Genomic DNA, 56,542 nt, shown 5'->3' with positions numbered 1-56,542 from the left:
CAACACCAAGTGCTGCTGAGCTAACCGATGTAAGGTTGAAGGTAAGGCGGTCGACCGCAGCATTGTTGCCAGCGCCGATCTGATAGGTCAGTGCGGCAGGACCGGTCTGAGCTGCAACGTCAAACGTATTGTTGGCGGTGATGTCAGTACCAAAGGCGAATGCGGAGTTCAGGGTAAGCGTAATGCCAAGTGCACCGAATTCAACGTCTGCGGTCTGGGCACCGGCCAAAGCAGTAACACCAATGTCGTCCAAATCAACCGATTGCGAGAAGTTCGCCTGGTTGGTATTTGTAAGGGTCATGATGTTGGTGGCGTTGTCGAAGGTAATCGAGATCGTATCAGCTGCGACAAGGCCCGCATCACTGTTGATGGTGAAGGCTGCGATGCCGTCGGCAGCCTGAATGTTTGTGCCAACTGCGCCAGGGTCCACACCAAAGGTTGTCTGACCAGAAAGCAAATTGACGCCGTTAAAGGACGTTGAGTCCGCAACACGAGAGACCTCTTGGTCAAGTGCCTGGAACTCGTCATTCAGGAAACCACGTTCGGTGGTTGACAAGTTGTCTGATGCGGCCTGAACCGCCAAAGTTTTCATGCGGGTCAAGACATCGTTGATGGTTGACATGCCGCCATCGGCGATCTGGAGCATCGAATTTGCCTGCCCAACGTTGACCGTGGCAGTTTTAAGTGCCTCCACCTGTGAATTCAGGCGGGCACCAATTGCCATCGAGGCCGCATCGTCGCGCGCAGAGACAACGCGTGTGCCTGATGAAAGTTTTGAAAGCGAACGGGTCGCCATTTCATCTGAATTGCTCAGGTTGCGGTGAGCAACGTTGGCGGCATAGTTGGAAATGATATTGAGAGCCATCTTTCTATTCCTACGTTAGTTGCGTGCGACGGGTCTTCACTTGTTACCAGTGCATCACCGGGCTGTGTGGCAATTCGGAAACTATCCGCAAGCCCGTTGCTCAGAATGCAATCCTGAGCATTATCGTACTATCTGGAGATTGTGAACGCAATAGTTGTGCCAGTTTTTGGGTTTAAGTGTTGTCTTGCTTGGATTCCGCAATACTAAAGAAAACTTTAATATTACGTTGTTACATTGTGTAAAACTTACCCATGAAGGTGGTGGGCAAAATTTACCGTGCAATTTTGCGACACCAGAACTGGTACATACCCCTGAAGGTATCAGGAAAGCGTTCCTCAAACCGATGCCACCGATCAAGCACTAGGCTCTTGGGGCATTTGGGGTTTTCTTTTCTAAATTGAACCAGTGTTTGCGGTGTAGGCGTTTCAAATCCGATGAATTCTAGTCCCAGTGTATCTAGGGCGCGCGCTATTTTGGGAATGGTAAAGCGATGTTCCTGCACGTGAAAAATCAAATCTCTACATGGGCTTAGGCTATAAAAGTCGCCTCGCATGCAAAGTTGTATCAGTTCAGGATTTCCTTTTTCAGCAGCCGCGATGATATCTTGCCGACAACGCCGGATTTCGGAAGCGGATGAACCATATCCGCCTTGTTCAATGAAATTGCGGGCGGCGATGATATCTGGTCGGCCTTTTTCACTATAAAGCCCGATCTTCATCAAGCCGCCATCACGTAGAAGGCTAACTAAAACCTCCCACCCTTTAAGTGGCTCGGCCATATGATGAAGAACGCCCCCGCATTCAATCATATCGAACTGTTTGCCAATCTTGCCGAGTTGGAGAATGTCGCCTTGAATGTATTCGATGTTTTTTAAGCCCATCTCGCGTGTTTTGCGGAACGCGTAAGAAAGGCTTCCCAAGCTCAGATCGACGGCAGTTACTTTCGTGCCTGAAAAACGTGATGCAGCCTGAATCGCATGTTGACCGGTTCCGCAACCTGCAACGAGAGTATCAGGGGTTTGAGGTGCAATGTAATCTTCCAGCTTGAAAGAAAGAGGCGGGGCACAGAGCACATCTTTTATGGGCTTTGGTGTTAGACGAGACGTGTGAACCCAGCGAGGATACGGGTTTTCCTCGTACTGTGCGCGAACACTTTGCGAGGTGGCGTCTTGTATTTCTGTGATTTGTGGGATTGTCTCGCTTAATTCTCTTTCGGTCGCTGGTTCAGCGACTTGTAAGCGATAGACTTGCGAGATTTGATCGTCATGTTCAGTTACTGATATGTCCGATTTCCACGGGATATTTTTTAGAGGTTCGTAACAGCCGACAAGCAACCATAAGTATGGCGAAACATCGTGATGTTGCGCAATCAGTCCTTCGATCCGGAATTTCAGATCTTCAAGATTCTTTTGTTCTTCCTCGTCGATGGCGTAGGCATATTCATTAATAAAGCACTGTTGTGCCAGTGCCGCGATGAAATCAATCTCGCCGTCGAGATGATCGCTCTGCGACGTTTTGGAAAGTAAAACCCGACGAAGGGTCGTCAAAAGTCTTTCTATCCGTAAGTCGGCGATCGGTACGCGGACAAGCAAACGCATAAAAAGTTGGGATTGCGTTAGAACCTTAATGTTGCTCAGCAATGATGGGTCATCGCCCGACATCGTGTTGGACGTGTCAAGAAGGCGTGCAAACTCCTCGCGATGTCTTAAGGCGCTGACAATTGGGAACATCAGGGTTGCTGGTGACAACTCATTCTTTTCAAGGAGTGCCAACAAAGAAGCTTCAAGGCCATCATTGGTGCTTGAAAAGGCCATGCCTGAAACGCAATCGCTAAAGGCTGTCCAGTGGCGCTCCTCATTAGGGGAGAAGTTTGTCGCCTGGCTATGAAGTTTCAGAGCTTCCTGATGACGTGACAGGAATTGTAGAGCGATACCCGCTGACGTAAGCACATCAGCGTCCATCGGATTGATGGCCCGCGCATTCAGATAGCTTGCAAGAGCTTCTTCGTATCTTTGTAGTTTGGTCAGGATATCACCAATGGCCTTGTGGCCTTCGGCATTGTTCGGGGCAAGGTTCACTGTTTTGCGATAGCATTCAAGGCCTGCCTCAAGCTTGTCGTTGGATGCTAAAAGGGCGCCTAGATTTTTATACGCTGCGGCATAATCTGGCTTTATCGCAATGGCGCGGCGATAGCTTTCTTCTGCATCTGCCGTTTTTCCGGTCGCGTTTAACGCGACGCCCAGATTGTTGTTTGCTTCTGCGTTATCGGGAAAAACAAAGAGTGAATTCTGTAAGAATTCCACCGCCTTATCATTTTGACCAGATTGCAGGAACGCGACCCCTAGTAAATAAAGTGCCGTCGGCTGTTTTGGGTCAACTGACAGGATTTGAGCATATGTTTTCACGGCATTTGACAAATCACCGTTAGCATGATGCTTTTTTCCGACAGAAAGAAGCTGTTGTATTTCTTCTGAAATTACAGGCAACGCGGCCGAGGGTGGCCGCGTTGTTGCTTGCGAAGTGCTTTGTCGGGATTTTTTTTCGTTGCGTCGGCGTTCACTTCTGTTCATTTGGTGCCTTGTCTTTTAAAGGTCCAATTGTACAGGGTAGCGATCATTGCTCATGACATGCTGCCATGCTACCTGGCGCCCTGTATCGACAATGATTGGTGCGCGGACATTCGTTGACATCGAAACGCCTTTTCCGCCTGGCGCACTGCGAATGGTAACAACCATCAAGATTGCCATATCTGAAGCGCTGATCGCGAGGCTTTTCTGAGCGATCATCAAATCCTTATCGTCATAAACATCGCTTTCCATATTGTATGGCGCGACGAAGAAGGACAGATTGGCATCTGTCAGGCTTTGATAAAGTTTAAACTGATCAAGGGCCGAATTTGGGATGTTGGCCAGCCCAAATACGTGATGATCCGGAAAGCCAAGAAGGCCCACAGGCATATAAATGCCCTTGTCCCAACTGAATTCAATGTCGCCAAATCGTGTTTCCACGGTGACCGATTCAGGGGTTTCGTTATCGGCGACGTTTTCGGTTTCCATATCCCGTGATACTCCGACGGTCGTAAGGTTTTGTTTGAACGCTGTGTTGAGAGTATTAGGCCAGCAAAACAGTTAAAAATACATTTCACTAATCAATGTAATCAGCGCAAATAGTTAGCCAACGATAAATCTGCTGCCCGTGATATTGCGATAAAGCTCGCCTGCAAGGCTGTTTCGTGCTGTGTAAGTTCGGCAAGTGTCAGCGGCACATCGACTGTTTCAATGTCGCTGATTGCTTGTGCGGCAAACACTTTGAAATCTTCGTGGCGTGTTTCAAAGCGTTCAATATTGGCGATATCAAGTCCGATCTGACCCTGTACGTTAGGCAGATCTTCAATGGCTTGCGAAACAAAGCCAATGGCAACGACCAACGCATCTTCATCTTCCGTGCCCGCTGCAATGCCAAGCCCTTGAATTAACTTCTGGAAGGCTGGGTTGTCGCCCAAAATGCCATAAGATACATTATATCGGTCATCGACCCGCACGTCCAAGACCTGCTGGTCGCCATTATAGTAGTCTGTATCTTCGCGCGGATTGGGAATCTTTTCCATTCCCAGAACGGTCAACAGATCCCCTGCACCAGTTTCAGTGATTGTTATCGACCCATTGCCAACATTCTCGATGTTTAAGCGCGTCGTGCCTTCCCCACCCAAGCCACGTAATGATGCTATTGCACCGTTGGTCGTGACACTGTTAATCGCAGTCATGATATCGTCGATGTCATCGGTGGCGGCATTATAGTTCACCGTTGAGGTAACGCTGTTGCCATTCACGTCAGTGCTGACGATCTGAAGTTGCCCGGAGGTTACTGTCAAGCCGGCTAGTGTTGTCGAGTTGGTGAGATCGTTATCACTCGAACTCATATAATTGTCCGGCGCGGACATTTTTTCAATGTCAACTGCAGGTTCTTCTGAGCGACCACCTGAGAATAGATAGCGGCCATCCAAGTTTGCATTAAGCAAGTTAGCAATCTGTTCAAGTGCCTGAGTTGCCTGGCTGCGCACATTAACGTCAGCAGCCTGCAGGTTTGAGCTGGCTTGAATCAGCAGTGTTTTCATCTGCGTTGCAACGGTAATCATACTGTCAACAGCAGATTCCATGCTTTGCAAACGCAACTTGGTTTGCGTGGTGTTGCGCAGATACTGCTCGGTACGGGTATACTCACCCTCAAGATTCAGCAGGCGCTGTGTGCTGTCAGCAATACCGGCGTAGTTGCGCGATTTATAGCCGCTTGATGCCTGGTTTTGTAGATCAGTTACGCGCGATGCGTTCCGGATCGCGAGATCCGAAAGCAGCGTATGGTTTGTATAGGTTGCGACACGAGATACCATGGCGTCCTCACTATTCTAAGCCGCAGTTTAAACTGCATTGAGCAATGCATCAAACATTTCATCAACCGTCGAAATGACTTGGGCCGATGCGGTGTAGGCGCGCTGGAAGATGATCAAATCTGACATTTCTTCATCAAGGTTCACGCCTGCCTCGTTCTGGATGCGGGTGCTCAGATCTGTTACAAGGCTGGATTGGAATTCATAGGCGTTTTCAGCAACTTTGGTTCGGGTCGCAGCGGTCGCGACAATGCTGGCCGCAAAGTCGGTCAAGGATGTGCGTTTGCTCGAAAGGCCATCTGTTGCTTCAAACTGGATATCGGTTCGTTCAAAGGTATTGCTTAGTGATAGTGCAGCACTGTTGTCACCTTCGTGAACGCCGAATTCGATGCCAAGGCCCAGCACAGTGGTGATCGCATCTGCATTGGGCAGACCATCATCACTGAAATAAAATGGATCGCCATCCGCATCTGTAATGCTGAGTTTGTATCCGCCAGCCTGACTGTCGAAGATAACGTCAGCGGTGATGTTGTTATCGGTCAAGGTCGCACTGTTATTGATCGCATCTGCAATATCTTGCAGTGAAGTCGTTGTGTCATAATCGATATCAACGTCAGTGAAGGCACCGCTGACAGTCAGGGTGTAGTTCAATGGCGGCGGAACAAGTGGGCCAAGGTTTGGAATTGCAGCATCCGGGTCAACGACTGCGTTGGAAGTTTTGTAAGTGTCAGCATTCATCTGACCACGGACAATACGTGACGGATCATTCTGAATGGCTGAGGAGACATTCATGTTGCCAGCAAGGCTGGGCTGATCTTCGGTCAGGCCGATCTTTGCAGACATGGTGCCGGAATCATTGATCGAGATATTAGCAGTATACTCGACCACCAAGCGATACCTGTCGCCATCTTCGACGATGAAAGCAGTACTTTCGGAATCAGCAACTGTCATGCCGGCCCCTTGAAGGGCGGTGCGGATACTATCGCGAACGTCTTCGAGTGAATCGGTTGCTGTGTAGTTGACCGTAATACCGCCAACCAAAACACCGGATCCTGCTGTAATCGTGAATGAGCTTGCTGTCGCATTGAGGGCTGTGGTTGAGCTGCTTTGCGCGGTCGAGGTGATCGTGTCAGAACTTTTGGCTGTCGCAACGAAATCATTCAATCCAAAATAATGCGACATGCCTTGCTGACGGCCGTCACCCGTAGTGATCTGACTGTCGAGCTCGTTGATGGCGACCCGGTTACCGTCCTGACCTTCAATGACAAGTTTATTGTCAATCAGTGATGCCGTTAGATAAGTACCGGCGTCCGAACCGTTGATTGCATCAATGATGCCCTGGACCGTCGCAGGTGTTGTTGGAAGGGCTATGTCTGACCAACTGTCGGACGCAATAAGTTGCCCATCTGCATCCAGTGCAGCAACGCGGAATGCACCGGTTGCCGTCAGTGGGTCACTGGTCGCGACCGTACGGTTTCCCGACAGGTTGGTCGGTGGCGGGAAGGATGTGCCCTTGTTGTGTTCTTCGTTAATCGCATCGCGCAATTCACCGGCAAGTTCGTTGATCTGATCATTGAGTGCGGGAATTTCCGAATCACGCATTTCAAACAGGCCCTTGAGGGTGCCTGTGCGCAGCGTATCGGTAATGTCTACACCGTCTAAGGACAATCCAGAACCACCCGTGCCAGGTTCGAAGCCGGCTGTCTGGGTAAAGGAAAGCGAGTTTGGGGTGCGGTCCAGCAATGTATTGGCGCCAGCAGCCGAATAGATCACCATCGAGCCATCGCTGCGGGTAAAGGTTGTAATGTCGATGATTTTTGACAGCTGGTTCAATTTCTGGTCGCGTTGATCTTCAAGCTCGGTCGTCGGCTGTTCAAGGTTTGTCAGTCGGATAATACCGGTATTCAGATCTGCAATCTGGCTGAGCAGGGTGTTTGCACTATCGACTTCATCGGTAATCTGGTCATCAATATCATCACGCATGTCCTGAAGCTGGGTTGAAAGCTTCTCGAACGATTCCATTACCTGAATGGCGCTTTCAATCGCTTCAATACGTGGGGACGTTTGATCCGGCGTAACGCCAAGCTGCTCAAACGCATCGGCTAGGTCGCTGATGCGTTGGCTGATTGCCGCATCTGACTGGGGCGTGCCAAACAGAGTTTGAACGCGCTGGAAGAATTCAAAGCGCACTTCTTCGCGACCGGCTTTGCCAAGCTCGCCGCGGACTTCACGTACCAGACCTTCATTGACGTTACGATAGATATCGGCAACCTGAGAACCGGCACCGATGCCGTCAAGGGTAAGGGTTTCCTGACCTGCGATCTTTCGTGAATAGCCCGCCGTATTCACGTTCGAGATGTTCGAAGACGTGATCGCAATACGGGTCTGTGCCGTGTTAAGGCCAGTAATCGCAGTGTTAAGTGCCTGGGTCAGTGACATAATACGTGCCTTTGCCCTTAAAGCGTTTCATTGACGCTATATGCGCCACCGGAGGACTTGTTCATTGTACGGCCATAGCCGCCCAGCGATGCTTTGCTGGCTTGTGCCGAACGGTTATATGTCGTGCAATCTTCTTTGGACTTGTCGTTGACCGCACGGACAATCGCCTGAACCATCCGCTCGTTGGTGGCTTTTGCTGTCTGAAGGGCAATCATGTTGCGACGTGCAGCTTCTTGAAATTCGGCCTGAAGTTCACGCAGCTCAGCACGGTCTTCTTCGGGCAGGGCGCGAAGTTCTTCACCTTGGCCGCGTAATTTAACGACCAACTGCTCATACTGCATCGACAGGGCAGATTTTTCCGACAGGAACTGTTCATATTCTGCCGGTGCCAGTGTCCGCAGGCCCGTGGTTTCACGTTCCAGAAGGGACATCAGGTCGTAAGTGACGCTTTTCAGCTCTGTAACCAAATCTTGAATGGTCATTTTTAGCCCTCCTGGATTCTGAGGATTTCGCGTGTGACAGCGTCTGCAATTCCGATGCCACCTGCGCGAGTCATTTCTTTGGCGTATTCATCTACAAGCATGGAGCGCATCATTGTCTCGCCGTGCCCACCGCCAAAAAGCTCGTTGGTCTGAACACCTTCAAACATGTGGCTGAGCATCTGACCTAGAAACATTGATTCGAATTCTTTGCCGGACTCGCGGGCTTCGTCTTCGGTCTTGATGTGGCCATCGGTAAGCGCGTTCATCCGCGAGGTCATGTTGTTCTGAGAGCCGTACTGAGCGCTGGCCTGAGCCTGCGCCATCATGGCAGTTGCGCCGTCGGTCATCATCACATCACCTCGATTTCAGCCTGAAGGGCGCCAGATGTCTTGATTGCTTGCAAAATAGTGATCATGTCGCGTGGTCCAACGCCAAGGCTGTTCAGGCCATTGACCAGTTCCTGAAGGCTAACGCCGCTTTCAAGAACGCCAAGCTGGTTGTCTTCGTCTTCATCGACTTCAATATTGGTGCGGTCGACAACCTCGGTTGTGCCTGCATCAGAAAACGGTGATGGCTGAGAAACCTGTTGGCTTTCGGTTACTCGGATGGTCAGGTTGCCCTGGGCAATTGCGACACGGTTAATCCGGACATTTTCACCCATAACAATGGTGCCGGTGTTTTCGTCAATGACGACACGGGCGATCTGATCGGGTTCAACGCGAAGCTGTTCAATGTCGGTCAAAAGGGCGACGACATTTTGGTCGTAGCGGTCCGGTATGTTCAGGCGAACTGTGCCCGGATCACTTGCACGCGCAGAAACTTCACCAAGATAGGCATTAATTGCATCGGAGATGCGGCGTGCTGTGGTGAAATCCGGGTTGCGCAAGATAACCGACATGTCTTGCATGGAATTCAGGTTGAAGTCGATTTCGCGTTCAACGATGCCGCCACTTGCAATACGTGCCGATGTCGGAACACCCTTCACAATGGTTTCGGCATTGCCACCTGCGGAGAAACCACCAACAGCAAGGTTACCCTGTGCAACAGCATAAACTTCGCCGTCCGCACCGACCATCGGGGTCACAAGAAGTGTGCCGCCCTGAAGGCTTTCAGATGTGCCGATTGCGCTGATGCTGACATCGATACGCGCACCCTGACGGGAAAATGGTGGCAGCGTTGCGGTGACCATAACGGCCGCAATGTTATCAGAATCAACATCTTCGATCTGTTCGCGAACATTGATACCCAAACGTTCGAGCATGGCGACCATGCTCTGGCGGGTAAATTCTGCATCGCCAAGATCGTCGCCCGTGCCGTTCAAACCAACCACAAGGCCATACCCAACCAGCATGTTGTCACGTACGCCTTCAAAATCGGCGATGTCTTTAATACGTGATTGTGCATGTGCAGGGGTAAGCTGCGTCAGGGCGAGCATTCCCAATGCGACAGTCAATGTCGCTTTACGTGCTATTTTGCCAAGACCTGTGATCATATTCTGTGTTCCGCTTTGACTTGGGATGCGAGGCATCCGGCAAATGGTGCGATTGATCATTGAACCGCGTTTGCAAGCTTATCTGCGAAAATCGTGCCAACTGAGGCTTTCCGGGGCTGGTGATGCCCCGCTCGCTGGAAACTGCGAAAAAACACGGTTAAATGCAGATATGGGGACCATTGGGGCATCCTGTTTGTGTCTACCCGGCATTTTTTTCCCGTTGCGCGGTTCCCGTGATTGAGGGAGACTCTATAAGTAACGTAAGCGCGGTGGTCGGGATTGTTCCTGATCTGGCCGCACGGTCGGTTTTTTTGAAAGAATAAACTGACCACAATGATTACAAGATAGTACCACAACAGAACGGAAACGGGTCATGAAGGTTAGCGGTTCCAAGGCGACCAATGCGGGCGGAACATCACGCAAAAAATCGTCAGGCACGTCTGGTGGCGGCAGTGGTTTTGCTGATGCCATGCGTTCTGTTGGTTCGTCTGGTGAAACTGGTGGTGCATCGGGTGTTCATAGTTCCGGATCCGTAAGCGCACTTGATGCGTTGCTGGCTTTGCAGCAAAACGGTGATGCGCTCGATTCTCCGAAAAAAGCTGCGGTATTAAGGGCCAAAAGCATGCTTGAGCAGCTTGAAGCCGTTCGCGATGGTTTGCTGAGCGGGGCGCTATCAGGGCCGCGCTTGCAGCAGCTGGTTGGCTTGATGGATCAGCAGCGCGAAACGATTGATGATCCGGAACTGTCTGCGGTTTTAGACGAGATTGATCTGCGTGCCCGTGTCGAGCTTGCGAAACTAGAGGTTTCAGGGCTGATTTAGCTGTTTAATTTCTGGTGTTTTTCATCGAAAATCCGCAGTAATCCGCCTGTTTTAATGCAAATCAAGATTTATTTGTTCAATCGGCTTGCGCCGTTAGCGTGCGGCATCTATATTGCCGCGCGATCGATGAGTCCTGTATAGAGGGCATACATGACTATCACATTACCACCAGACTATCGTCCTGCTGAGGACGAAGAGTTCATGAACCCGCGCCAGCGGGAATATTTCCGGCAGAAACTTCTCGCTTGGCGGGCTGAACTTCTGCACGAATCTTCGGAAACATTGGCGAACCTGCAAGATGGCGGGCTTCAGGAAGCCGATCTGAGCGACCGCGCGTCTGCGGAAACCGATCGGTCACTTGAACTTCGTACTCGTGACAGGGCGCGGAAGTTGATTTCAAAAATTGATGCTGCTTTGCGTCGAATTGAAGACGGATCATACGGTTACTGTGAAGAAACCGAAGAGCCGATCAGCTTGAAAAGACTTGAAGCTCGTCCAATTGCGACCCTGAGCATTGAAGCACAGGAACGCCACGAACGGATGGAGCGCACACGTCGCGACGATTGATCGCGCCGGGTGTAAAAAATATAGGGATCTGGCATCGCCCGATCCACGTCATGCAACGTCATGGCCTTGTGGGAGATTACTGGTTAGGGATAACCAAAATCAAAAAGCCCGGTCTTTATGGCCGGGCTTTTCCTTATTTATCCATCTGTTTTAAAACGAAAAGACCGCCCGAAGGCGGCCTTTTGAAGATGTATTCAGATGATGGCGCTATGTCGGCTGATCGGAACCAGGAAAAGGATCAGCCTTTCGTACGCCCAACTGGTTAGAACGGTAAGATGATATCGAGAACTTCGCTGCCATAGCGCGGCTGCTGGACATCAGAAATCGTTCCGCGGCCCCCATATGAAATGCGCGCCTCGGCAATTTTGTCATAGCCGACTTCATTGGCCGAGCTAATGTCAGCCGCACGAATCACACCGGCAATCTGAACTTCGCGGACTTCGCTATTGACCCGGATTTCCTGACGGCCGTGAATAACGTAGTTCCCGTTGGGCAATATCTGAATGACGATGGCGGCAACGCGCAAGTTGATTGCTTCGGTTCGATCCAGCGTGCCATTGCCACGGTTGGACGAATTGCTCGACATATTAAGTGCGTTGGTCGGGTCAAGCCCCTCGGGCAGGACTTTGGTAAATTCTGATTCAAGGCCAAACAGATTGGGCACGCCAAGATCTTCGGAATTGGTGCGAGACCGCAATGTGTTGTTTGACAGGTTTGCATTATCGGACATTTCAACGACGACCGTCAAAATATCACCAACCTGATTGGCACGTTGATCTTTGAAGAACGACCGTGCGCCCGAACGCCAAAGCGAGTTTGGATTGCTTTCCGCGACCTGCGGGGCAGGCATTGGCAAGCTTACCGGTCGATAGCTTTCGGACTGGGTCGGGTTGTCGATGGACGACAGTTTCGGTGGTTCGCCAACTTCAGACAGTCGTTTCATCGCGTTGCAGCCTGAAAGCAAGGCTGTCGCGCTGATCAGTCCGGTGACAATGGCGACACGCCGCCATGATATCTGTGCATATTTGCCGGGCATAAGTTCCTCCTGGGTTCCTGCGTATCTCTACGCAAGGACCATGCCAGTTACATAAAGGTTGTGGAGGAAAAGCTTGCCGGGTCGAAAGCGTGCTCGACCGTGGTTACTGCGACATGGCGGGCAGGGCGCGGACTTCGTTTTCGGCAACAACTTCTACCTGAATGGTTTTGTTGCTTGATTGATTGATCACCCGGATCACGTCACCCTTGGAACCGTTTTCAAGGGCTTTTCCCCGTGCGGTCAACGACATATTGGCCGTAACCAGGCGAATGATAACCAAGGAGCCACGCCGAACGAGGATCGGACTGGTCAAGTCACGGAACATCATCGGCTCGTTCGGGTTGGTCGGGCGAATGACTTCCTTGCCGATTACATCATTGATGTCGCGGATTGCGTTCGACGGCACGCGTTCAGATCGGAAATCGCGATATTCGACCTGATCCGGGCGGATAATATGCCCGCGCGATACGGGTTCTACCAATACCGGGACTGTTGACAGGGGGTAATATTTGCCGCTGATCCGGTATGTGCGCTGCTGTGCGGTTTGTTCGCCGGTTGTAACACTGGCGACAAACCGTTGCGTACGGGAATTTAATTCAATGGCGCTAATCGTAACGTCATTAAGAGCATCAACCGGAAGGTGGATTTGGAAGTTTTCGCTTGAAAGGTCAACCGTAAAGGGTTGTTGAACGCCGTGGTCGATCAGGGCAATTTCAACTGCGTCCCGTATTTCATCGATCGTGATGGTCTGACTTGCCCGGGTAATAACAACCTGATCGGCTGTTGTGCGTGGACGCCAGGTCACGCTGTGCCGCTGGGCAATGCCATAAAGCCATCGATAATCGAGAACAACCTGTTTGCCCGGTTGCGGTGCATGGGCAACGGCAATGTCTGCTTGTTGTGGGTCTATGCCCGAAAAGATATCCCCAAGTGTCACATATTCGCCGTCAATCAGCGCATCAGGTTTCAGCAGGATGTTTTCAGTGATCTGCTGAGCATTGCGCGAATTGCTTCCTTGGGAGGATTGCGCGAAGGCACCCTCTGTCGAAAGACCGAGTGACAATAATGCGAGCGAGAGGATTATATTCTTTATCTTCATCTTCATGCGGCTACTATACCACGTAACGGTATACATCGCGTAAATACAGTTTGCGCAAGTTCGCGACCAGCAAGACCGCGACTTGCGCAAAACAAAGCCTGTATCCAGTTCACGATATTAACGCAGGTTGCTGACTGCGCTCATCATCTCATCGGTGGTCGAGATTGATTTGGAATTCATCTCATAGGCACGTTGTGCCTTGATGAGGTTGGTGATTTCCTGAACCACGTTGACGTTTGATGATTCAAGATACCCTTGCTGAACCGTACCAACACCAACATCACCCGGCACCCCGGTATTTGCCTGACCTGATGCCTCTGTCTCAAGGAACAAGTTGTCTCCAAGTGCATCAAGGCCCGGTGGGTTGATAAAGGTGGCAAGCTGAATTTGCCCCAGATTTTGCAAGGCAACCTGACCATCAATCTCGGCGTAGACTTCACCGGTGCTGTTGATCGTTACCGATGTTGCGTTATCTGGCACTGTGATGCCCGGTTGAACGGCATAGCCATCCTTGGTCACAAGTGCGCCAGAAGCATCAAGCTTGAGCGTACCATCACGGGTATAGGCGGTTTCGCCACTCGGCAGATCGATCTGGAAGTAACCGCGCCCCTGAATGGCAATATCCAGTTCGTTTTCGGTCAATTGCAGCGTGCCTTGGCCCATGTAACGACCAATGGCCGCGGTTTTTACACCCAGACCAACCTGAACGCCGGTCGGGACGATGGTGCCGGTATCTGAAGACGGGGACCCCGCACGACGCAGATCCTGATACAGCAGGTCCTGAAATTCTGCGCGCTGGCGTTTATAACCAGTCGTCGTCATGTTGGCGATGTTGTGCGACGTTACATCCACGTTAATGGACTGAGCCTGCATCCCCAAAGCGCCGATATCAAGTGACCGCATCTGTCTTCTCCTTCGATTGCGCTAAGCTTGCGCTAAAATTTCGTTCTATCGGGGGTCGGCGACCGCTTAGGCGCGAATATCCCCAAGTTTATTGATCATGTTGCGCATCCGCTCGTTCTCGCTTTCAAGAGAACGGGTGACCGACTGATAGGTCCGCAGAACATCAATCATCTGCGTCATGGAGCCGATTGGATTGACGTTGGATTTCTCAAGTGCACCTTGCACAATGCCCGGATTTTCAACGATTTCGACATTGACTTCTACTTCGTCAGCATCGTCATCGAGCTCTGTCGGTGCGCGGTAAAGTGTGTCGCCGGTAACGATCATGCGTTGGACATTATCAACCGTGACAACCTGCAATTTGCCGATCTGGCCAATGTCGGTTGAAACAGTGCCATCGCCTTTGATCTCAATCTGGCCGTCCGCCTCGTTGAAGAAGATCGGCTGCCCCCCATCACTTAGGACCGGGTAGCCATCATTGGTGATCAATTGTCCGCCGGGATCGAGTGTAAAGTTACCATTGCGGGTGTATTGTGTACCTGACGGGGTTTCGACAGCAAAGAACATGTCCGGCTGGCTAAGTGCCGCATCAAGTGGTCGGTTGGTATGTTCAATATTGCCAACCGTGGTGTCACGGTATTGCGATATGTCCTGCACAAGAGAAATCTCGCGTTCGCCACGGAATGGGGCATCGCCGTTTTTTGCCACCCAGTCGGTGAACATCATCCGCTGTTCTTTGTATCCGGTCGTGTTCATGTTCGCCAGATTCTGCGAGATATTGTTCATCATGCTGCGCAGCGACTTTTGGCGTGACAGTGCGATGTATGAAATATTTTCCATGGTCCATTCCCTTGTGGGGCTGCAATTCTGCTCAACACAAATGCGAAAGCCGTGCCAATAAGATCAAGTATTTGAAAATAAACATAAAAATATCTGTCCGGCATTTGTTGCCGGGCGATTTTGGTCGTGTTTGGCAGAAACTGCCGCAACGTCCTTGCCGCAAGGGGATAAAGTTTCCGAGTGACGCCACTAGATAAGGCTACACAGCCTCAAAAGGGATCTAAGGCGCGACCCCAAATAAGGTGTCTGCAAGGCCGGTCAAGCGCCAGAAGCTTGCAAATATTAGCGATTTGGTGTGTTTCACCTGTCAAGCTTGCGGGTAAAATGTAACGTTGGCTCAGCGCAGGCGCGTCATTTTGATTGGTCTGGCGACGGGGCTTTTTGATTGTCGGGTGGATCATCAGATGTCATGCAGGGGAAATCGGGGCTTTGCCTTAGCAATCGGGAGCGAAACGGATTTTTAACGTGATAGCGTTATGGCTGTTAATCCGGCACAGTGTTTGCTGGATATGACGGCAGAACTTCAAAAGCAGGAATTTGCGAAGCGATGGGCGAAGAATCCGACGAAATTGAAATGGACGAAGGTGGTGGCCGCAGCAAGAAGATGCTGGTCGTGGTCATTTTGCTTGTCCTGCTTTTACTCGGCGGTGCTGCCGCAGCGTATTTTACCGGGCTGCTTCAGCCGGTGATTGATATGCTGACCGGCGGCGACGGGACGCAGACCGAAGAAGTGATCTCTGAAGATTCAATCGAAGAGGCCCCGGGGGTTCCGGAAAATGTCGGGTTTGTCGATCTGCCGGAAATTCTGGTCAACCTGAATACGGGCGGTGGCAAGCAAAGCTACCTTAAAATCCGTGTCAGTCTGGAAGTCGCCGATCAGGCCATGTTGCCGCAGGTCGAGGCAATGATGCCGCGCATTGTTGACAACTTTCAGGTTTATCTTCGTGAATTGCGACCAGAAGATTTGTCAGGATCGGAAGGGATGTTCCGATTGCGCGAAGAGTTGATGATACGTGTTAGTGCTGCTGCCAAACCGGCGAAAATTAACGACGTTCTGTTCAAGGAAATGCTGGTACAATAAGCTTGTAGCAGCCCAAATGCCTAAATCAGGAAGTAATCGCTGATGGCTGATGATGACGATGATGATGCACTCGCCGCTGAATGGGAAGCCATGGCAGGCGATGACGATGGTGGTGGAGATGACGGCGGCGAGGATATGGCCGCCGAATGGGAATCCATGCTCGGTGACGAGGATGAAGAAGGCGAAGACGAACCTGCCGTTGGAGGCACATCTGCGCGCGTTCTGAACCAGGATGAGATCGATAGTCTTCTTGGTTTTGATGACGGTTCAGGTGCCGGCGATCAGTCGGGCATTCAGGCGATTATCAACTCGTCGATGGTGGCCTATGAACGACTTCCGATGCTTGAAGTCGTGTTTGACCGCCTTGTCCGGATGATGTCGACGTCACTGCGTAACTTTACATCGGACAACGTTGAAGTCTCGCTTGATAACATCCTGTCGCTGCGTTTTGGCGATTATCTGAACTCAATCCCGTTGCCGGCGATGCTGGGTGTTTTCAAGGCCGAAGAATGGGATAACTACGGACTTCTGACCGTTGATTCCGCACTGATCTATTCGATCGTGGACGTTCTGTTGGGCGGGCGTCGCGGTACGGCCGCAATGCGTATTGAAGGTCGCCCTTACACCACAATTGAACGCAACCTTGTTGAACGTATGATCCACGTGGTCCTTGGTGACCTTTCGGCTGCGTTTGACCCGTTAAGCCCGGTAACGTTCCGGTTTGAGCGTCTTGAAACAAACCCGCGTTTTGCGACGATTGCCCGTCATGCCAATGCCGCGATTGTCGCGAAATTGCGGATTGATATGGAAGATCGCGGTGGTCGTCTTGAACTGTTGATCCCGTATGCAACGCTGGAGCCGGTTCGTGAACTTCTGCTTCAGATGTTCATGGGGGAAAAGTTCGGTCGTGACTCTATCTGGGAAAACCACCTCGCAAATGAACTGTGGCAGACCCATGTAAACCTATTAGCTGTGCTTGATGAACAGGTGATGCTGCTGGGTGATGTCATCAATCTTGAAGTCGGCAACCGTCTGGTTCTTAATACCAGTCCGACATCGCCTGTCGAAGTAAGGTGTGGCGACGTTCCTCTGTTTAAGGGAATGATGGGGCGCAAGGGTGACAGGATCGCTATTCAGGTTCGTGATCGTGCGCGCATAAACGAGGAAGAGAAGTGATGGACTTCGCGTTCTATCTGGACATTGTAATGATCGTCCTGCTGGTGGCGACGATTGTGTATGCGGTGATTTTAAACCGCAAGCTTGCGGCGTTCCGCCGCAGCCGCGAAGATATGCAAAATTTCCTGACGGCTTTTAATGCTGCGAATGAACGGGCTGAAACCTCGATCAATGCGCTTAAGGATATGGCTGAGCAGTCTGGCGAAAGACTGCGCGAAGATATCGAAAAGGCAAGTGCGCTGAACGAAGACCTGACCTTCATGGTTGATCGCGGCGAAAGCATTGCCAACCGTCTTGAAAAGGCCGCAAGCGACGTTAACGCTGTCCGCCGTTCCGGTAATGCCGGGGCTGGACATGAGCAAGTCAATATTTCAGCAGCCAGAAACGCATCAAGTCCGGCCGGTGCCGGGAACGGCGGCGGTTCTGGCGGATCAAGAGGAGCGGGCAAAGATCGTCCTGACATCATAGATGATCGTGATCGGGTTGGTGTCGAAACCCGTGCCGAAGAACTCGCTGCCCGGATGGTGGGGGACATTGAGCGTGGTTCAAAAGGCATGAGCAATGATCGCCATGACCGTGATGATCGGTCGGTTGGCGGTGATTCTGGCGGGTATGATGATCTGGATCGTTTCTCTGGCGGGGGTAACAAAGGGCTGTCGGGTTCTGATATGTATGATCAGGACGAAGATGCCGGTCGTTCAGAAGCCGAACGCGAATTGCTTGCCGCTTTGCGGTCGGTTCGCTGATTGTTCTGAATGAAGTCGGGGATGTCGCGCCCTTGTCATCATGACATTTCTTTTTATCTAAAGAGAGTGATGTCATTCTGTTAGAATAAAAGAATTCAAGTGGGAAGGAGCATGGGCACAGTGTGCCAAATTGCTTAGGTGAGTAAATGTCTGGTGTGCGTATCTTACCATTAGTTATCCTTGTTGGGCTGATGGTGTTGTCAATGCGGGTGGTGAACCTGTTCTCGGGAAGTACGGATGTTGCCGTGACGCCTGAGCCCGCTGCTGTGAGCATGGTGCAAACCGCACGTGCGCAAGCACCGGCAACCGATCCTGCCGCCGAAGAGGCCGCAACACCGGAAAATGGCGCGCTTGGCCTTGATGATCCTGCCGGGATGACCATGGAAGGTGATCCGTTAAACGGGGAATCTGACGTCCCGCCGACCCTTGGGGGGGATCCGACCCTGTTTACCCAGGAAGAAATTGACCTGTTGCAGAACCTTTCGGTGCGCCGTGGGGAGCTTGATCGTAAAGAGCAGCGCCTTGACGAGCGTGAAAGCCTGATTGCCGCGGCCGAAGCCCGGATTGATGCCAAAATCGAAGAAATGAAATCCTTGAAAATGGCCATCGAAGGTTTGGTCGAGACCAAGGAAGTGCAGGAAGATGATCGCATCAAAAAGCTGATCAGTGTTTACGAGAAGATGAAACCAAAAGACGCTGCCCGTATCTGGAACGATCTTGATATGGACATTCTCTTGCAAGTGGCCTTGGGCATGCGCGAAGCAAATACCGCAGCGGTCCTGTCACAAATGACCCCGGAACGGGCGCGGGCTCTGACCTCGGAACTGGCATATAAGCAAGATATTAATATGCTGCCGCTGCAATAGGGGCAGCTGAACAAAAGATTGACCGTTCTTTGTGAGAGTTTAAAAGAAAGAGAACGGGCAGTTTTTCGAGAATAGTCAATGTGATGGCACATTTTTATCACTGGTTAAAAATCTTGATTAACCATTATTAAATATGTACATCACGATTATTAGGGGCCTTGCGACTATACATGCGAATGTGTGGCAAGGGTGAGAGATCAGATAGCTGATGGAGTTGTGAATGGCCGTCGATCCGAATATGCCGATCCTGATTGTCGATGATTACAAAACAATGTTGCGTATCATCCGTAACCTTTTGCGGCAGCTCAACTTTACGAATATCGAAGAAGCGACTGATGGTAGCATGGCGCTTCGTAAGCTGCGTGAAGCTCCTTTCAGTCTTGTGATTTCCGATTGGAATATGGAGCCGATGACCGGTCTTCAGCTTCTTAAGGAAGTCCGTGCAGATGCCAAATTGAAGGATATGCCCTTCATCATGATTACGGCAGAAGCCAAAACCGAAAACGTCGTCATGGCTAAAAAAGCCGGTGTATCGAATTACATCGTCAAGCCCTTCAACGCTGAGACGTTGAAGGGTAAAATGAAGACTGTTATTGGTGATTTCTGATCAGGAGCGCGGGACATTTGTCCCGCGATACCGCCTATGTCCAAAGCGAAAGCGTCCAAGGACGACCTCCGGCAGCTGTTAAATGATCTTCGGGCACGTCTTGATGGCGATGATCTGAAGGTCGAACAACTGTCTGAGCTGATGGATCAGCTGTCACGCTTTATGGGTGATAAGCCGTCCGACGATCAGCAACGCCTGTTTGGCGAGCTTGACGAACTTTCGGGCATTATTCGCAAGATGAAGTCCGAAATTGCTTCGCTTCGTCCCGACGATATCAAGGCTGAGTACATTCCCAATGCGACCGACGAATTGGACGCGATTGTGGATGCAACAGCCGGGGCTACCCATGAAATTCTTGATGCCATGGATGCACTGGAAGAATTCGCATCGACACTGCCACCCGAACAGGCAGAAATTGTCACCGGTGCGACGATGCGGGTTTATGAAGCCTGCAACTTCCAGGATATTACCGGACAGCGGACGACCAAAGTTATCAAGGCTTTGAAATCCATCGAAGAACGCGTTGAGGGGCTTGTGGCTGCTTTTGGTGAAGAAATCGCCAAATACGCCGCAGCAAACCCCAAGAAGAAAAAAGAAGCCGAAGGCGAAGAGGCGCTGCTCAACGGGCCGCAACTTGAAGGCAAAGGCGTATCGCAGGCAGACATCGACGCGATGTTTAATTAAGTGGCGTTGATATGGCGGAGATAGAAGACGACGGACCAACACCACCATCTCCCCCGTCAAACGGGGCGGTGGCGTTGTTTTTGGCGCTCTATCTTTTGCTTCTTGCTTTCTTTATTCTGCTCAATACCATTTCGACCTTTGAAGAGGTCAAAACACGCGAAGTGCAGGAAAGCCTTTCCTCTGCATTCGCGTCCATCCTTCCACCAACGACCAGCCTGCAAACCGTGACCTCGATCGAGGGGCCTGTGGTTGCGGCTGAAGACATGCAGGAAAAGCTCGGTCATCTGTTTGACACCGCCATTAAAGTGGTGCGTGTTCAAGTGATCCAGCCGGGCAAGCTGATGGAAATCATCATGCATGTGGAACAGCTTTTTGATCCCAATTCCATCCTGATCCGGGAACGTCAGGCGGACTTCATGCAGCAACTGGCAGAAGTGCTGGCCGATGAAGAAGGCTATGCTTCCTATGAGATGGAAATGGTCATGGGCAGTGAGATCGGGGCAAAGGGTTCCATCGAGATTGAAAATAATCTGCAGATCGCCCGCGCAGGGTCCTTTGCGCGCGAACTGATTGATGTTGGTGCCCCCGAAGACCGTCTCTATGTCGGGATCGACCCCGGTGCGGATCCGTTTATTGTGACCTTCCGGTTCTTTTGGACCTTTGGTCCAAAAGAACCGCCAGAGCCGATTGAAAAAACAACTGCACCCGGTAATGGTCAGACACCTGCGCCAGCACAGGGTGGCAGTGGTACTGGCATACCGGCACCGGCGCAGTTGATCCCGCAACGCATGACAATTCCTTTGCCGGGCGCTGGTCAGCCCGCTGTTAATCAACCTATTCCGCTTGGGCCGCAAGCCGGGGGAGGTAGCTAATGGCTGAAGAAGAAGTCAAAAAGGATGCTGGCCCGTCCGGACCTCCGGTCTGGATGCTGAGCCTTGCTGATCTGATTTCGCTGTTGCTGACATTCTTCGTGATGTTGTTTGCCATGTCCAAGGTCAAGATTGACCGTTGGGATGAAGTTGTTGATTCGCTCTCGCAAAGTATCAAGCCGGCACCGAAGGAAGAAAACGACGAACCAATGGCAAGCCTGAATATTCCGCGTGTTTATCGCAAACCGGCGATGAACCTGGATTATCTCAGTGCGGTGATTGACGATGCGATTGACGATAATCAGGTTCTAGGGGATGCGCGGATGTCGCGCGACGCCGATAAGCTGGTGATATCACTGCCGGGCGATATTTTATTTGTCGCGGGCAGTTCCGAGATGACAGCACAGGCGCAGCAGGCCTTGTTTGTGCTTGGTGGTGTGCTGCGAAATATTGGTAACCGCATTGGTGTGCAGGGTCATACGGACCCGCGCCCGCTCAGTGGTCGTGGTAAATATGCATCGAATTGGGAACTTTCTTTGGCCCGTGCCGGTGCTGTTGCCAACGAATTGAAAAAATCAGGTTACACAGATTACATAAATATTTACGGATTTGCTGCATCAAGATACGACCAGCTTCCTAAGTTAATAGATGAGGATGCGCGTTTTGCAATGGCGCGTCGGGTCGATATTGTTATCGAACCTCATGGGGGAAGCGGGATCGGAGGCACGTAAGTATGGCGAAACTTGCCGTGCGCGTCCTGCTGGCGGTTGTTCTTGCGACCACCACGGCAATTTTGTTGCCCTCCAGCGGAATGCGCCCAGCAATGGCCCAGGTCGCGGATCCAGTGATTATCCGCTCGGGGCTGCATAACGGCTATGGACGAATTGTTCTGCAATGGAGCAAGCCGGTCAATTATAGCGCCGAGATTGTCGGCGATCAGCTTGTCGTGCGTTTTGATCAGCCGTTGGTGGCGTCATTGCGTGGGGTTCTTGCCCCGGTTTCCCAATATATTTCTGATGGGTTTTTTGATCCGGACGGGCGGACGATTGCCTTTGTCCTGAATGATGATTACGAAGTGCGCGCCTTTAATGTCGGCAGCAATGTGGTGCTTGATGTTCTTGATAAACCTCAAGCAGCCCCAACGCCGTCTCCTGCGCCGGCGGTTAATCAAGCAAACCAGTCACCGCAAATCACACCCGCACCCACCACGCCGGTTGAAACCGTTGCGACCGAAAACCCTGCACAGGATCTTGCGACGCTTGATGTGCGGGTTGGCCGACATCCGACATTTTATCGTCTGGTCTTTGATTGGCCCAACCGTACAGATTACGCTCTTGAGGGCGAAGCAGGGTCGCAGACAGTTGCATTCGGGGCACCTGCGCAGATAGATGCGGCTGGAATTTCGCGGCGTCTGCCAGAAGGTGTGCGTATTCGGCAAAGTGGTACGCAACCGCTTGATGTTGTCGTTGAAACCACACCGGCACGGCCGCTTCGCCATTTTCGGTCGGGGAACATGGTGGTGGTGGATATCATGGGGGCGCAACGTGCCCCTGCGACATCTGGTGCGGACAGTCGCCCAACAACGGCGCCAAATAATCAAACCGCGTCAAATGCTGTCTCAGCGCCCGCAACGCCAAGTGCGCCACCTGCGCCCGCACCTTCACTTGCAGCGGAGGACAGTACCAATGCGGAAGAAAACACAGTTGACGCAAACCTTGATCCAAATTCACCCGAAGCAATGGCACAGGAAGCCGCGCAGGCTGAGAATACCGCGTCTGAAGGGGGGGCAACGGCCCCGGCTGAACGTGTCAATATCGGTGATCTTCAGGTAACCGTTGATCAAACCGCGACCGAACTTTCCCTTGGTTTCGCATTTGGGCAACCGGGCGGGGCGGCGATTTGGTCGCGTGCTGGGTTCCTCTGGGCGGCCTTTGATGTCCGGGCGACCCTTGATCTGGATACTGTGCGGCAGGAAGCTGCCCAGATCATAGGGGTGATTGAACAGATTGATAGCCCATATGCCACTGTGCTGCGGATGACCGTTCCCGAAGGTGTTGGTTTATACACAACCGGCACCAGTGAAGGCGACTGGCGGGTGACGTTCCAGCAAGGTGTGATGCAGCCGGTCGAAAAACTTGGCCCTTCGATCGAGCTTGACGATCAAACCCGTGCGCGTCTGATCGTGCCGCTTGAAGATGTCGGGCCGATCATTCCGGTCGATGATCCGGAAGTTGGCGATACCTTGCGTGTGGTGACAACCACGCAATCAGGTTATGGCATCGAAGTCGCTCTGCGTTATCCAGAGTTTGAAGTTCTGCCATCTGTCCAGGGCGTTGTCGTTGCGCCGATGAATGAAAGTGTTCAGGTTGCCGACCGCGACGATGGCCAAGCCGTGATTGTTACTGCCGCCGATGGCCTGAATATTTCACCAGAAGGCGCGCGCCTTCTGGCGTCTGCGACAGGGGTTCGGGCAAGTACGGGCGATGGCCGCGAAGGGTTGATCTTTGAACTTGATGACTGGCGTATGGGCGGGCTTGATAATTTCAACAGAGCAATCCGCAAGTTACGTTCGAACGTTGCGGAAAGTGGCGATGAACACCGCAACAAGGCCCGTCTTGGTCTTGCGCAGTATTACTTGGCCAACGGATTGGGACCAGAAGCAAATGCTGTCGTCTCGGCGATGGAAGCCGATGATCCGCTGATTGCGCAAAAGCTTCAATTCCGCGCCCTTAAAGCAGCCGTCAAATTCCTCGATCGTGACTATGCCGAAGCCGAACGTTTGCTTGAAGACGAACGTCTGCAGGCCATTCCGGAAATGAAGCTTTGGCGGGCGGTGACATTGGCGGCACGCGGGCGTCCGAATGAGGGGGCGCGTGATTTGCTTGAAAGTGTTCATATCCTTGATTTCTATCCGCCGGAACTGATCAGCCGCATCGGGCCGCTTGCAACCGAGCAGGCCTTGATAGTTGGCAACCCGGAAGCGGGTATGGATTTGATCGAGAAGATGCTGGTCACCAGCGGCTTGGGTGAATCCAAGATTATGGATATCCAGTACCTTAAAGGGATATTTGAAGAAGAAGCTGGCGAGTTGGAACAAGCGGTTGCGACATGGGATCAGGTCGCAGAAGGCGACAACCGCAAAGCCCGTGCGCATGCGATCTTTGATCGGACAGAACTTCTGATGCGCCTGCAGCGATTGACCGTCGAAGATGCGATTGAACAGCTACAGCAATTGCGGTTTGCATGGCGCGGCGATGCCTTTGAAATGGCATTGTTGAAACGGATCGGTGAATTGCAGATCGAGAACAAAGAATTCCGCGAAGGCTTAAACACCTTGCGGCAGGCGGCAATCTTCTTCCCGAACAAGCCGGTGGCGACCGAAGCAACCGACATGATGCATAAAACGTTCGAGAACCTGTATCTCGGCGATGACATCAACAGTATTTCGGCGATCAAGGCTGTCGCGCTGTATGACGAGTTCCGCGAACTGACACCGGCAGGCGAGAAGGGCGATGAATTGATCCGCCGCCTTGCCGATCGCATGGTCAGTGTCGAGCTGTTTGAACGCGCTGAAGACCTTTTGGAACATCAGGTCAATTTCCGCCTTGCTGGTGTGGAAAAGGCCCGCGTTGGTGCGCGGCTTGGTTTGGTTTATCTGCTTGATGGCAAACCCGAAGAAACCATTCGGGTGATTGATGAAACCGAAGAACCGGGATTGTCCGAAGAACTTGCAACCCAGCGGCGTCAGTTGCGCGCGCGTGCGTTGCTTGATGTTGATCGCGGGGCCGAAGCAATTGCATCTCTTGATGGCGATCTTTCGCGCAATGCCGAACTTTTGCGCGTCGATTACTATCGTGAAGACCGCGACTATATGGCGGCGGCCGAAACCTTCCAGCGTCTGGTTGGCGAAGACCCGGCAGATGAAAGCGAAGGCATTTCAGACGAACGTGGGCGTTATCTTTTGAACTGGGCGGTCAACCTTGCGATGGCGGGTCAGGAAAGGACGCTTAACATGCTTAAACGTCGTTATGGCCAAGGGATGTCGCAAACGCCATACGCCCAGGCATTCAGCCTGATTACATCGTCGCCAACGCAAGGGTTGATAGACTATCGCACCCTTGCAGACAAAGTAGATGAAGTCGAAGACTTCCAAGGCTTCCTTGCGACCTATCGCGACCAGTTGGAAAAATCTCAGCTTAGTGCTATAAATTAATCTTCGATAAATTTGTCGTGGTGTCAATTTCGCTGAAAAAGCGGGAAATGTGCCCAATTTATGTTGGTTTAAGAACGTGTTGGCGAGTGTAGTGCGGTGATGGATCGTGCACTTAAAATGGTCTATTACGATGAAGCGAATGTCGAAAAAGACATTTTCGCGCAGCTTTCGCTTGCCCAAAAGCATTTCCAGGGCGAGGGAATGCCACGTGACGAGGCCGCAACACGCCGTATTCTTGACCAGATTCACCGCCAAAGCCGCGCATTTGCTGCAGTTTGCTATGGTTACATGCGCAGCAAGGGACTCGGCGTTTCCGAAGATCTTGGCGAAGGCCAGCAATGGTACCGTGAAGCCGCCTATTGGTTCCACGATGAAGCATCTTCTGGCGGTTCTGTTTCGGCAAATAATCTTGGATATCTTTATGCCAAGGGGCTTGGTGTTCAGGAAAATGCCCAGACTGCTGCGCATTGGTTTGAAGAAGCCATCGAATTTGGTTCTGTCGCAGCCCTTTATAATCTTGGCGTTTGTTATTTGAACGGTTGGGGTGTGCCCCAGGATGATGAAAAAGCGATTGAGTATTTTGAGCGCGCAAGTGCGCTGAATGATCCGTCTGCGGCAAGTGTTCTTGCCTATCTTTATCTTGAAGGTCGCGGTGTTGATCGTGATCCGGCCAAATCATTCGAATACAACATGCGTGCCGCCCGTGCAGGCAGCGTCGAAGCTGCCGCCGCCCTTGGCTATGCGCTTGGTGTGGGCTTGGGCGCGGAACGCAATATTGCCGAAAGTATTAGTTGGTTTGAACTCGCCGCGAGCGAGGGGGATGCCTATGCCCAAGCCAACCTTGCAATGTATTTCAGCCATTCATCCGATCTGAAACTGTTTAACCGCGGTTGGACGATGCTGACCCATGCCTGTGATCAGGGCGATGCATCTGCAAAATATCAGATGACCCAAATCCTGATATTCGGTGTGCCTCATCGTGAGCCCGATTATGCCAGCGCCCTTGATCTGGCGATGGATCTGGCCGAGCTTGGGCATCCGGGTGGCTATCACCTGATCGGGGTGATGTATGAACATGGTCTTGGTGTGCCTGTTGATATGCTGCGCGCTGCAACCTGGTATGAGCGCGCCGCGCGCAAAGGATCCGCCAATGGTCAAGCTGCCCTTGGTCGCCTGTATGCGATTGGCAGTGGTGTCGATCAGAACAACATTCTTGCCTATTACTGGCTGCGGATGTCTGCCCCGACCGAGGGCAGTCAGGCCCAGCGTGAAATGGGGGCAATCCATGCCCGCATGAACGACAAAGAACGTCATGAGGCCGAAAAGTTTGTCTCTGAAAATCCTGGTCCCCGCCGTGGCAGTTTTGGCCTGAAGCCGCTGGAACAGGGTGTTCTTAATGTTGGGCAGCGCCGGACGTAAGGATTTCGTATCGCCAAATGAAAAAGCCGCCAGCATATGCTTGGCGGCTTTTTAAATGTCTGATCGGAATGTTTTGTGATGCGCTCGCTAACGCCCGAAACTTTCGACAAGCGATCCGGCAATCAGATACCAGCCATCCACCATCACAAAGAAAATCAGCTTGAATGGCAGGGAAATAATGACTGGTGGCAACATCATCATACCCATCGACATCAGGATACTGGCAACCACCATGTCAATGATCAGGAACGGAATAAACAGCAAGAAGCCGATTTCAAACGCGCGGCGCAGCTCGCTGATCATAAAGGCGGGGATCAGGGAACGCAGGGGAATGCTGTCAGGTGTGGTGACTTCAACGCCAGCCAAATTGACAAACAATTGAAGGTCGCGTTCACGGACCTGCGTCATCATGAAATCATGTACCGGCCTGACTGAACGTTCGAACCCTTCGAACTCGTCAATATTACCATTGATCATTGGCTCAAGGCCTTCGTCCCAGACCCGTTCAAGGGTCGGCATCATGATGAACAATGTCAGAAACATCGCCAGACTGACCAATACCTGGTTTGGTGGCGATTGCTGGATGCCAAGGGCCGTACGCAGCAAACTTAAAACAACAATGATACGGGTAAAGGAGGTCACCATCATAAGGATCGCTGGCGCGATGCTTAAGACCGTAATCACACCGATCAGCTGGATCATCCGCCCCGATGATGTCACGCCCGGACCATCACCCAGATCAAAATTAAATGACTGGGCGTGTACCGTGTCGCCACCTGCGATGATGGCTATTAACGGGAACAATGACCAAATCGCACAGGATGTTAACCAGCGTGGCGCAGGCCATCCGGCTTTGACGGGTTTTTCATCGCGGGAAGCTTGGGATTGGTTCTCAAGGCGGCTCATGCAGGGTTTTTCCTGTCGTTGATTTCCAAGCGCGCGCCGATGGTGGACGCTGTGCTGTCTTCGCCCATTGGGTCTGTTGTTGGGTTTTCCGGCTCATTGGAAAGTGTGCCGGTATCAAGCAAGTCTGAAAAATGCGTGCCGATATTGCGTTCAATCACGGTGTCGCCTTGCGGACCAAGGATAACAAGATGTTCGGTATCATCACGTTTGAGCAAGACCAACCGTCTTTTGGTATCGACAGGAATAACTTCAACCACGGACAAACGGCGTTTGGTGCCCCGACGGTTGATGTTGCGTGCGCCGGGAATAAAGCGCCGCGCGATCAAGGCGAAAATGCCAATGATCCCCAATACAAAGATCAGGGCGGCAACAAACCGGTAATAGGCGCTTAGTTCCATCAGGTAGGGTTCTCCGTGAACAACCTGCGACGAATGTCAACTTATTGGTCGTCATCGTTTGGTGTATGCCATCTGCATTTCTGTTTACCGCGCCACAGACCCGCAGGCAAGCTGGCATCCAAAACGCACCCCTTGGCGTATTCTTTAAAATCAGCCCGTTGGTCGATATCAGGCCTATTTGGTGCGCGCAGCCTGGGCATAGGCATTGGTTGCCTGTGTGGTGTTGCTGATGCCGCGCAATTGGCGCTGAATATCGGAATGTTCTTGCTGCATATTGGTTTCGAACTGACCAAGTTCGTCGGTCAATGCCGCCAAAAGCGGGGCGACGTCACGACGCTGTTCCGGTCCCATGGCGCGGGCTTGATCACACAGATCGGCAATACGCGTTTCAAGGGCAGAAAGTTCGACAACCTTGCCGTCATCAAGATAACGCTGACCGGTTCTGATCAGGGACAGAACACGTTTAAGGTCTTTCTTGAACTGATCGGGCTTGAATTGTTCAGGGCTCATGATTGGCCTTCCGCGTTTCGATCAACTGTTGTTGCTGCCGTGACCTGATCTGTTGGATCGGTATGGCTGCGTGATGGACCGCCGTAAATACGGTTGATCCGATATATATAGTTCAAAATTTCAGCAACGGCGGCAAAAGCTTCAAGCGGGATTTCGCTTTCAACATCGACAGCCATCAGAATTTCGGTCAGATCGGTGTCCTTGCGGACCCGTATTCCGTTGGCAAAAGCGACCTGCAATATCTGTTCCGCGACACTGCCTTCGCCCTTTGCGCTAAGTGTTGGGGCGTTGTCCCGGCCATGTGCATACCGAAGTGCAACCGCTTTTTGCTCACGGCTGGCCGGTGCGGCAAGATTTTCCGTCTTGCTGACCGGTGAATCGGTGATGTCATAAGTGGGCTTTTTCCCGCTCATACGGCCCTTCAATTCAGGACGTTTTAACCTGACTAGCTTAACTTAGCGTCGAGCATAGAACAAAGATGGTCAACAAATCGTTGTCGACATTGTTCAGTTCCAGGTCGCGTAAATCACACAAGAAAAGACGAGGATGAGAGCCAGATGGGAGGTCAATGTCCCGGCTACCTGCCTGGATGATGACGGTGCCTGTTACCAGACATATGTTTGCGGACGCGCCGGTTTTGGCTACTTTGTCCTGATTAATCAGTCGTTACCGGCATTCTCGCCAGTATCTGATTCCGTTTCGGTGGCGTCCTTGGCCGGACTGGCGGTTCCTCCGAGATGGCGAATAATATCTTCGCTGACAGCAGCAGAACGGTTTTCTTCCTGAATGCGGTCATAGAGTTCGCGCCGAAGAACCTGAACATCTTCGGGGAAAGTGAAGCCAAGTTTTACGGTCTTGCCACGGACCTCAACGACGGTGACTTCGATATTGTCGTCAATGACAACGGAGTCGCCAACTTTTCGTGTGAGATAGAGCATACAGTGTCCCGGTTTCGATAGATGGCAAACATAATTTACCAGATCGATCACAATATGCCCGCTTTCAAACGCGGGGTCTAGTACCCGCGATGAATTGTGTGAAATGTGTGGAAAAGCAAAGTTCTTTCCGTCTTTGGCACGCTTCATGCATTTCTGTTTGGCAGGATTAAACGACACGGCAAAATCAACCGTTCGGGCGATCCCGGTCCAACAAGGGCGTGACGTTAACTTCGGCTTTACCCGCGCGATCAATACTCAGGAAAGCGCAGACAAGGAGCAGGCAATGGATATCGGCAAACTCGGCATGTTCGCCAATCTTAAAGAAAAGATGGACTGGCTGACACAGCGTCAGGAAGTCATTGCGCAGAATATTGCCAACTCCGATACGCCAAATTACCGCGCCAACGATCTCAAAGAATTCGATCCCAAGAATATCGGCCGCGACCGCCAGTTCATCCTTGCGATGCAGGCGACCACGCCGGGCCATAGTCAGGGTATCAACAAACCACAGAACTTTAAGGACGAAGAAGTGCGCAAAAACTATGAAGTCGCGCCGGGCAAAAACGCCGTCATCCTTGAAGAACAGATGGTCAAGATGAACGAAAATCAGGTCGATTATCAGACCATGACCCGTCTTTATGCCAAGCAGAAATCAATGTTCATTTCTGCCCTTGGCCGCGTATAACCGATAGTAGAGAGTTAAGATCATGGAACTTTACAAGGCTTTCAAAATCTCTGCTGCTGGTATGCGTGCTCAGGGTACGCGTCTTCGGATTGCAGCAGAAAACGTTGCCAACGCAGACAGCCTTCCGACGGCACCGGGGCAGGAGCCCTATCGCCGCAAGCTTCTGACATTCAAGAATGTCATGGACCGCGAAATCGGTGCCGAGATGGTCAAGGTCAATAAGGTGATGCCTGATCGTTCGGATTTTGGTATGAAATACGAACCAAGCCATCCGGCCGCCAACGATCAGGGCTATGTTCAGACCCCGAATGTTGAAACACTGGTTGAAATGATGGATATGCGCGAAGCACAGCGTTCCTATGAGGCGAACCTCAATGTGATCCAGTCTTCACGCAGCATGTTGCTTAAGACCCTTGATATTCTGCAGTAAGACGTCGATATCAAAGGGATGAACACGTTTAAGGAATAGAACCGATGGTCGGCTTTAATGATGCTGTTTCTGCCTACCGCAATGCGGCTGCGGGCAAAACCAATACCGTTGCTGAAACAGTGACTGGTACCGGCACGGCCGTAAACCCGGGGGAAAGTTTTGCCGATATGGTGCGTGGCGCGGCACATGATGCCCGTGACACGATGGCAAACAGTGAAATGATGACCCAAAAGGCCATTGCGGGTGATGCCGAACTTCACGAAGTTGTCACGGCGGTTTCTGCTGCTGAAGTGACCTTGCGGACGGTGGTTTCGGTGCGGGACAAGGCTGTTGAAGCCTATCAGAGCATTCTGAACATGCCGGTCTGATCCTTGTGATTGAAACCATCTGACAAAGCCGTACGTGTTCGTGCGGCTTTTTTGGTTTTAAGAACCACAGGAAAAAACAGGAAATCATGGCAATAGGCGTGTCAAATCCTGTATGAAGAATAGTGGTACTTCAATGTACTGCATGGATAGAAGGCGAGGCGGGAAGACCAGATGGATCAAGCTGAAATCATGGACGTGGCCTATGACGCAGTGTGGACACTGCTAAAGGTGACCACGCCGCTGATGTTGATCGCCCTTGGTGTTGGTCTGATTGTGGCGCTGTTTCAGGCACTGACACAGATTCAGGAAATGACCCTGACTTTTGTGCCCAAAATCCTTGTAATGTTCATCGCCCTTTTGGTGCTGTTGCCGTGGATGATCACGGAGATGATCGAATTCATGGGGCGTATGGTTGACCATTTCATTGGTCTACCCAATTAGCGACGAAAATACTGCGCGTCTGGCGCGTTGATGTAAGGCAGTCGAAGACAAGATGGATCTTCAGGAACTACTTACCCTTAATGTCTATGTCGTCCTGATGACTTTCGCCAGGGTGGGGGCGGCTTTTGCTTTCATGCCCGGCATTGCTGCCCGTGCTGTTCCTGTCCGTGCGCGTCTTTTGTTCGCCGTTTGGGTCGCCGTGGTAATTTCACCCTTGGCAGGGCCGCTATTCCCACCGCAACCTGCCGATGCGCCGTCACTTTTGATCGCACTTGCCTATGAAATCACTGTCGGGCTGTTTTTTGCATTGTTTGCACAGGTGATGATGGCGGGTTTGCAGACAGCAGGGTCAATTATTGCCTACCTGTCATCCATGGCAAATGCCTTTAGTGCCGATCCGTTATCCGGGGCGCAAAGTGCGGTGACGGGGAATTTCCTGCTGCAGGTTGGCTTGGTGTTGCTGTTTGCGACCGGCATGGATCATTTGATGATTCAGGCGGTGTTTGAAAGCTATACCCTGTTTCCGCCCGGTGGAGTCTTGCCTGTCGGGGATATGAGCGAATTTTTTGCCACCGCAATCAACGACAGTTTTGCGATTGCGACCCAACTTTCCGCACCGTTTCTGATTGTTGCGCTATGCCTGCAGATCGCGTTGGGTTTGCTCAATAAATTGATGCCGCAATTGCCGGTATTTTTTGTCGCCATGCCGATCCAGATTGGGTTGGCACTGCTTTTATTGACCTTGGCCCTGCCATCCATGATGATGGTGTATCTTGGATATTTCGAGAACGGGCTCGAGGCGTTTCTCAGTCCGTAAGGCCTGATGCGCGGCATTTGTATGCCGGTATCGGCCCAAAATGGGTTTGCCAATGGCAGAAGAAGACGACAGCCAAAAGACAGAAGACCCCACAAGTAAAAAGCTTGAGGACGCGCGAAAAAAGGGTCAGGTGCCGGTTTCCAAGGAAGTCGGTAACTTTATGCTGTTGTTTGGCGGCGGTCTTGTCATGATCATGATGGGCCCATCAATGGCCGAAAGTGTGCGGGATCTGTCTTATGGCTTCATCGAACATCCGCATATGTTTGACGTCTCTGTTTCCGGGTTCCCGCTTCTGTATAAAGACGTGATTATCGGCATGCTTTGGGTGCTTGGAATCCCGTTTGTCCTGCTGGTGTTCTTTGCTGCGACCGGGCATCTTATTCAAAACGGGCTTGTGGTTGCGCTTGACCGGATTGAACCAAAGCCTGAAAAACTCAATCCGCTGAAGGGACTTAAGAACCAGTTTTCGATGAAAACGATGGTCGAGTTCATCAAGAATGTCAGTAAAATCATTCTGGTCGGGGTTGTTCTGACGCTGGTGATCATGCCGGAAATGCTTGATATCGAGCTTTATCCGCAGCTTTCACTCGCACTCACGCTTGAGCGACTTTACGACATGATCGTGATCTTGCTGATTGCGACAATTTCCCTGACAGCCGTGATTGCTGGGCTTGATTTTGCCTATCAACGCTATGAATTCACCAAGCAGATGAAAATGTCGCGTCAGGAGATCAAGGACGAATACAAACAGACCGAAGGTAGCCCCGAGATCAAAGCCAAGGTCCGTCAGATCAGGATGGAACGTGCCCAGCAGCGCATGATGTCAAACGTGCCGAAGGCCGACGTCGTGATCACCAACCCGACGCACTTTGCCGTTGCACTGCAATATGATGTCGGTGAAATGGCAGCCCCGATGTGCATTGCCAAGGGGCAGGATAATATTGCGCTTAAAATTCGTGAAGTTGCCGAAGAACACAATATCACGATCATGGAAAACCCGCCTGTGGCACGCGCCCTGTTTGCCACGGTCGAGATTGATCAGGAAATCCCGCCAGAACATTACAAAGCCGTCGCCGAGATCATTTCCTTCGTCTTCCGCCAAAAGGGCAAGAAGCTTGGATGATTGCCGACGGGAATGGCGTATTTGCAATGCGGGTCACGTTATGATCGAACCGTGACCGGATAAGTGTGCGGTAAACGGCTTTTGATAAAGCTCGGCCGCGGTCTTTAAACTTGCCGGTAGCCAGTTGGTCGATAAGCAGCTAAAAGTATAGACTATATTGATAAGTTATTGGTGCTAAAGGCGGTCGCGTGCTGTTTCGGGGACTCATCCTTGCTGTAAGTGTCGCATTTCTGGCGTTTGTCTTCGTCCTGATGGACGTGTTGGCAAAGGCGGGTCTTGACGCGCGTTTAATGTGGATCATCGGTGCGATGGTCACGGGTGTTGCTATTGTTGCCGTGGCTGCGCTGGCACTGTCGGCGCGCTGGCGAAATGGGGGGCATGCCGAACTGGGCCCGCTGGTTGCCGGGCTTGCCAGATCCGATATTGGCGTTGCGCTGATTGATGCCTATGGCCGAACAATTTATGCCAATCCTGCTTTCCCTCACAAACTTGGTATCGAACCGGGATCGGACATGCTTTCCGCACTTGAAGCGCGGCTGTCTTTCCTTGGTATCGGCAATGATGACCTTGCTGAATTGCGGACCCGTGCGATGCGCGGCGACGGTGGGCAGATGTTTGTTGATCTGTCGCGCTCTGAAAAGTTTGAACAGTCTGACCAAAATGACGATCCCGTTTCTGATGAGGCCAAGGAAAAAGCAAAAGATGCAGATGGGGCTGTTCCGGCATCCGGGGCCTGCCTTCGAATTGCGGTAACCGCGGCCAATGCGCGGGCCGGACAGATGTTATGGACTGTCGACGGGGTTGATGCGTCGGTCATGGCGGACGCGGGTGCATCCCTTCTTTTGCCTTCTGAAAATGATCAACCAAGCTTTGCCCTTTCTGCGCCGCAAGGACCTGAAATGGTGGGGAACCTTCCGGTAGCAGCGGCTGCAGGCGGGTTTGAGCTGGCCGATCAGATGATTGAACGGTTGCCGGTTGGTGTTTGCGGGCTTGATGAAGAAGGACGCATTCTTTACCTCAACCGTCGCTTGGCCAGTTGGCTGGGCGGGGAGCCTGAAGAATTCAACAATGGCACGGTCGAACTTGCCGACCTGATTGTTGGTGATGGCATCAATGGCGAGGTGAAATTCAAGGTCAATGGCGGCGACCCGATCCGCTGTTTTGTAACCCATTCCATCAATGCGCCGGGAACCGGCCCCATTCGCAGTCAGGCCGTGATCTTCCCCGATCCAATGCCTGCGCATGAATGGGAACATGCCTTGGCCGAAACCGAACGTCGGGTGCGCTGGTTCTTTGATGAAAGCCCGCTTTCGATCGTTCTGGCAGATATGTCTGGTACGGTGACCGATGCCAACCGCGCCTTTATTGATACAGCCGGACAGAACCACGACAAGGTTGTCGGGCGTTCGATCCTGGAGCTGATCCTGCCTGAAGACCGTGATGAAGTGGCGCGCTATCTGTCCAAGGCTGTGATGGGCATGGGCAAAGGCGGGCAGATCGAAGCCCGTCTTGTTGGTGCACGCGGCGTTGCCGCCCAGATTTATCTGCAACGGGTGGCCGGGCGTTCGGGCGAAGCCGGTGCGTTGCTTTTGAACTTCCTTGATACGACCGAACAGAAGAACCTTGAGGAACAATTTGCCCAGTCCCAGAAAATGCAGGCTGTTGGTCAGCTTGCCGGTGGGGTGGCGCATGATTTCAACAATCTTCTGACCGCGATGATTGGTTTCTGTGATCTTCTGTTGTCGCGCCATGGGCCGGGTGATCCGAGCTTTGCCGACATCATGCAGATCAAACAGAATGCCAATCGTGCGGCCAATCTTGTCCGGCAGCTTTTGGCGTTTTCACGTCGTCAGACATTGCAGCCAAAAATCATCAATATCACCGATGCGCTGGCTGAAATGTCGAACCTTTTGCGCCGTCTGATTGGTGAGAAGATTGACCTTAAAGTCAGTCATGGGCGTGATATCGGTCTGGTCAAAGTCGATCCGGGCCAGCTTGATCAGGTGATTATCAACCTTGTGGTCAATGCCCGCGATGCCATGGCAGGTGAGGGCGGAACATTAACCGTTCAGACCAGCACTGAAATCGTTGATGAACCAACCGCCACCGGCACCGAAGTGATCCCGCCGGGCGATTATATCGGCATCAAGGTTTCAGATAACGGCATTGGTATTCCAAAAGACAACCTGACCCGTATTTTCGAACCCTTCTTCTCGACCAAGCAGCGCGGCGAGGGCACGGGCCTTGGCCTGTCGACGGTTTATGGCATCGTCAAACAGACGGGCGGGTTCATTGCGGTTAATAGCGAAGAAGGCAAAGGCACGACCTTTACCATCTATCTGCCCCGCTATGAGGCAACCGAAAAAGAACTTGCTGAAACGCAGGCGGTGGCAGAAGAAGCCCCGTCACGTGATTTGACCGGCACCGGTGCGATCCTCCTGGTCGAGGACGAAGATGCGGTGCGGACATTTGGCGCACGTGCGTTGCGGAGCAAGGGCTATGACGTGCTGGAAGCCAATAACGGCGAGAACGCGCTTGAGGTCCTAAACAAAACCGACAAGACGATTGATCTGGTCATTTCCGATGTTGTGATGCCCGGTATTGATGGACCAAGCCTGATCCGTATGCTGCGCGAACAAAAGCCGGAACTGAAAGTCATCTTTATCTCAGGCTACGCCGAAGATACCTACCGCGATGAACTTGACGAAGAAAACGGTGTGCATTTCCTGCCGAAGCCCTTCTCGCTCAAAGACCTTGCGACCAAGGTTAAGGAAGTTCTGTAATCAATCTGGTTGCAATGCGCCAAATCGATCTGTTTTTGGGTGTTCTGATGGTAAACCATACTTCCGCACGTTAGAGTGTGTTGCATGTAAATCGGACCGGAACAGAGTCCGAACACAGAAGAATTGCCGGTTAGATGGCTTGTAAAAGCGGGGCGGCAATTTACCGGATGGGACATATAACAAAAAAATTGCTGTGGGGTATCAATTGGCACGCAATTTCAGAAAAAGGGCAGCGCGCAGCTGCGCGATGGCCTTGATCGTTGTCCTGGCGGTTTTTCTTTCCTGGCGGCTTGTTCCAACGGCATCTGCAGATGAGGTGTGCCTGCGGATTGCCTTGCCCGAGGCGACACGGGGCGGCTTCGGTCTTGAAATCTATCGGGATGTCATGCGGGAGGTTGGCGTATGTGTCGAGCCGGTCCGTATGCCCAACGCACGGGCGGTTGCCGCCATGCAGCATGGGGATATTGAAGGAGTTTTTGCGGTCCTTGATGAGTTTGAAGACCTTGTCGGCGTTCCGATGGTGCGGGGCAATGTTTTGGTCGGGAATCCACAAGGGCTTCTTGTCGTGCGTGACGGGACCATAAACGAACTGTCCGATCTGACCGATCAAGAAGTTGGCATCTGGCTGGGGGCCAGTTGGTCCGAAGCCTTGCTCGGGGAATACAAACACGTTGTGCGCTGTCCTGGTGGCCCGCAAATGATGCAAAACATGCTGGCCCGCGGTCGTATTGATGCCATGCTGATTAACGGCTTTTCCCTTGAGGTGCTCGGTGGCGTTCCCGATGGTTTTGTCTCAATCCCGGTCATGAATCTGCCTGTCTACAGCTGGTTGCATGCCGACCATGCCCGCCACCTGACGCAATTCGACAAAGGAACAGAGTTGTTCCGCAACAAGATCATCGAATGGCGCAAAAAGGCACTTTGATCCGAACTGGTGCGATCCTTTTGGTCGAGGGTGAAGATGTCGTTATGCCCGGTATTGATGGGACAAGCCTGATCCACATGCTGCGCGAACAAAAGCAGGGGCAGCTTGCGGCATAAGACGGGATGTCTCGACTTTCCCAATGTAGGTCTTCTCGACATAGGGCGATGTCATGGCGCGCAAAAGCGCTGAATAATCTGGCAAGAACGATACTTCCGACCCAACCCGCATTTGGGTGGTGCCGGTGTTGAGGAGAAGGTGGTCGCTGCTGGCACCAAGGACTTCAATGCCGTCTGGTGGGCACAGGCCAGATGGATCAACGTCTTGCTGCCCGATGGCAAGGATGGCTTGGAAAACGTCGCCAACGTCTTGTGCAATCGGCGGTGCGCCAAATGTGGTTTGGGCGATTGTGCCCCACGGTTTTGACGGTTTTGTTTTGCTTTCGATGACCTCCGCAGTCAAACGGATTGCATCGGTGTAAAGGCCATGGATAGGCTGGCGGTGTAGGGGATCGCACCCCAGTAATATCGCCTCCCCCAGCCGCAGGTTGTTGATCCGGCGAATGTTCCCGCCAGAGAACACCCAGTCAAGATTGCTGGAATTGCCCCCCGACACGACAGACATGGGATGACTGGTCGCATCTGCAGCGCCATCTATACGGTTTGCCAAGGCAGATAGCGTTCCCATGTTGTCATTATCTGGGGATATGCCGTTTCTACAGGCAAGGTTTGCACCAAGGCCTATGAAGGTGACGTTTGGCAAAATAGATAGGAGCTGAATGGTTTTCCCAACGTCACAAGGCATAAGCCCCTCGCGCAGGTCGCCGAGTTCGACCATAAGGATGACGCCGTGCTGTTTGCGGGTTTTTCGGGCTGCGCTGGAAAGCGCACGGATCACGTCGGGTTCGGTATTAAGGCTGATATCTGCCGCCGCAACGACCCTGTCAACTTGACTGATCATTGGCGATCGGATCAGGGTGATTGTGGTGTCAATACCGGCTTTACGCATACGTTCAATGTTTTCAATCCGGGAATCTCCCAGTGATGTGACGCCTGCGCGTAGTAGCACCTTTGCCAGTTGCGGCGCACCGCAACAGGCTTTGGTAACCCCGGTAACCGAAATGCCATGCGCCTTAAGGCGTGTGACCAGTGTCTTCGCATTGTAAAAAATCTTGTCGAGATCAATCTTAATTCTCGGCGAACTCATTGAACGCTGAGGGACAGCTTCCTTTGCAGTGCAGGGAACGAAGACAAGATCATTTGAGCAAGTTCGTCGACAGGACGGGCAAGCGCATCTGTGACAGGGATACCAAGTTGTTCCTGATAATGCAGGATGCTGTTGGAAATCTCGTTGTCGGTCATGTTCTCATGATTGATGGTCAGTCCGATGACTTTGGTGTCTGAAAACGCCTCGATCAGGCTGATTTCTGATTTTGGTTCTGGCATTGGCATTTGATCGAAATCGCAACGATGTTTGCGCTTTGGAGCGTGTTGCAGAATAACACCGTCCGGCACACTACCGCGCAAAATAAAGGCCGAGGTACAAAAGGCCGGATGGCTCAATGCACCCTGTCCCTCGACAATAATGATGTCAGGATCTTCGCCCTTAAAGGCATCGATAATGGTTGCTTCGAGTTCACCACAGCAAAACTGTGACGGCACGGCGTCAAGGGCAACACCATATCGCGATCCCTGCATGATGCCGGTCTGGCCAGTCGGTATCATGACAGCATTGATACCGCGCTCGATCAACGTGCGGGTCAGGATGCTTGCTGTTGTGCGTTTGCCAATCGCGCAGTCAGTACCAAGAACCGCGATCCGGGGGCAGGTAACGTTATTGATATTGCCGGTGAATAAACGCAGATTGTTCTTCGGACGAGGTTTTCGGATGTCGATGATTTCAACATTCTGGGCCCGGGCCGCGGCGACGAATTCGGGATCATCATTGAGAAATTCATGAAGCCCGTTGACGACATTCATCCCATTTTTCAATGCACCAAGAACAACTTGACGTTCTGCCGTGGACAGCATCCCTGTTGCGGGCGCCATGCCATAGATAAAATAGTCAGGTGTTGACTGATGGGTTGAAAGTGCTGCGTCCAGATCCCGGAAAATCGGGATTGTGTTCGGGTGTCCGTCAAGAACTTCACCTGCATCGCGGCCTGCTTGGGTGCTGTCGATAACCGACATAATTTCGTATTTTTCGGAATGACGCACCAGTCCGTTTGCCGTCTTCCCGTCTGGCAAACCAAAGTTGCCTTCGCAATAAATAAGCGCTGTTGGCGTATGAAGGTCTTTTGAACGCGGGCTTCTGAGGTCAGAAGCTATCGCGATGGAAGAACTGACAGGTAAATGGATGATGTTTTCGGCTTTTGATGAAGTGGACAATGTGGTGGTCATATAGGTTTCCGTGACTGAACATTGGTATGCCGTCGCGGCATGGAGTTTTCTGCCGCGTCGTCTTTTGCGTGGTCATGCAAAGGCCAATATGAATGAAGTTTGAATTTGCGGAGTGCCCGTCGGTAAGCGGGTCGCGATGTATCTATGCACCGCAAAAGCTTATTAACCGTCGGGTTGTTGGATTGAACTGAACGGGAAAAATGCACGGGCCGTGCAGTTATTGCCCGTGATTTGTTAGAATTGTTGAACTCATCACAAAATATAGTAGATCATGAAATCAATCATGCACCTGTTTGTGAGAATTTACAATGTAATATTAAGTATATTTATTTATGTATTTCTCATTAATGTTGAAATAAATAACAGTATAGATGTGATATATATTATTTTTTATTTCAATTTATTCAATGATAATGGAGAGTTTGGCGTCATATATCGCTGGATATAAAAGTAATATTTGTTCGATGATGCCAGAGGATCCCGTCATGGTCAGCGTAGTGAAGGACGATCCCTCTTTGCCACTCTTGGAAAAAGACGTTGCGACCAAGGTTAAGGAAGTTCTCAAACGGTCAGGGGCAGCGGTTGGGGGTGAACAGATGTTTACCCCGCCAGATAGAATATCGATCCGACATAGAGCGTAAGCATCGCAACACTTTCCCAGCCAATATTGCCAATGCCGCGCCGTTCACGGTTGAGCATGCCCAGTAACAATACCCCGCTCATCAGGACCACCAGTGCGATGGTGAAAAGGTGCTGGTCGTTAAACGCGGCATAGATTGATCCATCGCGATAGGCAAAGTCCGATGCGGCCAGAAACAGCACGTCAAACGCATTGCCGCCAACAATATTCCCGACCGCCAGATTGACCGCCCCCAAGCGCACCGCGGCAATGGCAGAAACAAATTCCGGGAAGGATGTCGAGATTGCGGTCAGGAAAGTACCGACTGCTGTTTGGCTGGCGCCGGTTTTATCAACAATTGCCAGACCCGCCTGACCGATCACATGACCGGCAATCGCGGTGAGCAGCGCAAAGGCAAGGAATTCTCCCCATAGCCTTACACTACTTTGTGGATGCGTATCGGGTTTGTGCTGCTTGGCGTCTTCTTCTGTCAGATCGGTTTTCTTGGGATGCCACATCGGTTCATCACGGATTTCTGACAGCAAGCTCAGACCGAACCCATAGATAACGAACAACAAGATTGATGCCGGATGAATGTGAAAGATCATCCATTCCGGCCCGGCATAGGCAAGGATGGGCACAGAAAGCATGCTGACAAGCAGCGTCGTCTGGGCAAGGCCGGTTGCACTTGCCGCGGCATGTTCCAGATTGCCCTTGCGATAGACCAGATCGGCAATCGCCAGAAAAGTTGTCTGCGCGGCAATCCCGCCAAGCGCATTCCCGATGGCCAAATCAGTATGACCCTGCCAGGCGGTGGAGACGGATAATACACTGCCCGGAAGGCTTGTCGATATGCCGACAAACAAGGCCCCGGAAATGATCTGGCCCATGCCGGTTCGCTCGGCAAGTTTGATGGCAATCCCGGCAAGTCGGGTTCCGGCAAAACCGATAATCAGGGTGCAAATGGCAAAGATCACGATGATCAGGCCAAGCGATTGTTGGGCAAGGTCAAAGGGCATCAGGCGGGTTCCGTAAGTGAAAAGGACCTACCTGATTTAACACCTGACGTGCGGCCTTGTTCCGCCAAATAAATCGTATTATACAAAGCTGCGTCGTGAAATGGTGTTGCACAGTTTATCGTGCCTCTCATCAGGCCAGAAACACGGTTACCGAAACCAATCCCGATGACGGGAATTCCGTCGAGACCGGATCACGCTGTAAATGGTAAAGGCTTGGAATAAAAGCCGTTGAGATGTGTATGCCAGCCAACTTTAAAAACAGTGTCGTTCGGTACTGTTTGTTCATTGCCGTATTTTCCCAAGCTTTTGTCCTGTCATCCGGGGTTTTGCCGAGTGCGGATGCCGCAGCCCCCTGTCTTCGGATTGCTCTGCCTGAAATTCACATTGATGATCAAAAGATCAAACTTTATCAGCAGGCGATGGAGGGAGCCGGATTATGCGTTCAGCCGCAAGCCTTGCCTCAGATCAGGGCAGTTCTAGATCTTCGGGAAGGTAAAATTGACGGTGTTCTTGTCGCGCGGGATGACTTGCCTGATCTGGTCGGGGTTCCGGTCTTACATGGTGACGTTTTGCTTGGCACCTTGAACGGGTATCTTGTGGTCCGCGATGGTCCAGTAAAGGGAATGAATGACCTGAAAAACGAGGTGCTTGGCGTGCCATTGGGGGCAACTTGGCCAGAAAAACTGATCAGGGCGTATGGCAATGTGCTTAAAGTTCCGCGCGGCGCGAATATGTTGCAGGAAATGCTTCTGGAAGGGCGGATAGATGCCATGCTGCTGGATGAATATTCGCTGAACCAATCGGGCGGCGTACCCGAAGGATATCAGGCAATCGTCGTCGACCAGTTTGAACTATACAGTTGGCTGCGTGCGGAATTTGCTGATTTTCTGCCGAAATTTGATGCGGGGACTGCAGTCTATCTGGACAAACTTGGTTACTAGGGGCTGCGCTCGAAAGTTAGGGTAGGGAATTTCAATTAGAAAACGGACCTATTCAAAGGGGCTAATCCAAAGTATCTTTTAACGAACAGGCCAAAAGGTCTGAAAACAGGGTCCCGAACATAACGGGACTGCCAATCCGGGAACGCGGCCTCACAATAAACAAGACAGATACCGCGGGAGAGATATGGCGCATACCCCAAAACACCTTTTCGTTCGATCCTGTGTTCTCACAATAATATTATTGCTGGCCTTATTCTTGTCCTTTAGGGTTCTGCCCTCGGCACAGGCGGATGAACCTTGTCTTAAGATCGCTTTTCCCGAGCCGGTTCAATCGGATGGGCTTGATCATTTTTACCGACTGGTTATGCGCAAAGCTGGTCTGTGTGTCGAAACCGTCAACATGCCCAATGCGCGGGCGCTTATGGCGGTGCGCCATGGCGAAGTGGACGGTGTTTTTGCAGGACTAGATGAATTCGGCGAAAATGTTGGTGTACCTGTGATTCGCGGGACTGTACCGGTTGGTAACCCTGATGGCTTGTTGGTCATCAAGGAAGGTGGCGTTAGCGCATTGTCGGCGCTGACAAACGAAACCGTGGGTGTTTGGCAAGGCGTCCTCTGGTCCGAGGGCATGATGGAAAATTATCCTCATGTTGTCCTGATCCCTGGCGGGCCGGAAATGATGATGGAAATGCTTTTGAAAGGACGCATTGATGCGATGCTGATCAATGGGCATTCACTTGGTGTTCTGGGCGGCGCACCTGAGGGGTATGTCGCAAGTCCCATTGCCAAATTAGCTGTCTATAGCTGGCTAAGTGCAAAGCACGAAGCCCTGCTGCCGCAATTTGATGAAGGCACAAAGATGCTTCGCGAACAGATAAGCGAATTGCGTAAAAAGTAGTTCCTTGGATGTTCTGCCGCCGTTTGCCCAAGGAACTGAGCTGTTTTGCAACAAGATTCGCGCATGCTTGGAAAAAGAGTTCTGATCCAGATTGATCCGCATTACTGCCCGTTCTGATTTTGCTGCAGGGCAACGGCATGGCCATTTCAAAACCCGATCTTCCATAGATTACATAGACTTGCCAGATGGTATAAAATGCTGCGCTGTGACTAAGGGTTTTCCGTGCAGCACATGCCTTTGGAATCCCTTGCCCCTTGGTTTTTTATGGTTCTAAAGTTGATCTATATTGGCACCAAAGCCATGCGTTAAGATCAACGGAACGAACGATAATGACCCGGCCACACATTTGTGATGGCGGGCAATCAGGAGAAAACGGCACATCTTACAATGTTCAAAATAGAACAGGGATTGTGGCCGTTGTGGGGGAAACTATGGCATTGCGTAAGCTCGGCAGGATCGTTCGACCTTGCCCATTGGCCATCGGTTTGGTGGTCGCATTTTTCGTGTCATTTAACTTGCAACCATCAGCTCGTGCTGACGAGGTTTGCCTGAAAATTGCCTTGCCAGAATTGGTTGATCAGGATCGATCCGCCGAACAATATCGTGCCGCAATGGCCAAGGCGGGGTTATGTGTCGATACGGTCCGCCTTCCGAACAAGCGCATGGCCGATTTGTTGCGTCGGGGCGAAATTGATGGTGTTTTTGCCGGCGTCTTGGATTTCCGCTCATCTGTCGGCATACCCTTGGTCCTTGGCACGGTTGTTGGGCGTTCCAAAGGGGTTCTTGTGACCAGAGACAAGAATATTCACAAGCTGAGCGATCTTCGAAATCAGGAAATCGGTGTCTGGCTTGGGGCAGGATGGGGGCTTAAAGAGCTTTCAGACTATGCCGATATCATAACCGTTCCGGGCGGCGCGGAGATGATGTTGCGCATGATGCGCCAAGGGCGTCTGGATGGCGTATTGATAGATGATCATTCACTGCGCCTGACCGGGGGCATTCCGGATGGCTACTACGCGATAGAGGTGGAAACGCTGACCAACTATAGCTGGTTGCGCAAGGAATACGAGGCGCTCCTGCCCCGTTTCAATCGTGGGACCGATCTGTTTCGTGCGGCACTTGACGTTCAGCCGGAAACGAATTTGTGAAATTTTTCGCGTAAATCCAATTATTTGATTGAACTCGCGCGGGTCCGGGGCCACCTGAATCAGATGTCCCGGACGGAGTTCCCTTAATGCGTTTGCCTTTCACGATGTGGTTGTTGTTTGCCTTGTTTGTGGGGGGCGTAAACACGCAGCAAGCACAGGCGCGGAACTGCCTTGATATGTCGACAACCGGTGACTATCTTGGCCTGAAGGTTGGCGAGACGCTTGAAAGGTTGTTCGCTTTCAAGACCCCCTGCTTCATCGTCAGTTACCTTCCGACGGTGCGTTCATCGCAAATGTTGATTGCCGGTGAAATCGATGGCGAACTTCTGCGTATTGCCGATTTCCCCCCTTACAAAAATGCCGATGTTGTCATGGTCCCGGTTCCGCTGATTGACGGCAAGGGCATTCTTGTCAGCAGCGATCCCGACATCACATCTGTTGAAAATGTCGGACGTGGATTGCTGGGCGTGCTGCGCGGGATTGAATGGTCAACAATGGCGTCCAAGGGCCATGTAAACCGCGTCTTGCTGCCCACTGCCGGTGTCATGGTTGACATGTTCAACACGGGGCGACTGGATGCCTTTCTGATCGATAATATCAACCTTCGCCAATATGAGAATAAACTGGTTGATGCCCATAAAACGGTTGTGATGGAACGCCATGCCTATATCTGGCTGGCGGGAAAACATCGCGATCTGGTTCCGGACATCAGCCGTGTCCTCGAAGAATTCTATGCCGACGGAAATTCCTTTGTCGGGTTCTGATTTTTTGCGACATCTGTCTTGTATTTTCTATCTGGAGTGTACAAAAGCACCCGGAGTTGCGGGCTGATGGAGACGTTGAATTTGAGTGCGATTGCCCGTGTCACAGTCGGTGTCGTTGTTAGTGCCATAAGTGCGCTGTTGTCTGTGTCGATGGTACATGATGCCGTCGCGAACGAATGTCTGACTTTTGCCACCCCGGAAAACACGGTGGGTAAGCAAGTCGCTCAGAATTTTGAAGCCGTCGTCGCATCGACCGGGCTTTGTGCCAAGGTTCTTGATCTGCCACCGGAGCAATCCGAACGGATGTTTCGGGCAGGTGAACTTGACGGCGAACTGACCCGGGTCATGGATTACAGCGATTACGAACAGCGCGGGATGATCCGTCTTGCGACCCCGTCCATCGAAGGACAAGCGCTTCTGGTCAGCTTCGATCCAACATTGAAATCGGTTCCTGAACTTGATGGACGTTTGTTGGGCATGTTGCGCGGCATCGAATGGCAGCGCGAAATGGCAAGAGATCACGGCAATCGGGTGTATTTGCCCAACTATTCTGTGATGGTCGAAATGCTGTCGCTTGGGCGTATTGATGCGATGCTGATTGATAACATTACCTTCAAGCGGCTGGGCGGGGTTCTGGCGTCCCCCAGCCGGGTAATTATCGGCTATCGAAATGTCTATATCTGGATGCAACCGCGTCACAGCGATATCGCCCCCATCATTTCGGATGCCCTCGCCAAATTTCAAAGCACTGGCAAAAGCCTGCTAGATCCCGCCGATTAACAATCCCCTCGACGCTTCATTGCAACAATTCAGATTGCAAACGTCAGCAAAATTGCGCTTATGCTCTGATCGCTTGCTGCCACCACAGCCAATGCTACATCCGGCGATACGACCGGCTCCGATAACAAGACTTGGAAACGTGCCCCATGATCCCCCTGTTTGGTGAGGCTGCTGCCTTTACTGCTGCGCTCTGTTGGGCGACTTCAAGCATGATCTTTTCCAACATTGGCGGGAAAGCTGGTGCGCAAACGGTCAATCGCGGGCGTTTGGCCTGTTCAATCTTTTGCCTGACGATCCTGCATTGGGTTCTTGAAGGCCAGCCATGGCCAAGCAGTGTAACGTGGGAACAACTGGGCTGGTTGTCTTTGTCATCCGTGCTTGGGTTGGTGATTGGCGATGCCATGCTGTTTCAGGCCTTTGTCATGATCGGGGCCCGACTTTCGATGTTGTTGATGTCAACGGTTCCGATCATGGGGGCGGTTTTGGCGTGGGTGTTGTTTGATGAAACCCTGCGCCCGATTGAAATCACCGGGATTGCCTTTGGCATTGGCGGGGTGCTGGTGGTTATTCTTGGTAAAAGGGGCCGTCCCGCCGGGCTTGCCGGGCGTAATTATGTGCTGGGAATCCTGTTTGGGTTTGGCGGGGCAGTGGGACAGGTCGCCAATCTGATTACCGCCAAATACGCCTTGATTGATGGCTATTCCGCACTGTCGGCAACGTGGATCCGAACATTGGTCGCGGTGATTGCCATGTGGGGTGTCGCGTTATTGCTTGGCCGTGTGCGCCGAACGGTGACCGCCTGTGTTGTGCCTGACGTTGGCAAATGGTTGTTCCTTGGTGCGTTGATCGGGCCGGCGGTCGGGGTGTGGCTTTCGATGTTGGCGGTTCAGAATGCCAATGTCGGGATCGCATCGACCCTGATGGCTTTGCCGCCGGTCTTGCTGATTGTGTATGAAGGGCTGATTTTGCGCCGATCGGTTGGCTGGCAGGCGGTGCTGGGCACCTGCCTTGCCTTTGCCGGGGTGGCATTACTGTTCATGCATTGATCGTTTTGTGTCCGCGTGATGTCGCCAGATCAATAACCCGCCAAACAGATTTGCCAAAAGGCTAAATCCGAACAGAATATCCGCCCAAAGGGGCAAATCAAACAGGGCTGCTGTACCTTTCATCGCACCTTGTGATGCGGATTGGTCGGGTTCTTGTGCCATATCGGGCTGATAACCAAGTTGCACGACATGGCCCATGCCGTCGGCAACCTTTATCCGCCAGGTATTGGTGGGGTTATCTCCCAATGTTGTCGGCGCGGCGGCAAAGGCAAAATGACCGGTGCGATCTGTGCGGGCTTTTTGCCAGATTTTCCCATCGGGACCGGTAACAACGACTTCGGCAAAGGCCATCGGGCTACCGTCGGTATAGCCAAAGCGATAGCTAACCGTGTCATCATTTTCCATGATCTGCCAACCGGCTCCGTGGGCAAGTGCGCCTTCTGGTCCCGCGAAAAGCAGAACCAGAAGGGCAGGAAGCCAGTGAACGGGGTGAGGCAACATCACTCCTGACCATCCACAAAGAAGGTCAGGGTGGCCCGCAGATTATGAACCTGAACCCCTTCTTGCTGATCGGCTACGTCTGTTGCGACCCGGACAACCCAAAGACCCGGCGATGAAATGCGGACTTTGGCGATTGCACCGCCGCGCGTGTCAGAAAGTGTTTCGCTATAATAGGCCCAGGAAGACGGGGTATCGGTAAACCCGGCATAGGTCGCAAGAACAGTTGTCGTCAAAGGCTGCCCATCCAGCAGAATTTGAAATTCGGCATCGTTGCCGATTGCGGTTTTGCGCGGATCGGCAAGCGGAACGATTTCAAGTTTGTCATTCAGTGGTGCAGTAATAACAGCATCGCTTTGCGATGAGCCGATCAGATGTTTGGAAAATTTTTCATAGCGTGAAGAGGTGATCGCATCTTCATGTTGATCAAGGTCGCCTTCCAGCCAGCCATCAGGTGTTTGTGACCAGACGACAGGCAAACGATGGGTGCGCAGCCATGCCGATTGATCCGGATAGGTAAAGGGCGCCACAAGATTTGGGGCATCCGGGTTTGTTGTAACTTCCAGATCGGATTTCTGTGATGCCGTAATCAGTTGCGCGCGCACATGTTTGGGGGCTTCGGCTTCTTCGGGAATACCGAACTGATGGGTCGAATCCATCGTCAGGATCGCGGTGCTGCCGGGGGGGACATCTGTGTGATCCGTACTGGCAATAAATTCATGGGCCATCGCCACACTGCCCAGAAGGCATCCGGTCACACCAATTATCAGGGCGCGTGCGAACTTTGATTGAAACATCTGCTATCCTTTGGGAAATTAGGTCTGTAAAATAACGCGTATGAAATTTTCAAAATTGTTCATACAAGTCAAGATAATGATTCTGAAAGGGATTTGCGATGACCCGCGTGACTGTATCGATTGAAGACGATCTGATGGAGGCCTTTGATGCCTTCCTTGACAGCCGTGGTTACACCAACCGATCCGAAGGATTTCGCGATCTTATTCGCGAAAAACTGCAAAACACCAAGCGCGAAGAGAATGCCGACGGGGTCGGGATTGCAGTCCTGAATTATGTCTATGACCACGAAGAACGTATGCTGGCTTCACGCCTGATGAGTACCCAGCACGAACATCACAATCTGACCGTATCGACGGTGCATTTTCATATTGATCATGACACCTGCCTTGAAAGCGTGACGTTGCGCGGCAAACTCTCGGAAATTCGTGCCTTTGCTGACAAAGTCCTCGCCCAACCGGGTGTGCGCCATGGGCAGCTTTATTCCGTACCTGGCGAATTGCATGTTGAAACCCATCATCACGGTGACGGCGATGAAGGACATGCGCACAAACACGAACATCTGAAAATCACCAGCTGATCGTTACCTGATCGTTGCGCGGGTTTTAGCTTTTATAATGTTGTGCCCGGCCAGTAACTTGGCCGGATTTGTTGTTTGCGGCTGGAATATCTCACCTCAGAAATGAGAACAAACTTGCAACATCTAAAATTTTATGACAATGTTCGCATTATGTTCTCAAACGTTCTGCTGGCATGTACAGGGTTTTCAATCTGTTAGGGCAGCAGGTTCTTTTAGCGGTGGCGTTCCGCAATTAGGTCCGGGGAACCGCCTGCGTTGCATCCTACCCGGCCCTGTGGAATAAGAGAGTTCGAGCAATGATTCAGACCGCGCTGCATTTGGTGGATAAGGATACTATGGATAAGCAGAAGGCACTTGAAGCCGCCCTTGGGCAGATCGAACGGGCATTTGGCAAAGGTTCGATCATGAAGCTGGGCCAGCGGGATAGCGGTATCGATATCTCGGCTATTTCGACCGGTTCGCTCGGCCTTGATATTGGGTTGGGTATTGGCGGCTTGCCGCGTGGCCGTATTGTTGAAATTTACGGTCCGGAAAGTTCGGGTAAAACCACACTGGCCCTGCATACCATCGCCGAATCCCAGAAACTGGGTGGCACATGTGCCTTTGTCGATGCAGAGCACGCTCTTGATCCCGGATATGCCCGCAAACTGGGTGTGAACACCGACGAACTGCTGATTTCGCAGCCTGATGCAGGCGAACAGGCGCTTGAAATCGCCGACACGCTGGTGCGCTCCGGTGCGATTGATGTTCTGGTCGTCGATTCGGTTGCCGCCCTTGTGCCGCGTGCAGAGCTTGAAGGCGAAATGGGCGATACCCATGTTGGCCTGCAGGCCCGTCTGATGAGCCAGGCACTGCGTAAACTGACCAGTTCGGTTTCGCGGTCGAACTGTATGGTGATCTTCATCAACCAGATCCGTATGAAGATCGGTGTGATGTTTGGCAGCCCGGAAACCACATCTGGTGGTAACGCGCTTAAATTCTATGCCTCGGTTCGTCTTGACATCCGCCGTATCGGTCAGATCAAGGATCGCGACGAAGTCGTTGGCAACCAGACCCGTGTCAAAGTTGTTAAAAACAAAATGGCACCGCCGTTCAAACAGGTCGAGTTCGACATCATGTATGGCGAAGGCATTTCCAAGATGGGTGAAATCCTTGATCTTGGTGTCAAGGCCGGCATTGTAGAGAAATCAGGTTCTTGGTTCTCGTACAACTCCACCCGTATTGGTCAGGGCCGCGAGAACGCCAAAACCTTCTTGCGCGAAAACCCGGAAATGACCAACGAAATCGAAGCCAGCATTCGTGAAAGTGCCGGTTTGATCGCCGAAGAAATGACCAATATGAGCGAAGACAATCCGTCCAACGACGATTGATCTACTTTGCGATTATGAAATGTGAAAGCGGGCGCCTTGTGCGCCCGTTTTTTTTGTGCCCAGACTGTCGCCATGGCTACTGACTACAAACTTCCAGCGGAGGGTTGCTGCGGCCATTGGCTGGGCGTTTTGCCCGTAATGCGCAAGAATTCGCGGTTGAAGTTTGATTTGGTGTTAAAGCCGCTTGCCAGCATTGCCGTCGTGACATTCTGCCCGTTTTCCAGTTCGCGGCAGGCATGTTCAATCCGGTATTTGTTGATGTAGCGCGACACATTTTCACCCGTCGCAGCGTTGATCGCGGTTGAAACCTGTTTAAGCGGATAGCCCAAGCGCCGTGCCAGCCGGGCGAGTGTCAAATCGGGATCAAGATACAGCTTCTTGTCTGCGATCAATGTGTCCAGCTGCGCCATGATATCGGCAACCGGAACATCATCAGTGGCTTTGGACGTTGGCGACACTGGATGCATCACATCGATATCTGATGCGGGGCCATCTTCAATTTCATCTCGCGGGTCCGAGGCAATGTCGGGCGACAAAGACAGAAAGCCGATGGTAAGCAGCGCGATGGATGAAAAGATGCTGAGAATCAAACCCGGCGCACTGTCATAGCCAAAGGAAAGTGCCAGCGAGATACACACATCGCTGACGGCCGATGCAATTAATGCGATGGCAATTGCCCGCCAGATCAGGGCCGGAACATGCCCCGATGCCAGCCGCGCATGGGCAAGATCGTTGCTATGTCGGTGAAGCATCACAAGGATTGCGCTGCCATAACCGACAAATACGGCAACCAGCAACACATCAATCACGACCGGGACTGCTATGACGGCACAGGCAATCGCGACGGGCACAAGAAAATGAAGAAGGTCGGTCGCATGACGCCGCGAACGGATGCCGCCATCAAGAAAGGCGACCCACGCCAATGCCGGAATGAACGACGCGGTCATTGGCTGCAACAGGCGGAGTTCAGTGACCCCGTAATATTGCACCACGGATACGGTAATACTTTGACAGGCACATGCCAGTAGCAAGGCCGCAAGCAGCCGTGGCGTGTTGGAAAACAGGGTTGCGCGCAGGAACAAAAATCCAAGCAGCATGGCCACAATCATCGGAACGGGTAAAACGATCATGGGGCTACTCAATCCAACATCACCATGTCCCAAAACCGGTTTTGCACGTCCTTAAACCGGTTCGAGGACGCCACAACCCCAAAGCAGGAGCAATTTCAATCCGTTCAACATTAAAACACGGATAGAAATCATGAAACATGTAACTTCTGCGATGACCATTGCTGCCGGGCTTGTGACGGCTTTGGCATTCGGTACGGCACAGGCTGCTGATGACTATGCCGGCTATGATCGTTTCGATGTGCGCGCGGCACATCGATCCATGCCGGTTGCGGCATCTATCTGGTATCCGGCGGGAACCCATATATATCGTGCGCCGGTCGGCAGGAGTTCGATCTGGCAAAGCACAGATGCCTATATCGGGGCGGCAATCGAGGTGGGAAAGCATCCACTTGTTCTGTTATCGCACGGGTCGGGCGGGAATATGGACGGGATCGGCTGGCTGTCATCGCAACTGGCCTTGCGCGGTGCGATGGTGTTGGCTGTCAATCATCCGGGAACGACATCGGGTGATTCATCCCCGCGCCGCACGATGTATCTTGGGCAACGCTCAAACGATATCAAAGCTGCCCTTGATCAGGTTTTGGACAATCCTGAATTCGCCCCCTATATCGATACAGATCAGATTTCGGCCGTCGGGTTTTCACTTGGCGGGACCACGGTGCTTAATCTTGCCGGGATGCGGTTTGACCGCGATGCGTATCGTGATTATTGCGATACATTCCAAAACAAGGCGCAAGATTGCGCGTTTTATCGCAAGGGTGGTGTTGATTTTGCCCATCTGCCCGACGATTTTGCCACCGATGCCTATGATCCGCGCATCACAAAGACCGTCGCGATTGAACCGGGCATGACCTATGCGGTTAACGAAGACAGCATCAAGGCGGTTTCCAATCCCGTTCTGTTTGTCCGCTTAGGCGTCGAGCATGGCTGGTTGGCAAGTGATCTGAGCGAAACAGGAAGCAATCTTTTGGCCCGGATGGAAAATGCCAAGATGGCTGTGTTTTCCCCGGCAGACCATCTGACATTTTTGGCCGAATGCGTGCCAGGTGCGGTTGAGTTGCTTGAAGAAATAGAAGATGATCCGATTTGCTCAGATCCCGAGGGAACGGATCGTGGTATGATCCATCGTCAGGTTGTTGATGAACTCGCCGGATTTCTTGGCCTACGTTAAACGCGATGTCCCAAAACGATATTTCTGGTCGGGGACGGGGCAAATGCCGCCATGTTCCCGACCTGCCCCAAAATGATCACGATTGGCCAAGGTGCTTGGAAAGCCAAGGCTTGCACCTGCCTTAATTGCGTCAAATCAAGTGTTTGGCTGGTGATCGGGGAACAAATGCCGGTTTCTTCCGTTTTGATAGGTGTTAAGAAATTTGCACCTGAACAAACAGGAGAAACGATAATGACTGACTTTTTGAAGAAGTTCCTTGCTGTTGCGATGATCACTGGCATGGGTTTTGGTCTTGCCGCGTGTGAAACCGCAGAAGGCTTTGGTCGGGACATGGAAGATGCCGGTGAAGCCATTCAGGAAGAAGCCGACTAACCAAAATGTTCTGCATAACCGTTCACATGCGTGCTGGCTGATTTCCCCCTTCTGGCCAGCGGGCAGTGGCGGACAGAAACAAGGAGAATATCATGTTAGGTTGGGCAATCTTTTGTCTTGTCTTGGCGCTGATCGCAGCCGTGTTGGGCTTTGGCGGTTTGGCCGGGACCTTTGTTGGCATTGCGCAGATTCTGTTCTTTGTCTTTATCGCGCTGTTTGTGATCTCGCTTCTGGTCAATGCGCTGCGTGGACGCAGGCCGCCCCTGTGACGGCGCGCTGTGATCCAAAACAGATAACCAGACAAACAAAAACATATATACGAGCATCCAGAACCGGCATGCCATTGCATGCCGGTTTTGATGTGCGCTGATAACAGTTGCGCGCCGCGACTTTGCCCGACAATATAAAGCGATAACAAAGAACATGACGCGCATGGGCGCAGGTCACCGAGACGGAGTAGAAAGACAAATGTCGATCCTTGTTAAACGCATTTTGGCCGTGGCCCTGATTGCCGGGTTTGGTTTCTCGCTTGCTGCCTGTGAAACAGCAGCCGGTTTTGGCCGCGATGTGGAAAAGCTTGGCGAACAGATCCAGGAAGGTGTGGATAAATAACCATCTCCGCTGTTGCAACATCAAGGCTGACCCTGTCTCCGCCGACCCTTTCTGACATTCCTGATCTGTATGCATTCCTTGGCGATCGGGATGCCATGCACCATACCCGTCATGATGAAAGCTTCGCGGCCTGTCGTAAACGCGTTTTCGTTCATGAATGGCGCCGTCGGCATGACGGATTTGCCCCGTGGGTTGTCCGGCGGGCCGAACAGCAAGATATTATCGGCTGGGGCGGACTCTATATCGATCCGTTCGACCCGGGCTGGGGACCTGAACTTGGATATTACTTCCACCCCAAAGGATGGGGGCAGGGATATGCATCCGAACTGGCCAGGGCCGCAATTGATTTTGCCAACGACTTTACCGGGCTTGAGGCACTAACGGCTTTTGCCCACCCGGAAAACACCCCGTCGCGTAAGTTACTGTTGCGACACGGATTTGCTCATATCGATTTTGTACCTGCAATGAACCGGGACCGGTTTGGCTTATCCTTGCATCGCGGCTAATGGCTTTGATGATGGTGACCTTTTGGCGCGCTTAATGCGTAAAACATACGACAATTACCTCTGACATCTCTCGCCCGACTGGACAGCGTGAGGTCGAGCCGTTAAATAGTGCAGTCCATCCGCCAGAATGGCGGGTGCATTTGTTCCGCGTTTTCCGGGTTGGAGAGATATGCAGACCGTTAATGATATCCGCACCACATTTCTGGAGTTCTTCCGCAAGAACGGCCATGAAGTCGTTTCCTCCAGCCCGCTGGTGCCGCGCAATGACCCCACCCTGATGTTTACCAATGCCGGGATGGTTCAGTTCAAGAACGTTTTCACCGGTCAGGAACAGCGCGATTATTCCCGCGCAGTCACCTCGCAGAAATGCGTGCGTGCTGGTGGTAAACATAACGATCTTGAAAATGTCGGTCGCACCGCACGCCACCACACGTTTTTCGAAATGCTCGGCAACTTTTCGTTTGGCGATTATTTCAAGGAAAACGCGATTGAATTCGCGTGGAACCTGATCACCAAGGAATATGGCCTGCCGGCCGACAAGCTGCTGGTGACCGTCTATCACACTGATGACGAAGCCCACGCGCTTTGGAAAAAGATCGCCGGTCTGTCTGATGACCGCATCATTCGCATTCCGACCTCTGACAATTTCTGGTCGATGGGCGATACCGGCCCGTGCGGTCCATGTTCGGAAATCTTCTTTGATCATGGCGATCACATCTGGGGTGGTCCTCCAGGCAGTGCGGAAGAAGACGGCGACCGGTTCATTGAAATCTGGAACCTTGTCTTCATGCAGTATGAACAGATGGCAAACGGGGATCGCATTGATCTGCCAAAACCATCGATTGATACCGGCATGGGCCTTGAACGTGTTGCCGCTGTGTTGCAGGGCAAGCACGATAACTATGATATCGATCTGATGCGTGCATTGATCGAAGCATCGGCAGACGCAACCAATACCGATCCGGACGGTCCGCATAATGTGTCGCACCGTGTGGTTGCCGACCATTTGCGCTCAACCAGCTTCCTGATTGCCGATGGGGTTCTGCCATCGAACGCCGGTCGCGGTAACGTTCTGCGCCGGATCATGCGCCGTGCCATGCGCCATCTGCACATGATCGGAACGCAAGACCCGGTAATGTATGAACTGGTCCCGGCACTTGTTCGCAAAATGGGCGGGGCATTCCCGGAACTGGTTCGCGCACAGGCCCTGATCGAAGAAACGCTTAAACTTGAAGAACATGGCTTTAAAACCATGCTTGATCGCGGGCTTAAGATGCTTGATGACGCGACCTATGGCATGGATGAAGGGGCGATCCTTTCAGGTGATGTTGCTTTCAAGCTTTATGACACCTATGGCTTCCCGCTTGATCTGACGGCGGATGCGCTTAAAGCACGCAAGATCGGCATTGATGAAGACGGGTTCAGCACCGCCATGGAAGAACAAAAGGCCAAGGCACGTGCTGCATGGTCGGGTTCTGGTGATGCCGCCACCGAAGAAGTCTGGTTCGATGTTCAGGACCGCGACGGTGCGACCGAATTCCTTGGCTATGAAACCGAAACCGCCGAAGGCGTTGTTACCGCACTTATCAAGGACGGTGCCGAAGTCAAATCAGCCTCCAAGGGGGATGACGTTGCCGTGGTTGCCAACCAGACGACCTTCTTTGGTGAATCCGGTGGTCAGCAGGGCGATTCAGGCATCATCAAAACCGAAGGCGGTGCGGTGATTGAAATCACGGCGACGCAAAAGAAACTTGGCACCTTGCATGTCCATCTGGGCAAAGTTGTCGAAGGTGATGTCAAAGTTGGCGATGCTGCAGAATTCCGTGTGGATCATGCGCGTCGTTCATCCCTGCGCGCCAACCATTCGGCAACCCACCTTTTGCATGCGGTCATGCGCAAGCATCTTGGCGGCCATGTCACCCAGAAGGGGTCCTTGGTGGCAAAGGATCGTCTGCGTTTTGACGTGTCACACCCAAAGCCGGTTACCGCAGCAGAAGCCGCAATCATCGAGGCCGATGTAAATCGCCTGATCCGCGAAAACAGCGAAGTTTCCACCCGTTTGATGACCCCCGACGAGGCGATTGAACTGGGTGCGATGGCGCTGTTTGGTGAAAAATACGGCGATGAAGTCCGCGTTGTTTCCATGGGCCTGCCAGAGGCAAACGAACATGCCTATTCGCTTGAACTGTGTGGCGGTACGCATGTGAAGCGCACCGGTGATATCGGCATGTTCAAAATCGTCTCCGAAGGTGCCGTTTCAAGCGGTGTTCGCCGGATCGAAGCCCTGACCGGGGACGATGCTGCGAATTACATGGCAGCGCGTGAAAATGTTCTAAGCACAGTGGCGTCCGAGCTTAAAGCCGCCCCGGAAGACGTTCCGGCGCGTGTTAAAGCGCTTCAGGAAGAACGCCGTCGTCTGGAACGTGAAGTCTCTGACCTGCGCAAGAAGCTGGCAACGGCCGGTTCGGGCGGGGCATCGGGCGATGATGCGTTCAAGGAAATCAACGGTGTGAAACTGGCCCTGCGTGCACTTGAAGGCATTCCGGCCAAAGAACTTAAAGGGATGGTCGATGAACTGCGCGATCAGATGGGATCGGGCATTGTCGCGCTGGTTTCGGATGACAATGGCAAGGCATCCATCGTGGTTGGCCTGACCGATGATCTGAAAGACAAGTTCAGCGCAGTTGATCTGGTGCGCATCGGTGTTGAGAAGCTTGGTGGCAAAGGCGGCGGTGGCCGCCCGGACATGGCACAGGGTGGCGGTTCTGATCCATCCCAGGCCGATGCCGCATTGACCGCGATTGAGGCACATGTCGCGGGCTAAGCATTCAATAGTATTGTGCCGTCCTAAAATAAGTTGACGATTTTTCATGGAGCCAGCGGAATATATCTGCTGGCTTTTTGATGCACTTGATCTGGCGTTTGCATAGCCAGAGCGAGGTGCGGTCTCATTGTATTATAATTCTGCACAGCTTCCTTGACCAGT

At 52.1% G+C, this 56,542-nt stretch carries 57 protein-coding genes (1 of these 57 cut by a window edge); 34 read left to right on the top strand and 23 right to left on the bottom strand.

Annotated features, from left to right (window positions below):
* From RIC05_RS20700 to RIC05_RS20665, 8 genes are all read right to left on the bottom strand, one after another.
* Positions 1–865 carry the 5' portion of a flagellin N-terminal helical domain-containing protein gene (locus RIC05_RS20700; RefSeq protein ID WP_350047808.1) on the bottom strand. 308 nt of this gene lie to the left of the window's left edge, so 865 of the gene's 1,173 nt are visible here — the first part of the coding sequence; its start codon is at positions 863–865; the stop codon falls past the left edge of the window.
* Between the two features lie 271 nt (positions 866–1,136).
* Positions 1,137–3,434: a tetratricopeptide repeat protein gene (locus RIC05_RS20695; RefSeq protein WP_350047806.1), complete on the bottom strand. Its 2,298-nt coding sequence runs from the start codon at positions 3,432–3,434 to the stop codon at positions 1,137–1,139.
* Between the two features lie 15 nt (positions 3,435–3,449).
* Positions 3,450–3,920 carry a flagellar assembly protein FliW gene (gene fliW / locus RIC05_RS20690; RefSeq protein ID WP_350043350.1) on the bottom strand — a complete coding sequence of 157 codons (471 nt, stop codon included), beginning with the start codon at positions 3,918–3,920 and terminating at the stop codon, positions 3,450–3,452.
* Between the two features lie 101 nt (positions 3,921–4,021).
* Positions 4,022–5,251 carry a flagellin N-terminal helical domain-containing protein gene (locus RIC05_RS20685; protein WP_350047804.1) on the bottom strand — a complete coding sequence of 410 codons (1,230 nt, stop codon included), beginning with the start codon at positions 5,249–5,251 and terminating at the stop codon, positions 4,022–4,024.
* A gap of 27 nt (positions 5,252–5,278) precedes the next feature.
* Positions 5,279–7,687 carry a flagellar hook-associated protein FlgK gene (flgK, locus tag RIC05_RS20680; protein ID WP_350047802.1) on the bottom strand — a complete coding sequence of 803 codons (2,409 nt, stop codon included), beginning with the start codon at positions 7,685–7,687 and terminating at the stop codon, positions 5,279–5,281.
* Between the two features lie 17 nt (positions 7,688–7,704).
* Entirely contained in the window at positions 7,705–8,169 is a 465-nt protein-coding gene (locus RIC05_RS20675; protein WP_350047800.1) for a hypothetical protein, read from the bottom strand.
* Positions 8,170–8,171: 2 nt separating this feature from the next.
* Positions 8,172–8,516 carry a rod-binding protein gene (locus RIC05_RS20670; protein WP_350059771.1) on the bottom strand — a complete coding sequence of 115 codons (345 nt, stop codon included), beginning with the start codon at positions 8,514–8,516 and terminating at the stop codon, positions 8,172–8,174.
* Between the two features lie 2 nt (positions 8,517–8,518).
* Positions 8,519–9,661, bottom strand: a complete 1,143-nt coding sequence (locus RIC05_RS20665) for a flagellar basal body P-ring protein FlgI (RefSeq protein WP_350047796.1) — start codon at positions 9,659–9,661, stop codon at positions 8,519–8,521.
* 373 nt (positions 9,662–10,034) lie between these two features.
* Between RIC05_RS20665 and RIC05_RS20660 the strand changes: the two genes are divergently transcribed.
* Both RIC05_RS20660 and dksA read left to right on the top strand, forming a co-directional pair.
* Positions 10,035–10,481, top strand: coding sequence for a flagellar assembly protein FliX (locus tag RIC05_RS20660; protein WP_350047794.1), 447 nt, complete (start codon positions 10,035–10,037; stop codon positions 10,479–10,481).
* 150 nt (positions 10,482–10,631) lie between these two features.
* Positions 10,632–11,048, top strand: a complete 417-nt coding sequence (gene dksA, locus RIC05_RS20655; RefSeq protein WP_350043343.1) for an RNA polymerase-binding protein DksA — start codon at positions 10,632–10,634, stop codon at positions 11,046–11,048.
* A gap of 262 nt (positions 11,049–11,310) precedes the next feature.
* Here the strand turns inward: dksA and flgH are convergent, their stop codons facing one another.
* The 4 genes from flgH to RIC05_RS20635 form a co-directional block, all read right to left on the bottom strand.
* Positions 11,311–12,084: a flagellar basal body L-ring protein FlgH gene (gene flgH, locus RIC05_RS20650; RefSeq protein ID WP_350047792.1), complete on the bottom strand. Its 774-nt coding sequence runs from the start codon at positions 12,082–12,084 to the stop codon at positions 11,311–11,313.
* Between the two features lie 103 nt (positions 12,085–12,187).
* Positions 12,188–13,183, bottom strand: a complete 996-nt coding sequence (flgA, locus tag RIC05_RS20645) for a flagellar basal body P-ring formation chaperone FlgA (RefSeq protein ID WP_350047790.1) — start codon at positions 13,181–13,183, stop codon at positions 12,188–12,190.
* A gap of 117 nt (positions 13,184–13,300) precedes the next feature.
* Positions 13,301–14,086, bottom strand: coding sequence for a flagellar basal-body rod protein FlgG (gene flgG, locus RIC05_RS20640; RefSeq protein ID WP_350043340.1), 786 nt, complete (start codon positions 14,084–14,086; stop codon positions 13,301–13,303).
* A 66-nt stretch (positions 14,087–14,152) separates the two neighbouring features.
* Complete coding sequence (locus tag RIC05_RS20635) at positions 14,153–14,926, bottom strand: flagellar hook-basal body complex protein (RefSeq protein ID WP_350043339.1); 774 nt, start codon at positions 14,924–14,926, stop codon at positions 14,153–14,155.
* Between the two features lie 547 nt (positions 14,927–15,473).
* Here RIC05_RS20635 and RIC05_RS20630 point away from each other — a divergent pair.
* The 10 genes from RIC05_RS20630 (at position 15,474) to RIC05_RS20585 (ending at position 26,587) form a co-directional block, all read left to right on the top strand.
* The gene (locus RIC05_RS20630; RefSeq protein ID WP_350043338.1) at positions 15,474–16,007 is read left to right on the top strand and encodes a flagellar basal body-associated FliL family protein; all 534 of its coding nucleotides are present in this window, start codon (positions 15,474–15,476) and stop codon (positions 16,005–16,007) included.
* Between the two features lie 42 nt (positions 16,008–16,049).
* On the top strand, positions 16,050–17,183 hold the full coding sequence (gene fliM, locus RIC05_RS20625) for a flagellar motor switch protein FliM (protein ID WP_350047788.1): 1,134 nt from the start codon (positions 16,050–16,052) through the stop codon (positions 17,181–17,183).
* Complete coding sequence (locus RIC05_RS20620; protein ID WP_350047786.1) at positions 17,183–17,929, top strand: DUF6468 domain-containing protein; 747 nt, start codon at positions 17,183–17,185, stop codon at positions 17,927–17,929. The genes fliM and RIC05_RS20620 overlap by 1 nt, the downstream gene beginning before the upstream one ends.
* A gap of 146 nt (positions 17,930–18,075) precedes the next feature.
* Positions 18,076–18,795, top strand: a complete 720-nt coding sequence (locus RIC05_RS20615; RefSeq protein ID WP_350047784.1) for a MotE family protein — start codon at positions 18,076–18,078, stop codon at positions 18,793–18,795.
* Positions 18,796–19,015: 220 nt separating this feature from the next.
* The gene (locus RIC05_RS20610) at positions 19,016–19,402 is read left to right on the top strand and encodes a response regulator (protein WP_008890394.1); all 387 of its coding nucleotides are present in this window, start codon (positions 19,016–19,018) and stop codon (positions 19,400–19,402) included.
* A gap of 36 nt (positions 19,403–19,438) precedes the next feature.
* A complete protein-coding gene (locus RIC05_RS20605) occupies positions 19,439–20,086 on the top strand; it encodes a protein phosphatase CheZ (protein ID WP_350047783.1) in 648 nt (215 codons plus the stop codon).
* A gap of 11 nt (positions 20,087–20,097) precedes the next feature.
* Positions 20,098–20,958 (top strand): hypothetical protein, encoded by an 861-nt coding sequence (locus RIC05_RS20600; protein WP_350047781.1) that lies wholly within the window; start codon positions 20,098–20,100, stop codon positions 20,956–20,958.
* Positions 20,958–21,686 carry an OmpA/MotB family protein gene (locus RIC05_RS20595; protein ID WP_350047779.1) on the top strand — a complete coding sequence of 243 codons (729 nt, stop codon included), beginning with the start codon at positions 20,958–20,960 and terminating at the stop codon, positions 21,684–21,686. Before RIC05_RS20600 ends, RIC05_RS20595 begins: the two co-directional genes overlap by 1 nt.
* Before the next feature lie 2 nt (positions 21,687–21,688).
* Positions 21,689–25,168: a tetratricopeptide repeat protein gene (locus RIC05_RS20590; RefSeq protein ID WP_350047777.1), complete on the top strand. Its 3,480-nt coding sequence runs from the start codon at positions 21,689–21,691 to the stop codon at positions 25,166–25,168.
* Between the two features lie 99 nt (positions 25,169–25,267).
* A complete protein-coding gene (locus RIC05_RS20585; protein ID WP_350043330.1) occupies positions 25,268–26,587 on the top strand; it encodes an SEL1-like repeat protein in 1,320 nt (439 codons plus the stop codon).
* Between the two features lie 87 nt (positions 26,588–26,674).
* Here RIC05_RS20585 and fliP read toward each other — a convergent pair whose 3' ends face one another.
* The 5 genes from fliP to csrA form a co-directional block, all read right to left on the bottom strand.
* Positions 26,675–27,493 (bottom strand): flagellar type III secretion system pore protein FliP, encoded by an 819-nt coding sequence (gene fliP / locus RIC05_RS20580; protein ID WP_350047775.1) that lies wholly within the window; start codon positions 27,491–27,493, stop codon positions 26,675–26,677.
* Complete coding sequence (locus RIC05_RS20575; protein WP_350047773.1) at positions 27,490–27,891, bottom strand: FliO/MopB family protein; 402 nt, start codon at positions 27,889–27,891, stop codon at positions 27,490–27,492. The genes fliP and RIC05_RS20575 overlap by 4 nt, the downstream gene beginning before the upstream one ends.
* Before the next feature lie 174 nt (positions 27,892–28,065).
* Positions 28,066–28,401 carry a hypothetical protein gene (locus RIC05_RS20570; RefSeq protein WP_350043327.1) on the bottom strand — a complete coding sequence of 112 codons (336 nt, stop codon included), beginning with the start codon at positions 28,399–28,401 and terminating at the stop codon, positions 28,066–28,068.
* Positions 28,398–28,814, bottom strand: coding sequence for an EscU/YscU/HrcU family type III secretion system export apparatus switch protein (locus tag RIC05_RS20565; RefSeq protein ID WP_350043326.1), 417 nt, complete (start codon positions 28,812–28,814; stop codon positions 28,398–28,400). Before RIC05_RS20565 ends, RIC05_RS20570 begins: the two co-directional genes overlap by 4 nt.
* Before the next feature lie 246 nt (positions 28,815–29,060).
* Entirely contained in the window at positions 29,061–29,339 is a 279-nt protein-coding gene (gene csrA, locus RIC05_RS20560) for a carbon storage regulator CsrA (RefSeq protein ID WP_350047771.1), read from the bottom strand.
* Positions 29,340–29,442: 103 nt separating this feature from the next.
* Between csrA and RIC05_RS20555 the strand changes: the two genes are divergently transcribed.
* The 8 genes from RIC05_RS20555 to RIC05_RS20520 all read left to right on the top strand — a co-directional run bounded on the left by RIC05_RS20555 (position 29,443) and on the right by RIC05_RS20520 (position 36,911).
* On the top strand, positions 29,443–30,024 hold the full coding sequence (locus RIC05_RS20555; protein ID WP_350047769.1) for a flagellar basal body protein: 582 nt from the start codon (positions 29,443–29,445) through the stop codon (positions 30,022–30,024).
* Between the two features lie 22 nt (positions 30,025–30,046).
* On the top strand, positions 30,047–30,454 hold the full coding sequence (gene flgC, locus RIC05_RS20550) for a flagellar basal body rod protein FlgC (RefSeq protein WP_350043323.1): 408 nt from the start codon (positions 30,047–30,049) through the stop codon (positions 30,452–30,454).
* A gap of 44 nt (positions 30,455–30,498) precedes the next feature.
* Complete coding sequence (gene fliE / locus RIC05_RS20545) at positions 30,499–30,822, top strand: flagellar hook-basal body complex protein FliE (RefSeq protein WP_350047767.1); 324 nt, start codon at positions 30,499–30,501, stop codon at positions 30,820–30,822.
* Positions 30,823–30,993: 171 nt separating this feature from the next.
* Positions 30,994–31,263 (top strand): flagellar biosynthesis protein FliQ, encoded by a 270-nt coding sequence (fliQ, locus tag RIC05_RS20540; protein ID WP_350043321.1) that lies wholly within the window; start codon positions 30,994–30,996, stop codon positions 31,261–31,263.
* 52 nt (positions 31,264–31,315) lie between these two features.
* On the top strand, positions 31,316–32,080 hold the full coding sequence (gene fliR, locus RIC05_RS20535) for a flagellar biosynthetic protein FliR (protein WP_350047765.1): 765 nt from the start codon (positions 31,316–31,318) through the stop codon (positions 32,078–32,080).
* A 52-nt stretch (positions 32,081–32,132) separates the two neighbouring features.
* A complete protein-coding gene (flhB, locus tag RIC05_RS20530) occupies positions 32,133–33,203 on the top strand; it encodes a flagellar biosynthesis protein FlhB (RefSeq protein ID WP_350047763.1) in 1,071 nt (356 codons plus the stop codon).
* A gap of 188 nt (positions 33,204–33,391) precedes the next feature.
* A complete protein-coding gene (locus tag RIC05_RS20525) occupies positions 33,392–35,986 on the top strand; it encodes a hybrid sensor histidine kinase/response regulator (protein ID WP_350047761.1) in 2,595 nt (864 codons plus the stop codon).
* A gap of 247 nt (positions 35,987–36,233) precedes the next feature.
* Positions 36,234–36,911: a substrate-binding periplasmic protein gene (locus tag RIC05_RS20520; RefSeq protein WP_350047759.1), complete on the top strand. Its 678-nt coding sequence runs from the start codon at positions 36,234–36,236 to the stop codon at positions 36,909–36,911.
* A 42-nt stretch (positions 36,912–36,953) separates the two neighbouring features.
* Here RIC05_RS20520 and RIC05_RS20515 read toward each other — a convergent pair whose 3' ends face one another.
* The 3 genes from RIC05_RS20515 to RIC05_RS20505 all read right to left on the bottom strand — a co-directional run bounded on the left by RIC05_RS20515 (position 36,954) and on the right by RIC05_RS20505 (position 40,945).
* Positions 36,954–38,114 (bottom strand): alanine/ornithine racemase family PLP-dependent enzyme, encoded by a 1,161-nt coding sequence (locus RIC05_RS20515; RefSeq protein ID WP_350047757.1) that lies wholly within the window; start codon positions 38,112–38,114, stop codon positions 36,954–36,956.
* Complete coding sequence (locus RIC05_RS20510) at positions 38,111–39,307, bottom strand: N-acetyltransferase DgcN family protein (protein WP_350047755.1); 1,197 nt, start codon at positions 39,305–39,307, stop codon at positions 38,111–38,113. The genes RIC05_RS20515 and RIC05_RS20510 overlap by 4 nt, the downstream gene beginning before the upstream one ends.
* Before the next feature lie 600 nt (positions 39,308–39,907).
* A complete protein-coding gene (locus RIC05_RS20505) occupies positions 39,908–40,945 on the bottom strand; it encodes a sodium:calcium antiporter (RefSeq protein WP_350047753.1) in 1,038 nt (345 codons plus the stop codon).
* Between the two features lie 239 nt (positions 40,946–41,184).
* On the opposite strand from RIC05_RS20505, the gene RIC05_RS20500 reads away from it, so the two are divergent.
* From RIC05_RS20500 to RIC05_RS20475, 6 genes are all read left to right on the top strand, one after another.
* Positions 41,185–41,886 (top strand): transporter substrate-binding domain-containing protein, encoded by a 702-nt coding sequence (locus tag RIC05_RS20500; protein WP_350047751.1) that lies wholly within the window; start codon positions 41,185–41,187, stop codon positions 41,884–41,886.
* 256 nt (positions 41,887–42,142) lie between these two features.
* A complete protein-coding gene (locus RIC05_RS20495) occupies positions 42,143–42,784 on the top strand; it encodes a substrate-binding periplasmic protein (RefSeq protein WP_350047749.1) in 642 nt (213 codons plus the stop codon).
* 431 nt (positions 42,785–43,215) lie between these two features.
* A complete protein-coding gene (locus RIC05_RS20490; protein WP_350047747.1) occupies positions 43,216–43,932 on the top strand; it encodes a substrate-binding periplasmic protein in 717 nt (238 codons plus the stop codon).
* An 86-nt stretch (positions 43,933–44,018) separates the two neighbouring features.
* Entirely contained in the window at positions 44,019–44,696 is a 678-nt protein-coding gene (locus tag RIC05_RS20485) for a transporter substrate-binding domain-containing protein (RefSeq protein ID WP_350047745.1), read from the top strand.
* Positions 44,697–44,762: 66 nt separating this feature from the next.
* Positions 44,763–45,476, top strand: coding sequence for a transporter substrate-binding domain-containing protein (locus RIC05_RS20480; protein ID WP_350047743.1), 714 nt, complete (start codon positions 44,763–44,765; stop codon positions 45,474–45,476).
* A 146-nt stretch (positions 45,477–45,622) separates the two neighbouring features.
* On the top strand, positions 45,623–46,522 hold the full coding sequence (locus RIC05_RS20475; RefSeq protein WP_350047741.1) for a DMT family transporter: 900 nt from the start codon (positions 45,623–45,625) through the stop codon (positions 46,520–46,522).
* Here RIC05_RS20475 and RIC05_RS20470 read toward each other — a convergent pair.
* Both RIC05_RS20470 and RIC05_RS20465 read right to left on the bottom strand, forming a co-directional pair.
* Entirely contained in the window at positions 46,505–47,023 is a 519-nt protein-coding gene (locus tag RIC05_RS20470; RefSeq protein WP_350047739.1) for a carboxypeptidase-like regulatory domain-containing protein, read from the bottom strand. The two genes, RIC05_RS20475 and RIC05_RS20470, sit on opposite strands and share 18 nt — an antisense overlap.
* Entirely contained in the window at positions 47,023–47,817 is a 795-nt protein-coding gene (locus tag RIC05_RS20465) for a DUF4198 domain-containing protein (RefSeq protein WP_350047737.1), read from the bottom strand. The genes RIC05_RS20470 and RIC05_RS20465 overlap by 1 nt, the downstream gene beginning before the upstream one ends.
* A gap of 98 nt (positions 47,818–47,915) precedes the next feature.
* Between RIC05_RS20465 and nikR the strand changes: the two genes are divergently transcribed.
* Positions 47,916–48,395, top strand: coding sequence for a nickel-responsive transcriptional regulator NikR (gene nikR / locus RIC05_RS20460; RefSeq protein ID WP_350043307.1), 480 nt, complete (start codon positions 47,916–47,918; stop codon positions 48,393–48,395).
* Between the two features lie 296 nt (positions 48,396–48,691).
* Positions 48,692–49,765 (top strand): recombinase RecA, encoded by a 1,074-nt coding sequence (recA, locus tag RIC05_RS20455; RefSeq protein ID WP_350043306.1) that lies wholly within the window; start codon positions 48,692–48,694, stop codon positions 49,763–49,765.
* Positions 49,766–49,848: 83 nt separating this feature from the next.
* On the opposite strand, the gene RIC05_RS20450 is transcribed toward recA, so the two are convergent.
* A complete protein-coding gene (locus RIC05_RS20450) occupies positions 49,849–50,895 on the bottom strand; it encodes a helix-turn-helix domain-containing protein (RefSeq protein ID WP_350047735.1) in 1,047 nt (348 codons plus the stop codon).
* 130 nt (positions 50,896–51,025) lie between these two features.
* Between RIC05_RS20450 and RIC05_RS20445 the strand changes: the two genes are divergently transcribed.
* The 6 genes from RIC05_RS20445 to alaS all read left to right on the top strand — a co-directional run bounded on the left by RIC05_RS20445 (position 51,026) and on the right by alaS (position 56,380).
* Entirely contained in the window at positions 51,026–52,066 is a 1,041-nt protein-coding gene (locus RIC05_RS20445; protein ID WP_350047733.1) for an alpha/beta hydrolase family protein, read from the top strand.
* Between the two features lie 231 nt (positions 52,067–52,297).
* Positions 52,298–52,438, top strand: a complete 141-nt coding sequence (locus RIC05_RS20440; RefSeq protein WP_350043303.1) for an entericidin A/B family lipoprotein — start codon at positions 52,298–52,300, stop codon at positions 52,436–52,438.
* 92 nt (positions 52,439–52,530) lie between these two features.
* Entirely contained in the window at positions 52,531–52,707 is a 177-nt protein-coding gene (locus RIC05_RS20435; RefSeq protein ID WP_350043302.1) for a DUF1328 domain-containing protein, read from the top strand.
* Between the two features lie 199 nt (positions 52,708–52,906).
* A complete protein-coding gene (locus tag RIC05_RS20430; protein ID WP_350047731.1) occupies positions 52,907–53,050 on the top strand; it encodes an entericidin in 144 nt (47 codons plus the stop codon).
* A complete protein-coding gene (locus tag RIC05_RS20425) occupies positions 53,047–53,556 on the top strand; it encodes a GNAT family N-acetyltransferase (protein ID WP_350047810.1) in 510 nt (169 codons plus the stop codon). The genes RIC05_RS20430 and RIC05_RS20425 overlap by 4 nt, the downstream gene beginning before the upstream one ends.
* Positions 53,557–53,725: 169 nt before the next feature.
* Positions 53,726–56,380, top strand: a complete 2,655-nt coding sequence (gene alaS, locus RIC05_RS20420) for an alanine--tRNA ligase (RefSeq protein WP_350047729.1) — start codon at positions 53,726–53,728, stop codon at positions 56,378–56,380.
* Positions 56,381–56,542 lie beyond the last annotated feature (162 nt).

The organism is Thalassospira sp. (genome assembly GCF_040218635.1).
Taxonomy (GTDB): Bacteria; Pseudomonadota; Alphaproteobacteria; order Rhodospirillales; family Thalassospiraceae; genus Thalassospira.
The sequence above is the reverse complement of the archived record's forward strand: the minus strand, read 5'-3'. Positions and strand labels throughout refer to the sequence as shown.

Bases quoted from the DNA above. Each gene is read 5' to 3' on its own strand.
- RIC05_RS20620 (WP_350047786.1), top strand. From the start codon at position 17,183: ATGGACTTCGCGTTCTATCTGGACATTGTAATGATCGTCCTGCTGGTG.
- flgA (WP_350047790.1), bottom strand. From the start codon at position 13,183: ATGAAGATAAAGAATATAATCCTCTCGCTCGCATTATTGTCACTCGGT.
- fliE (WP_350047767.1), top strand. From the start codon at position 30,499: ATGGTCGGCTTTAATGATGCTGTTTCTGCCTACCGCAATGCGGCTGCG.
- fliR (WP_350047765.1), top strand. From the start codon at position 31,316: ATGGATCTTCAGGAACTACTTACCCTTAATGTCTATGTCGTCCTGATG.
- RIC05_RS20520 (WP_350047759.1), top strand. From the start codon at position 36,234: ATGGCCTTGATCGTTGTCCTGGCGGTTTTTCTTTCCTGGCGGCTTGTT.
- RIC05_RS20500 (WP_350047751.1), top strand. From the start codon at position 41,185: ATGCCAGCCAACTTTAAAAACAGTGTCGTTCGGTACTGTTTGTTCATT.
- RIC05_RS20595 (WP_350047779.1), top strand. From the start codon at position 20,958: ATGGCTGAAGAAGAAGTCAAAAAGGATGCTGGCCCGTCCGGACCTCCG.
- RIC05_RS20475 (WP_350047741.1), top strand. From the start codon at position 45,623: ATGATCCCCCTGTTTGGTGAGGCTGCTGCCTTTACTGCTGCGCTCTGT.
- flgK (WP_350047802.1), bottom strand. From the start codon at position 7,687: ATGTCACTGACCCAGGCACTTAACACTGCGATTACTGGCCTTAACACG.
- RIC05_RS20435 (WP_350043302.1), top strand. From the start codon at position 52,531: ATGTTAGGTTGGGCAATCTTTTGTCTTGTCTTGGCGCTGATCGCAGCC.
- nikR (WP_350043307.1), top strand. From the start codon at position 47,916: ATGACCCGCGTGACTGTATCGATTGAAGACGATCTGATGGAGGCCTTT.
- RIC05_RS20505 (WP_350047753.1), bottom strand. From the start codon at position 40,945: ATGCCCTTTGACCTTGCCCAACAATCGCTTGGCCTGATCATCGTGATC.
- fliW (WP_350043350.1), bottom strand. From the start codon at position 3,920: ATGGAAACCGAAAACGTCGCCGATAACGAAACCCCTGAATCGGTCACC.
- RIC05_RS20635 (WP_350043339.1), bottom strand. From the start codon at position 14,926: ATGGAAAATATTTCATACATCGCACTGTCACGCCAAAAGTCGCTGCGC.
- RIC05_RS20575 (WP_350047773.1), bottom strand. From the start codon at position 27,891: ATGGAACTAAGCGCCTATTACCGGTTTGTTGCCGCCCTGATCTTTGTA.
- fliP (WP_350047775.1), bottom strand. From the start codon at position 27,493: ATGAGCCGCCTTGAGAACCAATCCCAAGCTTCCCGCGATGAAAAACCC.
- fliM (WP_350047788.1), top strand. From the start codon at position 16,050: ATGGCTGATGATGACGATGATGATGCACTCGCCGCTGAATGGGAAGCC.
- RIC05_RS20445 (WP_350047733.1), top strand. From the start codon at position 51,026: ATGAAACATGTAACTTCTGCGATGACCATTGCTGCCGGGCTTGTGACG.
- RIC05_RS20675 (WP_350047800.1), bottom strand. From the start codon at position 8,169: ATGACCATTCAAGATTTGGTTACAGAGCTGAAAAGCGTCACTTACGAC.
- RIC05_RS20450 (WP_350047735.1), bottom strand. From the start codon at position 50,895: ATGATCGTTTTACCCGTTCCGATGATTGTGGCCATGCTGCTTGGATTT.
- RIC05_RS20670 (WP_350059771.1), bottom strand. From the start codon at position 8,516: ATGACCGACGGCGCAACTGCCATGATGGCGCAGGCTCAGGCCAGCGCT.
- RIC05_RS20570 (WP_350043327.1), bottom strand. From the start codon at position 28,401: ATGAGCCCTGAACAATTCAAGCCCGATCAGTTCAAGAAAGACCTTAAA.
- RIC05_RS20610 (WP_008890394.1), top strand. From the start codon at position 19,016: ATGGCCGTCGATCCGAATATGCCGATCCTGATTGTCGATGATTACAAA.
- flgG (WP_350043340.1), bottom strand. From the start codon at position 14,086: ATGCGGTCACTTGATATCGGCGCTTTGGGGATGCAGGCTCAGTCCATT.
- alaS (WP_350047729.1), top strand. From the start codon at position 53,726: ATGCAGACCGTTAATGATATCCGCACCACATTTCTGGAGTTCTTCCGC.
- RIC05_RS20490 (WP_350047747.1), top strand. From the start codon at position 43,216: ATGGCATTGCGTAAGCTCGGCAGGATCGTTCGACCTTGCCCATTGGCC.
- RIC05_RS20590 (WP_350047777.1), top strand. From the start codon at position 21,689: ATGGCGAAACTTGCCGTGCGCGTCCTGCTGGCGGTTGTTCTTGCGACC.
- RIC05_RS20665 (WP_350047796.1), bottom strand. From the start codon at position 9,661: ATGATCACAGGTCTTGGCAAAATAGCACGTAAAGCGACATTGACTGTC.
- RIC05_RS20485 (WP_350047745.1), top strand. From the start codon at position 44,019: ATGCGTTTGCCTTTCACGATGTGGTTGTTGTTTGCCTTGTTTGTGGGG.
- flgC (WP_350043323.1), top strand. From the start codon at position 30,047: ATGGAACTTTACAAGGCTTTCAAAATCTCTGCTGCTGGTATGCGTGCT.
- RIC05_RS20515 (WP_350047757.1), bottom strand. From the start codon at position 38,114: ATGAGTTCGCCGAGAATTAAGATTGATCTCGACAAGATTTTTTACAAT.
- RIC05_RS20565 (WP_350043326.1), bottom strand. From the start codon at position 28,814: ATGAGCGGGAAAAAGCCCACTTATGACATCACCGATTCACCGGTCAGC.
- RIC05_RS20695 (WP_350047806.1), bottom strand. From the start codon at position 3,434: ATGAACAGAAGTGAACGCCGACGCAACGAAAAAAAATCCCGACAAAGC.
- RIC05_RS20440 (WP_350043303.1), top strand. From the start codon at position 52,298: ATGACTGACTTTTTGAAGAAGTTCCTTGCTGTTGCGATGATCACTGGC.
- RIC05_RS20470 (WP_350047739.1), bottom strand. From the start codon at position 47,023: ATGTTGCCTCACCCCGTTCACTGGCTTCCTGCCCTTCTGGTTCTGCTT.
- RIC05_RS20585 (WP_350043330.1), top strand. From the start codon at position 25,268: ATGGATCGTGCACTTAAAATGGTCTATTACGATGAAGCGAATGTCGAA.
- fliQ (WP_350043321.1), top strand. From the start codon at position 30,994: ATGGATCAAGCTGAAATCATGGACGTGGCCTATGACGCAGTGTGGACA.
- flgH (WP_350047792.1), bottom strand. From the start codon at position 12,084: ATGCCCGGCAAATATGCACAGATATCATGGCGGCGTGTCGCCATTGTC.
- recA (WP_350043306.1), top strand. From the start codon at position 48,692: ATGATTCAGACCGCGCTGCATTTGGTGGATAAGGATACTATGGATAAG.
- RIC05_RS20630 (WP_350043338.1), top strand. From the start codon at position 15,474: ATGGGCGAAGAATCCGACGAAATTGAAATGGACGAAGGTGGTGGCCGC.
- RIC05_RS20615 (WP_350047784.1), top strand. From the start codon at position 18,076: ATGTCTGGTGTGCGTATCTTACCATTAGTTATCCTTGTTGGGCTGATG.
- flhB (WP_350047763.1), top strand. From the start codon at position 32,133: ATGGCAGAAGAAGACGACAGCCAAAAGACAGAAGACCCCACAAGTAAA.
- RIC05_RS20510 (WP_350047755.1), bottom strand. From the start codon at position 39,307: ATGACCACCACATTGTCCACTTCATCAAAAGCCGAAAACATCATCCAT.
- RIC05_RS20660 (WP_350047794.1), top strand. From the start codon at position 10,035: ATGAAGGTTAGCGGTTCCAAGGCGACCAATGCGGGCGGAACATCACGC.
- RIC05_RS20555 (WP_350047769.1), top strand. From the start codon at position 29,443: ATGTGTGGAAAAGCAAAGTTCTTTCCGTCTTTGGCACGCTTCATGCAT.
- RIC05_RS20600 (WP_350047781.1), top strand. From the start codon at position 20,098: ATGGCGGAGATAGAAGACGACGGACCAACACCACCATCTCCCCCGTCA.
- RIC05_RS20480 (WP_350047743.1), top strand. From the start codon at position 44,763: ATGGAGACGTTGAATTTGAGTGCGATTGCCCGTGTCACAGTCGGTGTC.
- RIC05_RS20605 (WP_350047783.1), top strand. From the start codon at position 19,439: ATGTCCAAAGCGAAAGCGTCCAAGGACGACCTCCGGCAGCTGTTAAAT.
- RIC05_RS20685 (WP_350047804.1), bottom strand. From the start codon at position 5,251: ATGGTATCTCGTGTCGCAACCTATACAAACCATACGCTGCTTTCGGAT.
- csrA (WP_350047771.1), bottom strand. From the start codon at position 29,339: ATGCTCTATCTCACACGAAAAGTTGGCGACTCCGTTGTCATTGACGAC.
- RIC05_RS20465 (WP_350047737.1), bottom strand. From the start codon at position 47,817: ATGTTTCAATCAAAGTTCGCACGCGCCCTGATAATTGGTGTGACCGGA.
- dksA (WP_350043343.1), top strand. From the start codon at position 10,632: ATGACTATCACATTACCACCAGACTATCGTCCTGCTGAGGACGAAGAG.
- RIC05_RS20430 (WP_350047731.1), top strand. From the start codon at position 52,907: ATGTCGATCCTTGTTAAACGCATTTTGGCCGTGGCCCTGATTGCCGGG.